Origin of the sequence: Sphingomonas turrisvirgatae (assembly GCF_001721295.1) — a bacterium.
Classification (GTDB): domain Bacteria; phylum Pseudomonadota; class Alphaproteobacteria; order Sphingomonadales; family Sphingomonadaceae; genus Sphingomonas; species Sphingomonas turrisvirgatae.
Map to the genome: position 1 here is coordinate 56,094 of NZ_MDDS01000081.1, position 54,125 is coordinate 110,218.

Here is a 54,125-nt window from a genome sequence, read left to right on the forward strand (position 1 = left end):
GCCCTCGCTTCGGCCAAGAAAATACCCTCAATCCGACTGGGGTGGGATGTGACTGCGAATAACGTTTACAAGATCGGTGCATTCAAGCTCGGCCGGGGCGCCGCCGCTGTCCTGATGGCGGGCACGATGCTGACCACCGGAATCGCCGCGGCGCACGCCCAGAGCCGGCAGCCACGCCCAATGAGCCGGCCGGTGCCCCGCGCGCCCGAGGCCGCGCCTGAAGCGCAGGTCGTCGCACCGGCGGACGCCAGGCCGATTCGCTCGCTGCGTGTCGAGGGGACCCAGCGCCTGGAGCCGGAAACGGTGCTGTCCTATACCCGCCTGCGCGTGGGCCAGCCCTATACACCCGAGACGCTCGACCAGGCGATCAAGGACGTGCTGGCGTCCGAACTGCTCGCCGACGTGACGATCGAAGGCGTCGAGAGCGGCGACATCGTGCTGCGCGTGCGTGAGAACCCGATCATCAACCGCGTGGTGCTGGAGGGCAACAAGCGCCTGAAGAGCGACAAGATCACCAAGGAGATCAAGCTCGCGCCGCGCCAGATGTTCACGCGCACCGCGGTTCGTGCCGATGTTGCCCGGATCGTCGAACTGTATCGCCGGCAGGGCCGCTTTGCCGCGGTGGTCGAACCCAAGATGGTCAGCCTGGACCAGAACCGCGTCGACGTGATCTTCGAGATCCGCGAGGGTGCCAAGTCCAAGGTCCGCCAGATCAACATCATCGGCAACGAACAGTTCAGCGACGGCGAACTGCGCGGCGAGATGGTGACGAAACAGTCGCGCCTGACCAGCATCCTGAGCTCGAACACTAGCTATGACCAGGATCGCCTGGCGTATGACCAGCAGAAGCTGCGGCAATTCTATCTTACGCAGGGCTATGCCGATTTCCGGGTCGTGTCGGCGGTGGCCGAACTGACGCCCGACAAGCGCGACTTCATCATCACCTATGTCGTCGAGGAAGGCCCCCGCTACAAGTTCGGTCCGGTGACGGTCGACAGCGCGATTCGCGACTTCGACGACAAGGCGCTGGCGGCGAGCCTCGCGATCAAGGAAGGCGATTGGTACGATGCCAAGAAGGTCGAGGACACGGTCGACGGCCTGCAGGAAGCGGCCGGCATGCTCGGCTATGCCTTTGCCGACGTGCGGCCGGAGTTCCAGCGCGACCGCGAGAAGTTGACGATGACGCTCAACTTCAACATCGGCGAGGCGCGGCGCACCTATGTCGAGCGGATCGACATCAACGGGAACACGCAGACCCAGGACAAGGTTATCCGCCGCGAGATGCGGCTGGCCGAGGGTGATGCTTTCAATACCTTCCTGGTCAAGCGGTCGCAGGACCGCATCAACTCGCTCGGTTATTTCAACGAGAAGTTCGAGATCGAGCAGAAGGAAGGTTCGGCGCCCGACCGCGTCGTGCTGACCGCCAATGTCGAGGAGCGATCGACCGGCGAACTGACGCTGTCGGCCGGTTTCTCGAGCCTCGAGCGCTTCATCTTCCAGGGCTCGATCCGCCAGCGCAACTTCCGCGGCCGCGGCCAGGACCTTCGGCTGTCGGCCGATTATTCGAGCTATTCGAAGTCGGTCGAGGTCGGCTTTACCGAGCCGTATCTGTTCGATCAGAACGTCGCGCTGGGCGGCACGATCTTCCGCCGCGACTTCAATTCGTTCAACTTCGTCGGCGCCGATCGCCGCACCACCTATGAGCAGGTGTCGACCGGCGGCCAGCTGGTGCTGGGCGTGCCGCTGACCGAATATTGGACGGCTTCGGCGCGCTACAACCTGACCTATGACCAGGTCGGGCTGGACGAGAACACCTTCTTCCGCAACGGCGTGTGCGATCCGCTGCTGGCCGGCCGCTATCTGTGCGAAGCGCTCGGCGACCGCTGGACGTCGAGCATCGGGCTTTCGCTGATCTATGACAGCCTCAACAGCCGGCTGCGTCCGACGGCGGGTCAGCGCCTGGGGGTCGGCGGCGACTTTGCCGGGCTGGGCGGCGACGTGCGCTATCTGCGCGGCCGGTTCGATGCCGACAAATACTGGAACATCGGCAGCGGCTTCATCTTCTCGGCGGGTCTTGAAGGCGGGTATATCCACAGCCTTGAAAAGGGCACGGCGACAATCGATCCGGTGCGCATCACCGATCGCTTCTTCCTGGGCGAGCCGCAGTTCCGCGGCTTCGACATCCGTGGCGTGGGCCCGCGCATCCAGCGCATCGGCTATACCGGCACGGCGGCAGCGGGGAACCAGACGCTGATCACCGATCGCGATCAGATATTCGACGACGCGATCGGCGGCCGGGCTTATTATCTGGGCAAGCTCGAGCTCGAAATCCCGCTCGGCGCCGGCGCGCGAGAAATGGGGCTGCGGCCGTCGATCTTCGTGATGGCGGGCGCGAACTGGGGCGTGCGGCAGCCGGGCCGGACCGCGACGTTCCAGCAGGCGCGCGTGTTCACCAACCCGGACGGCAGCAAGACGATCCTGACCAACCCGTCGGATCCGCGCTTCAGCACCTCGCTGCCGGGCGCCGTCAACGCCGACGGCTCGCCGACGCTGCTGCCGCTGCTTGTGCCGCAGACCACGGTCGTGAACGGGCAGACGCTGGCGCTCTATACGGTCCCGGTCAGCGATACCATCGCGCCGGGGCAGGTCACGACCTGCAGCGTTGGCTATGCCTCTTCGCTGGGTGGCCCATGTTCGGGCACCTCGATCAACGCGGTGTTCAACCAGATCACGGACCCGTTCCAGGAGCGCTTCCTGGGCAATTCGCCGAAGCCGCGCCTGTCGGCGGGCATCGGCGTCAACTGGAACTCGCCGTTCGGGCCGCTGCGCCTCGATCTTGCCTACGCCTTCCTCAAGGAGAAAGGCGACGACGACAAACTCTTCAGCTTCAACGTAGGGACGTCCTTCTAATGCGTAACTCCAAGACTCTCCTCGCCGCGCTTGCGGTTGCAGGCGCAACCTTTGGTGCCGGTGCCGTCTCGGCGCAGGCGCTGGCCGATGCCAAGATCGCCGTCGTCGACGTCGATCGCGTGATGGGCCAGTGCACGGCCTGCGTCGCTGCCAACACGCAGCTGCAGACGCAGCGCACCCAGCTTCAGCAGTTCGCGCAGCAGCAGGGCGCGCCGCTGCAGGGCGAGCAGACCTCGCTCGAAGCAGCGGTCAAGGCGGCCAATGGCAAGCCCGACGCCGCGCTGACCACGCGCATCCAGGCGTTCCAGACCAAGGCGCAGCAGGCGCAGCAGGCCGTCGCGCAGCGTGAGCAGTCCTTCCAGCGCAACGTGCAGTATGTGCAGCAGCAGATCGCGCAGAAGATGGTGCCGGTCGTGCAGCAGATCGCACAGCAGCGCGGCGCGACGATCGCGGTGGCCAAGGACAGCACGCTGTTCTCCGCAACGTCGGTCGACATCACCGACGCGGTCCTGACTGCGTTGAACTCGCAGCTGCCGAGCGTCAGCACGACGGCGCCGGCACCCACGCAGCCGGCTGCACAGCCTGCGCCTGCCAAGCCGGCACCGACGGGCCGCTGATGAGCGAGACGGCGGAAGCGGGCACGGCCATTGGCCCGCTTGATATCACGCGGGTCATGGCCGCGCTTCCGCACCGTTACCCGATGCTGCTGGTCGATCGCGTCGAGAGCCTGGTCAAGGACCATCGCATCGTCGCGATCAAGGCAGTGTCGATCAACGAGGAATTCTTCCAGGGGCATTTCCCGGGAAGGCCGATCATGCCCGGCGTCCTTCAGGTCGAGGCGCTGGCACAGGCAGCGGGCGTACTTGCGGTCGAGAGCCTGGGCCTCGCCGGCTCGGGCAAGCTGGTTTACTTCATGTCGATCGACGGCGTGAAGTTCCGCAAGCCGGTCGAGCCGGGCGTGCTGCTGCGGCTCGAGGTCGAGTTCGTGCAGAAGCGGGCGCGCATCTGCAAGTTCGCAGGCAAGGCCTATCTGGGCGATGATCTGGCGACCGAGTGCGAATTTACCGCGATGATCGCGGACCCGCCTTCCGCTTGAACTGAATTCCATTGTGAATGAAACGCCGTGCGGCTCGTGTCGCGCGGCGTTTTCATGTGCATCGAGCAGCTTGGCCGGCGGGGCGAGGCAGCGCATAGTGGCTCCACGAGAGGGAGGGGGCTATGCGCGCAATAACGGTTGGCATCGTGATGATGGTGGCGGCACCGGCCAGTGCGCAGCGCGTCATGCCCATCCGAGCGGCCGAGGCTCTGATCGCCGCAGATCGCGGCTTTGCTCAGGCCAGCGCGCGAACGAACGCCATTGACGGGATAGCGGCGATGTTCGCGCACGACGTGGCGATGCCCCGCCTGGATGCGACTTTCACGCGATCCAAGGCCGAGGCGATCGCCACGCTGAGCGCCGAGCCGCGCAACCGCACAGCCACGGCGACCTGGGCGCCGGTGCGGGCCGGCATCTCGGCCGATGCGATGCAGGGCTTCACCATGGGGATGATGGCGCTTCGCGATGCCGACGGCACAGTGCGACGAGCCAAGTATCTTTCCTATTGGCGCAAGGACCGCGATGGCTGGCGCGTCGTCTCGTACAAGCAGCAGCGCCTGGCGAGCGAGGAAGTTCAACCCAGCCTGCCACCCGTGCTGCCGCCGCGCCTGGTCGCGGCCAGCCGTGATGCGCGAGCGATCGCGCGGCATCGTGCCAGCATCGATGCGGCCGAGCGTCGCTTTTCAGACGAAGCGCAGGCGATGGGCCTGGGGCCGGCTTTCTGCAAGCATGGTCGCCGGGACGCGACGAACCTGGGCGGATCGCGCAGCGGGATGCTGATCGGCCTAGACAAGATCTGCGGCACGATAGGCGGCCCGCCGCCCAGCCCGGTAACGTGGGCACCGGATGCGGTGGAGGTGGCTTCAAGCGGCGACATGGGCGTGACCTGGGGTATGATCCGGCGCAAGGGGCCGGTGCCGACAGGCGAGCTGGCCATCATCCCCTATACGACAGTGTGGGTGCGCGGGGGACCCGGTGGCGTCTGGCAGTATATTGCCGAATAGCGCCGGTTGCGCTTTTGCGACCGCTCTGCTAGGCGCGCGCCCTCTTGCTGCCGGTCGGAAACCGGCGGCCCATCCAAGGAATTTCCCGTGAAGAAAGACACGCACCCCGACTATCACATGATCAAGGTGCAGATGACCGACGGCACCGTGTACGAGACTCGCTCCACCTGGGGCAAGGAAGGCGACACGATGCAGCTGGAAATCGATCCGCTGGCGCACCCGGCCTGGACTGGCGGCCGCGGCCAGATGCTGGATGCGGGCGGCCAGGTGGCACGCTTCAACAAGCGTTTCGGCGGGCTTTCGCTTACCAAGAAGTGATCGCGCGGCTGACGGCGTCGTTAACGCGCCGTTAGCCATCGCATCCTAGGCTTGCCCGATGATTTCACCGGGCAAGCGCAGTTTTTCAGCAGAATTCGAACCGGCAGTCATCGGCCAGCGGCGCAATGCGCGCGCGCCGGTGTCACTGGATGCGCGAGTGGGGCGCGGTGGGCTGGATCGCGCGCTGTGCCGCGTGACCGACCTGTCCGCTGGTGGCGCACGGATCGAGATGTTCTCGCAGCTGCGCCGGGACAGCATGATCTGGCTGACCCTGCCGCATGTCGGCCACTGGGCCGCGCGGGTCGCATGGTCGACCGACTTCGAAGCCGGCCTCGAGTTCGAGATCCCGTTGACCGAAGCTGAATTGGACAGCCTGATCGCCGACTGACGCACATCGGCTTGCGCCCGCAGCCGATGTCCGACATCCTTCGCTTCGGCCTGGGGAGCGAGGCGATGCGCAGTTGCGTGTTCGTTGTGACGATGCTGGCAATTGCAGGCGAATGCCATGCTGAGCGGCGCCCTGCCGCCCCGTCGCGGCCCTATGCCGTGGTCCGACTGAGCGGAACCGCAGCCTTGCCGCCAAGCGAGATCGGGGGGCCGGCAAGGCGGGCGAGCGATCGCGAATACCGGATCGACCCGAGCGATCACGCCGAGCGGTCGGCACATGGCCGAGCGCTGGACGAGATGAACGCGATCAACAACCGCCGTCCGCGCAGCTTCCGTTTCCGCCCCGTGATGGCGCTGACCTTCGATGCGGCCGACCTGAACGGTCCGGCCCGCGTGAGCGGCATTGCGCCGAACCTGATGGGATTAGCATCCAGGCGATGAGGTGGCCCGGTTGGCAAGGCGGATGGGCGCGGACGGCACGGGTGTGAAGTGGCGGAGAGGGTGGGATTCGAACCCACGGTGAGCTTGCACCCACGGCGGTTTTCAAGACCGCTGCCTTAAACCACTCGGCCACCTCTCCGCGTCGCGTGGCTTTGGCGCTTCGGCGTCTTTTCCGCAAGTGGGTGGCAATCGGGGATTCACCTGAACGCCCCGCTGTGCCAGAACGGCGTCATGCGGGATTCCCAAAGCCTGTTACGGCGTATCACTATGGCCGGTACCGTCGCGAGCGCGTGGATGCTCGTCGGCGGGCCGGCTGCGGCTCAGGACGAAAGCGGATTTCAGGCCTATATCAACGGCCCGTTGCGCGAGCAGGCCGTGCGCGAGGGGGTGAGCCCCCGCACGCTCGATCGCGTGCTGCCCACGCTCACCTTCAATCCGCGGGTCGTAGCGCTGGATCGTGACCAGCCCGGCGGACCGCCGAGCGCCACCGCCTCGATCCCCAACTTCGCGCCCTATAAGGCGCGGCATGTCGATGCGGCGCGGATCAGCCGGGGGCGCACGACCTATCAGCGGCTGCGGCCGTTGCTGGCGCGAGTCGAGCGCGAGACGGGGGTGCCCGAATCGGTGATGGTGGCGATCTTTGGCCACGAGACGAATTACGGCAGCTATACCGGCAATTTCGACCTGCCGCGCAGCCTGGCGACGCTGGCCTATGAAGGGCGCCGGCGCACCCTGTTCGCGGGCGAATTCGTCGCGACGATGAAGATGATCGATCGCGGGGTGCCGCGCGAGCGGTTGCTGGGCAGTTGGGCCGGCGCGTTCGGCTATCCGCAGTTCCTTCCCTCCGTCTATCTGCGGCTGGCGCGTGATGGGGACGGGGACGGCGTCGCCAACATCTGGTCGAACGAGGCCGACACGCTTGCGTCGATCGCGAATTATTTCGTCAATGCGGGCTGGCGGGCGGGGCAGCCATGGGGCTTTGCCGTCAACGTGCCGAGCGGGTTTGACCGCGCGGCGGCCCGGGGGCGCACCATCTCGCCGCGCTGCCCGCGGGTATTCGACCGGCATTCGCGGTGGATGACCATGGCCGAATGGCGTGCGCTGGGGATCGTGCCGCAGAATGGCACCTGGCCAAGTGGCGACATGCTGGCGACGCTGCTGGAGCCGGACGGGCCGGGCAAGACCGCCTATCTGCTGACGGGCAATTATCGCGTGATCCTGGATTACAACTGTTCCAACTTCTACGCGCTTTCGGTGGGGCTGCTGGCGGATGAGATCGAGAAATAGCGGCATCGTGCTTGCCGGGGCGATGGCATTGGCGGGACAGGGCCTCGCGCAGACGCCGCACCATGCGGGTCCGGCGACTGGGGCGAGCTATGCCCAGCCGGATGCGATTGCGCGGGCGACAGGGGGTGCACAGCAGGCAGGCGGACCGCCGCCATCGAGCGGGCCGCAAGGCAGCTCTCAACTGCGCCCGGGCGAGGAGCGGTTCGATCGCGTCGGCTATGCCGGTTATGCCGGCCCGGGCGAGGGTGTGTTTGCGGTAAGTGCCGATCTGCCAGCAGGAAGGCATGCCGAGGTGACGGCGCTGAATAGCGGCCGGACGATCGTGGTGGCCGTTCGGGGACCGGGTCCGGGCCTGCTGGATCTGTCTGCCGACGCGGCGCGACAGCTTGGCGTTACCGGAAATCCTGCGGTGCGCGTGCGGCGGGTGACCGTCGCGCCGAGCGACTCCGCGCTGCTTGCCGCCGGTCAGCCGCTACCGCCGCGTGCCGATGCACCGCCGGCGCTGCTCGCAGGATTGCGCAAGCAATTGGGCGCGCGATCACCGGATCCCGTGACCACGGCGTCGGTTACGGCCCGGCCGCCGATGCGCCCGGCACCGCCCGTCCGGGCGCAGGCCGCAGCACCCGTGACGAAGCCAGCCGCAACGCCCGCGCCCGCGACGACCGGACTGTTCGTTCAGGTGGCTGCGCTGTCCAGCGCGCAGCGGGCCCAGCTGTTGGCGGGCCAGATCGGCGGGGTGGTACGGCCTGCCGGCGAGGTCTATCGCGTCCAGGTCGGTCCGTATCCAGACAGCGCCGCCGCGCAACGCGCGCGTGCGGACCTGGCGCAGCGCGGCTATGCCGACGCGCGAATCGTCTCAGTCCGGTAATTTCGTCCCGTAACTTCCAGCGTTCAGGTCATTTCATGCAGAAGCTCTTCTTCGCCGCTCCCGCCGTCATCCTCGCCGCTCTCGCCGTTGCGCCGACCGCCGCGCAGACCCCGCCGTTCGAGACGATCGCGCCGGTCGCCTTTATGGAGGACCTGTCATCGAACGCGGTCCTCTATGCCAAGGACGCCGACCGCAGGATGCCGCCTGCTTCGATGGCGAAGATGATGACGGCCTATGTGGCGTTCGACCTGGTCAAGCAGGGCAAGCTCAAGCTCACCGACATGGCCGATGTGCGGCCGGAGACGTGGCAGAAATGGCATGGACCTTCAGCGGGCTCGACCATGTTCCTCTCACCGGGTTCGAAGGTGAGCGTCGAAAATCTGCTGAACGGGATCATGGTCGTCTCCGGCAACGACGCGTGTGTCGTGCTGGCCGAGCATCTCGCCGGAACCGAGCAGGCGTTCGTCAACCTGATGAACCAGAAGGCGAAGGAGCTTGGCCTGACCAACAGCCAGTTCGGCACGTCGAACGGCTGGCCGGACGAGGGCCGCACCTATGTGACCGCCCGCGACCTGGCGAAGCTCGCCAAGGCGACGATCGTCAACCATCCCGACCTGTACAAGCGCTTCTATTCCAAGGAGAGCTTCACCTATGGCACGACGATGGGCGGTCAGCCGATTACCCAGGCCAATCGCGATCCGTTGCTGGGCCGAGTCAAGGGGGCAGATGGGCTGAAGACCGGTCATACCGAGGAGGCGGGTTATGGCTTCACCGGCTCGGCCGAACAGAATGGCCGGCGGTTGGTCATGGTCGTCGCCGGGCTCACCAGCTTTAACGGGCGGATCGAGGAATCGGTCAAGTTCATGGACTGGGGCTTCCGCGCCTGGTCATCGCACAAGGTGGTGAGCAAGGGGCGCAAGGTCGATAGCGCACCGGTCCAGCTGGGCGACGAGAGCGAAGTCGGCCTGGTGGCGCCGCGCGACCTGGCAGTCGCGGTGCCGGCCGGAACGAGCCCGGAGCTGCGCGGGACCGTGGTCTATGACGGGCCGATCAAGGCACCGATCAAGGCGGGTCAGCAAGTCGCCGAACTGGTCATCACCGCGCCCGGTATGCCCGAGCAGCGCGTTCCGCTCGTCGCCGAGGCCGATGTGGGCGAAGCCGGCTTTTTCGGGCGGGCCTGGGCCGGCCTGATGTCGCTGTTCGCATGAGGGGGCGCTTCCTCTCCCTGGAGGGCGGGGAAGGGGTCGGCAAATCGACTCAGGTGAAGCGGCTGGCCGCCGCGCTCGAAGCTCGCGGGCTGAACGTCGTGGTTACCCGCGAACCGGGCGGGACCGAGGGAGCCGAGGGCGTGCGTGGCCTGCTGATGCAGGGCGATGTCGCGCGGTGGAGCGCGCATGCCGAAACGTTGCTGTTCGCGGCGGCGCGCGCCGATCATGTCGAGAAGCTGATTCGCCCGGCGGTTGAGGCGGGCAGCTGGGTCCTGTGCGATCGCTATGTGGGTTCGACCCGAGCCTATCAGGGCGCACAGGATATCGACGATGCCGCGATCCTGGCGCTGCACGGCTTTGGGTCGAAGGGGTTGTTGCCTGACCGCACGCTGGTGCTCGACCTGCCGGAGGGCGAGGGGCACGCACGATCGATCGACCGGGACGGCGGGGCGGCGGATCGGTTCGGCGCGCGCGGCCCGGACTTTCATCGCGCGGTTGCGGCGCAGTTCCGCCGCATCGCTGCCGCCGAGCCCGACCGGGTGCGGCTGGTCGATGCGACGGGTGCCGTCGAAGCTGTCACGGCAGCCCTGATCGACGCGCTGGCTGACCTGCTGCCATGACGTCATTCGTCGGCAATGCCGCGGCGCGGGCCGCTTTTCGCGCTGCGCTGTCCGGCGCGCAGCTGCACCATGCATGGCTGATCGCGGGGCCGGAGGGCATCGGCAAAGCGAGATTTGCCCGCGCGGCGGCGATGCGCATGCTGGCCGAGGCGGCCGGTGCGACCGATCTGGCAGGCGATTTCGAGGTGCCGGAGGCGAACGCCACGCGCCGGATGATCGAGGCCGGCGCGCACCCCGATTATCGCGTGCTGGAACGGCTGGCCAAGGATCCCGAGAAGAAGCCCGGGCAGGACATCGCCCGGTCGATCAAGATCGATCAGGTGCGCGGGCTGAATCCGATGTTCGCGACAAAGCCCAGCATGTCGATGCGCCGGGTCGTCGTGATCGATTCGATCGACGACGTCGAACGCCCGGGCGCCGCCAACGCGCTGCTCAAGAACCTGGAGGAGCCGCCGGTCGGCACGATCTTCCTGCTGGTCAGTCATTCGCCGGGGCGGCTGTTGCCGACCATTCGCTCACGCTGCCGGCTGCTGCGCTTCGACCCGCTGAGCGACGAGGATGTGGCAGCCGTGCTGCGGGCCGAACTGCCCGAGGCGAGCGCGGCGGAGATCGACGCGCTGGTGCGGGCAGGGGACGGCTCGCCAGGCAAGGCGTTGGGCTTTGCCGGGCTTGATATCGCGACGCTGGACAAAGAGATGGCGGCGATCGCAGCACGAGGCGATCCGGACAACCTGATCCGCGCGCGGCTGGCCAAGGCGCTGGGCGTCAAGGCTGCGCAGCCGCGTTACGAGGCGTTTCTGGCGCGCGTGCCCGCGTTCATCGCCACGCAGGCACGCGGCCGGCAGGGACCCGGACTTGCGCAAGCGCTCGACGCCTATGCAGCCGCATCGCAGCTCGGGCCGCTGGCCATCGCGCAATCGCTGGACGCGCAGGGCACGGTGTTCGAGATGGGCGGCATTCTGGCGCGGCTGGCCAACCGCTGATCGCGCTTCAATCCCAGGCGCGCATGCTCTAGAGCCCGCGCATGGCCGACCCCTATTATATCACCACCGCAATCCACTATCCCAATGGCAAGCCGCATATCGGCCATGCCTATGAGATGATCGCAGCCGATGCGATCGCGCGCTTCCAGCGGCAGCAGGGTCGCGACGTGCGGTTCATGACCGGCACCGACGAACATGGGTTGAAGATGGCGCAGACGGCGCGCGCCCGCGATATGTCCGCGCGTCAGTTGGCCGATGAAATGTCAGCCCATTTCAGTGATATGGCGCGCGATCTCAACATTTCATATGATCGCTTCATCCGCACGAGCGACACTGATCACTATGCTGCCAGCCAGGCGATCTGGCAGGCGATGGTCGACCGAGGCGACCTGTATCTCGACCGTTACGAAGGGTGGTACTCGGTTCGCGACGAAGCCTTTTACGAGGAAAAGGAACTGAGCGAGGGGGAGGGCGGCGTCAAACTGTCGCCGCAGGGTACGCCGGTTGAATGGACCGCAGAGGAGACGTGGTTCTTTCGCCTGTCCAACTATCAGGACCGGCTGCTCGAGCTTTACGATGCACAACCCGACTTCATTCGGCCCGAACGATCGCGCAACGAGATCGTGTCGTTCGTCAAAGGCGGGCTGACCGACCTTTCGGTATCGCGCACCAGCTTTGACTGGGGCGTGCCGGTGCCGGGATCGCCGGGGCATGTCATGTATGTGTGGGTCGATGCGCTCACCAATTATCTGACCGGGATCGGCTATCCCGACTTGGACGGTGAGCTTGCGCGCTATTGGCCGGCGAACCTGCATCTGATCGGCAAGGATATCACGCGGTTCCACACCGTGTATTGGCCGGCCTTCCTGATGTCGGCCGGGATCGAGCTGCCACGCCAGGTGTTCGCGCACGGGTTCATCCTGAACCGCGGCGAGAAGATGTCGAAATCGACTGGCAATGTCGTCGATCCCATCGAGCTGGCGAACCTCTACGGCGTCGATGCGCTGCGCTATTTCCTGCTGCGCGAAGTGAATTTCGGCAGCGACGGCAGCTTCAGCGACGAGGCGATCGTCACGCGCGCCAATGCCGATCTGGCGAACAGCTTCGGCAATCTGGCACAGCGCACGCTCGCGTTCATCGCCAAGAACCTGGACGGCGCGCTGCCCCAGCCGGGGCGGAGCGATCCTGCCGATGCGGAGTTGCTGGCGGTCGTTGCCGCAACGGCCGCCGAGTTCCGCACGGCGTTCGACGAGCTGGCGATCGGTCAGGCGCTGGAGGCATGGATGCGCGCAGTCTTTGCCTGCAACCAGTATATCGACGTCCAGGCCCCGTGGGCGCTGCGCAAGTCCGACCCGGATCGGATGCATGCGGTGCTCGGCACGCTGGTTCGTGCGATCCGCGATCTTGCGATCATCATCTGGCCCGTCATCCCCGCCTCGGCCGAGCGGTTGCTGGCCCAGATCGATGAAAAACCGCTGAATATGGCCGGGTCCGCGTGGTATGACGTCAAGGCGGCGCAAGGCTATCGGATCGATCCGCCGACCGGCGTGTTCCCCCGGCTGGAGCTGAAGGATAGCGCTGCGTGAGACTGGCCGACAGCCATTGCCACCTCAACTACAAGGGGCTGGGCGAGCAGCAGCCCGATGTTCTGGCGCGGGCCCGCGCGACCGGCGTGGTCGCGATGCTCAACATCGCGACGCGCGAGCGCGAATGGGACGATGTACTGGCAACCGCCGAACGGGAGCCGGACGTCTGGGCGACGGTGGGCATCCACCCGCATGAAGCGGACGAGCACTCGCATATCGATACCGCAAAGCTGGTTGCGCGCGCCGCGCACCCGCGCGTGGTCGGCATCGGTGAAACCGGCCTCGACTACTATTACGATCATAGTGACCGTGCGCGGCAGCAGGCGAGCTTCCGATCGCACATCGCGGCGTCGCGCGAGACTGGACTGCCGCTGATCGTCCACACGCGCGATGCTGAGGCGGACACCGCCGCGATCCTGACGGACGAGATGGGGAAGGGGGCCTATCCCGGCGTCATCCACTGCTTCACTGCCAGCGATGATTTTGCCGACGAGGCGCTGGCGCTCGGCTTCTACATCTCGATCTCAGGCATCGTGACCTTCAAGAACGCGCGGGATCTTCAGGCAACCGCCGCGCGGCTGCCGATCGATCGGCTGCTGATCGAAACCGATGCCCCGTTCCTGGCGCCGGTGCCGCACCGTGGAAAGACCGGCGAGCCTGCCTTCGTCGCGGACACTTGCCGCTACCTGGCGGCATTGCGCGGCGAGGACCCAGACGAGCTCGCCGACGCCACGCGCGCCAATTTCCACCGGCTCTTCGGCAAGACGCTGGCATGACGGCTGCATGAAGGTGCGCATCCTCGGCTCGGGCACTTCGTCCGGCGTGCCGCGGATCGGCAACGACTGGGGCGCTTGCGACCCGGGCGAGCCGCGCAACCGACGTAGCCGCGCGTCCATCCTGATCGAGAGCGACACGACCCGCATCCTGGTGGATACCAGCCCCGACATGCGCGAGCAGCTGTTGGCGGCGAATGTGGATCAAGTCGACGCCGTTATCTGGACGCACGATCACGCCGACCATGCGCATGGCATCGACGACCTTCGCCAGCTGATGCACGCACAGGGTGGACCGGTGCGCGGGATTGCCGATGCGCCGACACGCAGGGGCCTTACCGAGCGGTTCCGATATGTGTTCGCGGGCGGCGGGCCGTATCGCGCGACGGCGACGCTGGAGCCGCTGAACGATGGCATGGTGATCGGCAACATCGCCGTACGGTCGGTAGACCAACCGCATGGCGGCATCGTATCGGCCGGACTGCGCTTCGAATGCGATGGCAAGTCAGTGGGCTATGCCACTGATTTCAGTAAATTTACTGAGTCGATGTGGCAGCTATATGCCGGCGTCGACCTGTGGGTTGCCGATGCGTTGCGCCGGCACCCCCATCCAACGCATCCGCATCTTGCCCAGACACTGCAATGGGCCACAGAATGCCAGGTCGGCCGCACGATCCTTGTGCATATGGACAACAGCATGGATTACCGCGAACTGGTTGCTGAGTTGCCAGCTGGCGTCGAACCAGGATTCGACGGGATGGAGGTCGTCCTTTGAGCGAGATGCAGGTCGTTCAGCTGGTATCGCTGGTCGGGTTCCTGGTGCTGATCCTCGGCTCGCTCAGCGCGCGCCGACTGCGCTTCGGCTTCATGCTCAAGACGTTGCTCGGTTGGGCGGCCATCGGATTTTTCATCTGGATCGTCGTGATCAACAAGGAGCGGATCGGCAGCGAGTTCGAGCGGCTTGCGGTGAGCATCGGCGCCAGCGAGCCGCCGCAGGTGGCGCAAGGCGAGACCGTGCGCATCCGCATGTCGCCGGACGGGCATTTCTGGGCGCGCGCGACGATCAATGGCGTGGAGCGGCGGATGCTGATCGACAGCGGCGCGACGGTCAGCGCGATCAGCGAGGACACCGCACGGGCAGCGAACGTGGATTTCGAAACCGGCGCGGCGGTGCGCGTATCGACCGCCAATGGCACGGTCGATGCGCGACGGGCGCAGGTTCGTAGCGTTACAGTCGGACCGTTGGCGACGGACGAGCTGACGGTGTTCGTTGCGGCGAATTTCGGCGAGCTGGACGTGTTGGGGATGAATTTCCTTTCACGGCTGAAATCCTGGCGGGTCGAAGGCAATGTGCTGATCCTGGAACCGCAGGGCTCCCCCGTCTGATCAAAAGGTAATTTTACATAATGTCTATTATCGGACTTATGGAATGAGCGAGCAGGGGGCTTCTTCCGGCATGTCGTACGCGATCGAACGGCTGGTGGCGATCATGGCGCGACTACGCGATCCTGTCGGCGGATGTGAATGGGATACGGCGCAGACGTTCGCCACCATCGCGCCCTATACGATTGAGGAAGCCTATGAAGTCGCCGACGCCTGCGAGCGTGGCGACATGGATGACCTCAAGGATGAGCTTGGCGACCTGCTGCTTCAGGTCGTCTTTCATAGTCGCATGGCCGAGGAAGCTGGCGCGTTCGCACTGGCGGACGTGATTGCAGCGATCAGCGACAAGATGGAACGCCGGCATCCGCATATCTTCGGCGACGCCGCCGAAGGCGGTCACCATCTGTGGGAACAGGTCAAGGCCGCCGAGCGCGGAAGCAAAGGCAGCGCCGGCGCCCTGGATGACGTAGCGATCGGCCTCCCCGCCCTGCTTCGCGCCGAAAAGCTGCAGAAGCGCGCGGCCCGCACCGGGTTCGACTGGCCCGATCCGGCCGGCGCGCGCGCGAAGATCGAGGAGGAACTGCGCGAGGTCGAGGCAGCGAGCGATGACGAGCGCGCCGAAGAGATCGGAGACGTGTTGTTCGCGATGGTGAACTGGTCGCGCAAACTGGGCATCGATGCCGAGGCCGCATTGCGCGGAGCAAATGCGAAATTCGAACGCCGCTTTCAGGCGATGGAGGCCGCCGCGGCGGGCAGGTTCGAGACGCTGAACCTGACGGCGCAGGAAGCACTGTGGCAGCAGGTCAAGCGCGACGAACGGCGCTAGGCGACGGCAGCTTCGGGCTCGACCTTCATCAAAGTCTGCCCGTCATATTTTTCCGACTCCGGTAGGAACAACGGGCTGATCCGGAACTGGCGATCGGTGATGCTAAGCCCTTTCAGCCCGTCCAGCTTGTACGTGCCGAACTTTTCCTCGCGCGGAATGACGAAGTCGCGTGAGACCACCGCCGCGTCCATGTAGAGCGAGCCGCCGCGCGTGTAGAGGATATGCGGCGCCAGCACCATGCGGGTGCGGTTGTACATGGCAGTGACGCAGCGCTGCCGAACGATCCCCTCCAGAATGATCGGCGTGGGATTGATGGCCGACTCATCCGACACTTGGTTACTCATGATATCGGTATGTCAAAAATATTGCGCTGCAACAAGTGCAGCACGGCAAGTCGTGCCTGAAATTGGTGCAGTGATCGCGGCACCCTGATTTTGCGTCAGCGCTTGAGCCATGGCAGCACGATCAGCCATGGCTTGGGTCGACCGGTCGGGCGGGCAACGCCATCGAGCCGCTCGGCGCGAACGATGCGCACCGGGCGCAGAAACATCTGGCCGCGCATGACCCCTCGCCCGCCGCCGGTTGGCATTGCGAGCATTCGCCGCACGACATCCATGCCGCCGATAACGCGACCGAATGCAGCGAAGCCGGGACTGGTCGGCGAGGCATCGAGGCCGGGATTTGACCCGACCATGATCGAGAAATTGCCGGCCGCGGAGTTGGGATCGGCTCCGTGCGCCATCGAGATCGTGCCGTCGAGATGCCTGATGCCCGTCCGGTCAGTTCGCTCAAGCATCACCGATGGCAGGATTCGCCGGGCGTCAGTGCCGATGCCGCCCTGGACCAACCCCGTCTTCGGTTCGCCCTTGCGTCGCGCCGCGCGATAGAAGTCGGTGCCGTCGAACCGCCCATCATCGACATAGCGCATGAAGTTGGCGACCGTGAGCGGCGCTCGCCTCGCGTCGAGTGCCAGCGTGATCGCGCCTGCCGAGGTGACGAGGCGCACGCGTACGGTTCCGGGCTGAGCCGGCGCGGCGGCGGTGAGCAGTAATGGCGGCAGGATCAGGAAAACGCGTCGGGACAACCTCATGTAGCGCGGACTTCAAACCTTTCATGATCCTTGGGCGACATGCGCACTTCGTAGATCGCGCGGCCCGCTTCCACCCGGTGCCCGATCACCTCGCCATGCTGGTGCAGCCATGCCGCACCCGCACCATCGCTTGGATCGAGCTCGATGCGATAGCGGCGATGCCCCTGTGTGAGCATTGACGCGACCTGCTCGATCAGCGTGGACACCCCTTCCCCGCTCAACGCCGAAACTGCCACGACGTCGTCCCGCTTTGCCGCTTCACCCAGCAACGCCTCACGCGCGTCGCCGTCCAGCAGATCGAGCTTGTTCCACGCCTCGAAACGCGACGTGGCAGGATCGACGCCGATTTCCTTCAGCACGGTCTCGACATCGTCCTTCTGGGCCATGGTATCGGGATGAGCGATATCGCGCACGTGGATCAGGATGTCCGCAGATACCACTTCTTCCAGCGTCGCCTTGAACGCCGCGACCAGTTGCGTCGGCAATTCCGACACGAAGCCGACCGTGTCCGAAAGGATCGCCTTGTCGATGCCGGGCAGTGAGATCTGCCGCAACGTTGGGTCGAGCGTGGCGAATAACAGGTTCTCCGCCATGACATCAGCGCCGGTCAAACGGTTGAACAGCGTCGATTTTCCGGCATTGGTATAGCCGACGAGCGCGATCACCGGCCATGGTGCCCGCTGCCGCCGCTCACGATGAAGCCCGCGCGTGCGGCTCACCGAATCGAGCTCGCGCTTCAACCGCGCCATTCGGTCGCGGATCAGCCGGCGGTCAGCTTCGATCTGCGTTTCGCCGGGGCCGCCGAGGAAGCCAAAACCGCCGCGCTGCCGCTCAAGGTGAGTCCAGCTGCGCACCAACCGGCCGGCCTGATAATCGAGATGCGCCAGTTCGACCTGCAGCCGCCCCTCCGCCGTCCGCGCGCGCTCGCCGAAGATCTCGAGGATCAGGCCCGTCCGGTCGATGACCTTGCAGCCAAGGCCCGTTTCCAGATTGCGCTGCTGAACAGGCGTCAGCGCGGCATCGAATACGGCGAGGCTCAACTCGTTTGCAGCCACCGTCTCGGCCAACGCCTCAACCTGTCCCGACCCAATGAGCGTGCCGGGCTTGGGCGCGCGGATACGCAGGGGCACGCGATCGACCACCTCGATCCCGATCGCCAGCGCGAGGCCAGCGGTTTCTTCAAGCCGCGCATCGGCGTCGCGCGTGGATCCACCAAGGTCGGGATAGACCACGAGCGCGCGTGCGCCCCGCGTGAACTCGTCGGGATCGCGGTCGAAACCAGTGCTCATGACGTCACTTTCAAGGCGGTCAGGCGTCCTCGCCTTGATCAGTCAGGTCGAGCGGATGCGCCGGCTGGATGGTCGACACGGCGTGCTTGTACACCAGCTGGTAAACGCCATCGCGCTGCAACAGCATGCAGAACAGGTCGAACGCAGCGATCCCGCCCTGAAGCATCACGCCATTGACCAGGAACATGGTGACGTTTTCCTGCTGCCGCTTCACCGCGCCCAGAAAGATTTCCTGAAGCACCGGGTTCTTCGACTGGCTCTCCGGCACGGCGTCCACGATCGACGCGACGTCCACCTGGCCCGAAGGCATGATGGTCGAGATCGCGTGCTTGTAGATCAGCTGAGACTGGCCATCGCGGCGCAGCAGCACCGAGAAATTGTCGAACCAGGTGACGATGCCCTGCAGCTTGACGCCCTTGACGAGGAACATCGTGACGGGAGTCTTGGATTTGCGCAGCGCGTTGAGGAACAGGTCCTGAAGCGAGGTCTGCTTGTCGGCCATGTTGCGGCTTCCATGTTCTTGGCGGGATTTTTCCCGCTGTGGCGCCGTTTCCCGGCGTCGGAAACGCGCCCCCAATGGCGCGCTCCGGCAATGTAGGGGGCCGGGCCGGCAAGGTCCATAGCCCGCGCCTTGATCGGCCCGCGAACGGATCCATATGGGCGATGGGCGGCCACGTCCCCCCTTCCCTTCATGGGAAGCTGTTTGTCCGGGACGACCCGGTGCCTGACGAGGAGCGCCGCCATGGCCTGGATATTGTTGTTGGTCGCGGGATGCCTTGAGATCGTGTGGGCGAGCGCGATGAAGCTCTCGAATGGGTTCACACGTCCCGCGGCCTCGATCGTGACGATCGTCGCGATGATCGGCAGCTTCGCGCTGCTTGCCGCCGCGATGCGCCAGCTGCCACTTGGGACCGCCTATATGATCTGGACCGGCATCGGCGCGGTTGGTGCGTTTATCGTTGGCGTCGTCATGCTGGGTGAAAGCATCAGCGCGGCACGGCTGCTCGCGGCCGCGTTGATCGTGGCGGGCATGGCACTGATGAAGCTGTCTTCCAGCTGATGCAGGCTGCCGGCGAGCGGCCGACCTATTCGTCGCGCCCCTCATGGATGCCGAGCAACTTCAGCTTCCGGTGCAGCGCCGACCGCTCCATGCCGATGAAATGCGCGGTGCGCGAGATGTTGCCCGAAAACCGACGGATCTGGATGCGCAGATATTCGCGCTCGAACGTCTCGCGCGCTTCCTTCAAGGGTGCACCCATCATTGCGGTCGCGCCGCTGCTATCGCCATCGCCCTTCCGCCCCAATACTTCGGTGGGCAGAAGGTCGAGGTCGATGCGGCCGATGCGGTCGCCCGGCGCGAGGATCACTGTCGCCTCGACCACATTGCGCAGCTGGCGGACATTGCCCGGCCACTCATAGCTTTGCAGCGCGACCATCGCTTCGGCCGAGACTTCCGGCGTCGGCACGCGGCGTTCGCTGGCATAATGCGCGACGAAATGCTGGACGAGCGGGGGGATATCCTCACGACGCTCGCACAAGGCAGGAATCGCCACCGGCACGACATTCAGGCGATAGAACAGATCCTCGCGGAAACGCCCTTCGGCGATCTCGCCCTGCAGGTCGCGGCCCGAGGCGGAGACGACGCGAACGTCGACCTTGACCTGCCGCTGCCCGCCGACGCGATTGAAGCGTTGTTCGGTCAACACGCGCAGGATGCGGCCTTGCGTCGTCATCGGCATGTCGGCGATCTCGTCCAGGAACAACGTGCCGCCATGCGCCTGCTCAAGCAGGCCTGGATGGACCAGATCGCCCTCCTCGAGGCCGAACAGCTCCTCCTCGACGCGCTCAGGCGTCATGCGGGCCGCGCTCACGATCACGAACGGTCCGGCTGCGCGGGTGCTCCATTCATGCAGTAGCCGTGCTGCGACTTCCTTGCCCGTACCCGGCCCGCCGGTGATCATCACCCGGCTGCCGGTGGCTGCGACGCGCTTGAGCGTCGCGCGAACGCTGTTGATCGCGGCCGAAGTGCCGGTGAGATCGTTCTCGCGGCCGACCACTGCGCGCAGTGAGGCGACCTCGCGGCGCAGCCGCTCGGTCTCGGTCGCGCGTTCGACGAGCAGCAACAGCCGCTCCGCTTCGAACGGCTTTTCAATGAAGTCGCTCGCGCCGCGCCGGATCGCGGCCACCGCGGTGTCGAGATTGCCGTGGCCCGAGATAACCAGCACCGGGATCGACGCGTCTCGGCGCTTGATCTCGTCCAGCAGCTCGAGTCCATCGAGCCGCGAACCCTGAAGCCACACGTCAAGCAGCACCAGGCTCGGCCGCCGCTCGGCGATGGCCTCCAGTGCGCTGTCGCTGTCGGCGGCGCCTCGAGTCTCGTAGCCCTCGTCCTCGAGCACGCCCGCGACCAGATCGCGGATATCGGCTTCGTCGTCGACGACCAGGATGTCGAGTGTCATGGCTGTTTTCCGTTCTTGGTTCGGGTCAGCGCGGCGGGGGAGCCTTCGTCGACTGCCCCGCCCGTGCCGGCCATGGGTGCCAGCGTCGCGGTATCGAAGCACAGCGTCACGACCGTCCCGCCGCCGGGTCGGTCGGTGAACGCCATCGTGCCGAAATGCTCCTCGATGATCTTCTTGACGATCGCGAGGCCAAGGCCGGTGCCGCGGCTGCGCGTCGTCATATAGGGTTCGACAATGCGGTCGCGCTCGGCCGGAAGCCCGATGCCGTTGTCGGCGATGTCGAGCAGCAGCTGCCCTTCATCGCCTTCCCGGATCGTCATCGCGATCGAGCCAGGCTCGCCGTCAGGCTCAGCCTCCGTGCGGGCTTCAACAGCCTCGATCGCGTTCTTGACCAGATTGGTTAGTGCCTGCCCCAGCTGGCGGCGATCGCTGACGAGCGGCGCGGGTCCCGAATGCTCCAGCGTGAAGCGGATGTCGGGCTTTGCAACCTCGTGCAGGAACATCGTCTGGCGCGCGATGTCGAGCAGCGATTCCTCGCGAAACACGGGTTTGGGCATGCGCGCAAAGGACGAGAATTCGTCGACCATGCGCCGCAGATCGCCGACTTGCCGCACGATCGTGTCGGTCAGCTTGGCAAAGGTGCCGTCGTCACTCTCGATCTTCTTGCCATAGCGGCGTTGAAGTCGCTCAGCCGCGAGCTGGATCGGGGTGAGCGGGTTCTTGATCTCGTGCGCGATACGGCGCGCGACGTCGGACCAGGCGGCGCGGCGCTGATCGAGCAACTGCTGGGTGATGTCATCAAAGGTCAGGACCTGACCGGCTTCGTCGCGCGTGATCTTGACCGCCAGCGTGCGCGCCTCGCCCCCGACGATCAGCTGGACGATATCCTCGCGTGCCTCGCCGTCCAGCAATGCATCGAGCTCTGGCGCAACCTCCGCCAGCAACCTTCCGACCGGCGCCTCGCCGGGCTTCAGCAGCGCCATGGCCGAGCTGTTGATCAAGCGGATGCGCCGTTCGGCATCGATCGACAGCACGCCGGCCGTGACGCCCGACATCACCGCCTCGATCAGCGCCCGGCGGCTTTCCGACTGCGCATTGGTCGCGACCAGCGCGTTGGTCTGTTCCTGCAGCCTGTCGGTCATGCGGTTGAACGCAGTGGCCAGCGTACCGATCTCGTCGTCCGCCTTGGGCGTTGGAACGCGCGTGGCGAGGTCGCCCTGGGCCACGTCGCGCGCGGCCTTGACCAGGTCACCGACGGGGCGGACGAGCCGGTCGGCGATTTCAAGCGCGACCCACACCGCCAGCCCGACGATGAGCAGCGAGAGGACGAGCAGCGCGATGTTGAATTGCAGCTGGAGCGTGCGCGAGCGTTCGGTGAGGGCGCGATAGTCGCTGACAACCGACTGCGCCCTGGCCTTGCGTTCCAGCAGGTTGGGATCGACGACGCGGGCGGCGTACAGATAAAGGTCGGGTGACTGGGGCAACCGCGTGAGCGATCGCACGCGACCGCCAGCATCCTCGACCACCGGGCGATCGAATCCGCCCTTGATCCGGCGGACTGCCTCGGTGCTGACCTGCTGTTCGATCAGGGCCTCATAGGGATTGAGGATGGCCAGCGTCTGAAACTCGCCCGAAGGTAGCTCGCGCAGCACCGCGGCTTCCGAGAGTTCCCGCTGCAGCGTCTGCTGCGCGAAGATCTGCGTGAAGATCGGATCGTCGATCGGCATGCCCGTGGCCAGTTCGCGGGCCAGATCGATCGACATCGCCTCAGCGTTGGATCCGACACGGTCCTTGAGATCATTGAAGCTGCCCTGCGCCACCGCGGACGCATTCTCGAGCATCGATCGCGCGCGGTCCGAATACCAGAATTCGACACCGTACTGGAACAATAGCGACGCCACGATCGAGACGAAGATGGTCGGCACGCTTGCGAGGATCGAGAAGATCGCCACCAGGCGGACATGCAGCCGCCCGCGCCCGCCAAGCGGCGAACGCGCCGCGCGCTGCATCGCCACGCGTCGCCCGATCAGCACAATCAACGCGACCAGCGGCACCAGGTTGGCGACCAGTAAAAGGGCGACGAGCGGCGGGGTGAGCAGCCGCTGCGATTGCGTGTTGCCGCTGATGACGAGGTAGGTCGTTACGACCATCCCGAGCGCGACGCCCAGGATGACGAGTTCGAGGATCGGCGTGACCGAAAAGCGCCGCGTCGGCGTGGCGGTGTCGGAGATCGTCTCGGCGACGGCGTTCATCGTTGCATCGCTACAACAGCAGCGTTGCCAATGGAACACAGGAAATCATGGCACTGCCGTCAGGGCAGATCGTCCTGCCGTCCGCCCACATCGATACCCAGCGTGTCGAGCCGCTTGCGCAGCGTATTGCGGTTGATGCCCAGCGCCCGCGCGGCGCGCAGCTGGTTTTGCCCGTGCCGCGCCAGCATCGCCTCGATCAACGGGCGCTCGACCTCGCCGATGATGCGATCGTATAGCGTGCCGTCCTCCAGCACCTTGGGCTCCTCGATCGCGATGCGCTGCAGCCGCGCTATCACTGCTGCCTCGATCCCCTCGTCGCGCGCGGTCGGCTGCGACGCGGCGCTCTCGCCCAGCATCCGTCGCACCGCGTCGGCGTCGATCCATTCGTCGCGATGCAGCGCGGCCATGCGCCGCATCAGGTTCTCGAGTTCTCTTACGTTTCCGGGCCAGTCATGCGCCTCTAGCGCGGCGATGGCTTCGTCGCCGATCGCCTTGCGCGGCAGGCCGTCCTCGACCGCCCGGTCAAGGAAGTGGCGGGCGAGCAGCCTGATATCCTGTCGCCGTTCGCGCAGCGCGGGAAGCGCGATCGGCACCACGTTGAGGCGGTAGAACAGGTCTTCGCGGAACGCCCCTGCCATCACCTGGCTCATCAGGTCCTTGTTCGTCGCCGCGACGATGCGAACGTCCGCGCGGATCGCGCGCGCGCCGCCGACGGTCGTGAACTCGCCCGATTGCAGCACACGCAGCAGCCGCGTCTGCGCCTCCATCGGCATGTCGCCGATCTCGTCCAGGAACAGCGTGCCGCCGCTCGCCTGCTCGAACTTGCCGGCGACGCGCGCCGCCGCGCCGGTGAACGCGCCCTTTTCGTGGCCGAACAGTTCGGCCTCGATCAGTTCGCGCGGGATTGCGGCCATGTTGAGCGCAACGAAGGGCGCTCGGCGGCGGGGGCCAAGGTCATGGATTGCTTGCGCCACCAGCTCCTTGCCGGTCCCGCTCTCACCCGTGATCAGCACGGTCAGCTCGTTCGAGACGACCCGGGCGATCACGCGATAGACTTCCTGCATCGCCGGAGATCGGCCGATCAGCGCGACGGCATGATCCTCGCTCGCCGCGACGTCATCGACCAGTCGGCGGCCACGCGACAGGGCGCTTGCGACCGTGGTGGTCAGCGCGTCGAGGTCGAAGGGTTTTGGCAGATAGTCGAATGCCCCCGCTTCGGTCGCGCGCACCGCCGTCGCCAGCGTGTTCTGCGCGGACAGTACAATGACCGGCAGATCGGGATTCTCGCCGGTCAGCGTGGCGACGAGATCCAGCCCGTTGCCGTCGGGCAGAATCACGTCGGTCACCACCACGTCGGGCAGGCCTGCGCGCATCTCGCGCTTCAGGTCGGTGAGCGAGGCGGCCGCCGTCACGCGATGGCCGGCACGGCGCAGCGCCTGGGTAACGACGGTACGGATCGCCGCATCGTCGTCGCAAATCAGAACGGAGCCGGTCACGCTCATAGATCGGCCCTTGGCAGGTTGACGCGGAAGACCGTCATCTCAGGATCGCCAGCGCGGGCATATTCGACCACCCCGCCCATGTCGCGCACCAGCTTCTCGACCAGCGGGAGGCCCAGCCCCTTGCCCTCCGGCTTGCCCGATACGAACGGTTCGAACAGATGGCTGGCGATATCGGCGGGCGCGCCCGGGCCATTGTCGCTCACCGATACCTCGATCGGCACCGAGCGGCGCGGCTGATCGGGTGACGGGCGCATCGCGAAGCCGTGGCGATATTGGGTGGCGAGCACGATCCTGGGCTCAGGCAGGCCGCGCACCGCCTCGGCCGCATTCTTGAGCAGGTTCATCACCACTTGCTGAAACGCGTCCTTGTCCATCATCACCGGCGGCAGCGACGGATCGAAGCGCTCCTCGATCGTGATCCCACGTGCAAAGCCGGCCAGCGCCACGCGGCGGCTGTGGTCGAGCAGCGGATAGATGTTGTGCGGCGCAAGCTTGGGCGGCCGAGTGTCGGTAAAATCCTGCATCCGGTCGATCAGCGCCGCGATGCGATCCACCTCGTCAGTGATCAGCTGAGTCAGTTCGGACCGCCCCTCCGCGTCGTCATCGCCTGCCAACAGTTGCGCTGCGCCGCGAATGCCGGACAGCGGGTTCTTGATCTCGTGCGCCAGCATCGCCGCCGCGCCGACCGCCGCACGCGCGCCGGCGCTGCGGTCGGCGCCAACCGAAAGCCGACGCGAGGTCGGTGCCTGATGCAGCGTCACGATCCGCCAACCCGGATGCTCCGCGATCGGTGCCTCGACGAAATCGACGCGCGTGCGCGGGCTGCGGTTCGGTTCGATCTCGACGTCGTAAGCGGCGAAGCCGTGGCCGTCGCGTCGGGGCGCATAGCCCGGCGGCGGCGTCACGATGCGGTCGAGCCGCTGGCCGCGCATCGCGCGCTCGCTGTGGTTGAGCAGATGCTCGCACGCCATGTTGGCGCGCACCACGCGATCCTGCGGGTCGAGCACGATCGCCGCCACCGGCAGGCCGCTAAACAGCTCGCCCAGATCCGGTTCGCCCGACTGCGGCGGCGGCCTCAAGCCGCTTCGGCTTGTGGCCATGACTCGTTGGAAGATGCGTCGATCAGCGGCGCGTAGAAATCGTGCAGCATCGCCAGCACCGTCGCCGCCTTGGGCTGCTGGTTGACCGTGTTGCGGAACTCCGCCGATCCGTGCAGCCCCTTGGTATACCAACCAATATGCTTTCGCATCAGGTTGACGCCGGTCATTTCCCCGTAATGCTCGACCATCATGGCATAGTGTTCGGCGATCAGGGCATATTGTTCGGCGAGCGTCGGATCGGGGCGAACGGCCTGCCCACTGAGCGCATCCATCACCTGACGCAGCAGCCACGGCCTGCCATACGCGCCGCGCCCGATCATGACGCCGTCCGCACCGGACTGTTCGAGCGCCGTGCGGGCGTCATCAGGCGAGCAGATATCGCCATTGACGATCACAGGGATCGAGACCGCGTCCTTCACCTTGCGCACAAACGCCCAGTCGGCCGACCCCTTGTACATCTGGTTGCGGGTGCGACCGTGGACGGTGATCATCTTTGCGCCGAGATCCTGCGCGACCCGTGCCAGTTCGGGCGCGTTAAGGCTGTCATGGCACCAGCCCATGCGCATCTTGACGGTGACCGGAACGCTCACTGCGTTGACGCAGGCTTCGATTAGCCTGGCGGCAAGGTCAGGCACGCGCATCAGCGCGGAACCAGCGTCGCCGTTCGTCACCTTGCGCACCGGGCAGCCCATGTTGATGTCGATGATCGCTGCGCCGCGATCCTCGTTGAGCTTTGCCGCCTCACCCATCTCATAGGGGGTGCAGCCGACCAGCTGCATGGACACCGGCTCTTCGATCGGGTCCCAGGCCGCCTTCTGCACCGATTGCCGCGTTTCGCGGATCGCGGCCTGGCTCGCGATCATTTCGGTGACGTTCAGCCCGGACCCATAGCGGCGCACGAGCCGCCGAAACGGCAGGTCGGTAACCCCCGTCATCGGCGCGAGCAGCACCGGCGTTTCGATGGTCACCGGACCGATCTGAATGGGTGAAAGCGTCGTCATTATTGCCTGAAAAATAGGCAGCGGCCTCTACAGCGGCAAGGACAACAGTGCAAGGCCGGCGCTTCCCTACCCGCTGCCTTGCCGCTAGGCAGCGGCGATGTTCGCCGATCATCCTGTCATTATCTGCCATGCGCCCCAGCCTGATGGCGCTACCCTCGCGTCGCGCCGGCTTCCGGGGACCTTTGCGTGACTGTCGCCGCGCTGATCGTCGCCGCTGGCAAGGGCGTCCGCGCGGGCGGGTCCGTGCCCAAGCAGTTCGCCCCACTCGCCGGCAAGCCGATGCTCGCGCATAGCCATGCTGCGCTCTCGGCGCATCCGGCGATCGATCGCGTACTGGTGGTCATTGCACAGGGCCAGGAGGCGGCTTTGACGCAGGCGCTGGGCGAGGTGCCTTACGTCCTCGGCGGTGCGGAACGCCGCGATTCGGTGCGCGCCGGCTTGGAAGCGCTGGCGGAAAAAGGCGTCACGCGCGTGCTGATCCATGATGCAGCCCGACCATTCGTGCCAGCGGACGTGATCGACCGCCTGCTGGATCAACTCGATCGTCATGCGGGCGCCGTCCCTGCCCTGCCCGTTGCCGATACGCTGGTCCGTTTCGACGGACAGATGGGCGACACCGTCCCGCGCGCCGGCCTTTACCGCGTCCAGACCCCGCAGGCGCTCGTCTACGACTGCGTGGTGAAGGCGCATGCCGCCTGGCCCGCCGAGCGCGAGGCAACCGACGACGCGCAGATGGTGCGCGACAGCGGTTATGAAGTGACGGTCGTCGACGGAGACCCAATGCTCGAGAAGATCACCCATCCGGCCGATTTTGCGGCCGCTGAGGCGCGGCACGCCGCAGCGCTCATCTCCCGCAGCGCGACCGGCTTCGACGTTCACCGGTTCGAGGCAGGTGAGGAATTATGGCTCGGCGGCATCCGCATCCCGCATGACAAGGGCCTGTCGGGGCACAGCGACGCCGATGTCGCGCTCCATGCGATCACCGACGCGCTGCTCGGCACGATCGGCGCGGGCGATATCGGCATGCATTTCCCGCCAAGCGATGCGAAGTGGCGTGGCGCCGCTTCGGCGCAGTTCCTGGCGCACGCGGCGGGCCTGGTGCGCGCGCAATGCGGCGTGATCGACTTCATCGACCTGACGCTCATCGCCGAAGCGCCCAAGATCGGGCCCCATCGCGATGCGATCCGTACCAGCATTGCCGACATTCTCGGGATCAAAACGACCGCGATAAGCGTCAAGGCGACGACGACCGAGCGGCTGGGCTTCACCGGCCGCGGCGAGGGCATGGCAGCACAGGCGATCGCGACCGTGCGCGTACCGGAGTAAGAGATGTTCAGACGTTCCCTGGCGATGGCCGCGATGTTCCTGGGCCTTGCCGCCAGCACCGCTCAAGCGCAGCAGCGCGCCTGCATTACCGATGCGGAGGGTGCCGCGCTGTTCCAGGTCATGCTGCCCGATGTCATCCGAGAGATGGGCCGCGTATGCGCCGCACTGCCGGCGGAAAGTTTCCTGCGACAGCCGAGCGCTGCCTTCATGGCGCGCGTCCAGGCCGGTGTCGGACCGGCGACCGCCGCGGCACAGGGCGGGATCCGCAAGCTGCTGGGCGCGCAGGGCGCTGCGCTCGCCGATTCGCCGTTCGCCATCCCGACAGCGCGTGCGATCTTCGTTCCGATGATGGCGCAGGAGATCAAGCCGGCGGATTGCCCGGGGCTGGACAAGATCGTCAGCAATCTGGCCCCCCTGCCCCCGCGCAACCTGGCCGCCGTTTTCGTGGCGCTGGCGCAGCTTAGCCAGAACGGCGAAAAACGCGGGCCACGGCTCCCGATCTGCCCTATGGCGCGCCCGCGATGATTGAAACCATTCTGCCCGACGAACTGGTCGCCTCTGCTCGCAGGGTCGTCGACGCCAACCGCGTTGCTGGTCGCACGCTGGTCGTCGCCGAAAGCTGCACCGGTGGGCTGGTCTGCGCCGCGATTACCGAAATACCGGGATCGTCGGACGTGCTGCTCGCTGGCTATGTCACCTACTCCAACGAAGCCAAGAAAGCTGAGCTGAAGGTGAGCGGGGACGTGCTCGAGACCTTTGGCGCGGTCTCGATCGCCACCGCCTGGAGCATGGCGCAGGGCGCGCTCGAGGAAAGTGGCGCGGACGTCGCGGTCGCAATTACCGGCATTGCCGGACCCGGTGGCGGGAGCGAGAAGAAGCCGGTCGGCCACGTCGTCTTCGCCCGCGCCGAGAAGGCGGCAGACCCCGATGTGGTGGTGGCAGATACGCGCGAGTTCGGCGATATCGGCCGCGGCGGCGTGCGGCTTCAGGCGGCGCTGTGCGCGCTCGAACTGCTGCTGCCCGGCGAGCCTGCGGCACCTGCAGAGGAATCGCCGTAGAGCCGGGCGGCGCGTTCCTCGAATGCGTTGATCATCATGCGCAGGGCACGGTCGAACACTTGTCCTGCAAGCATTTCGAACACCCGGCTCTTGAAAGCGAAGTCGACGCAGAAGTCGATCAGCACCCCGCCCTCGCCGTCCGGCCGGAACTTCCAGTCGTTGTTGAGGTACTTGAGCGGACCGTCGAGATAATCGACGCGAATATGGCCGGGTTGCTCCTTCGTCACGCGGCTGGTGAACGTCTCACGCAGCCCCTTGAAGCCGACGATCAGGTCCGCGACCATCTCGGTCTCGCTGTCGGAACGAACCCGCACGGCGCTGACCCAGGGCAGGAACTCGCCATAACGAGCGACATCGGCCACCAGGTCGAACATCTGCTCCGGCGAATAGGGCAGCCGGCGGGTTTCGCTATGCTTGGGCATTCAGACCGTGACCGTAACCTTTGCCAGCTTCGCGTCGCGAGCCGCCTTCATCTTCGCAAAGTCGTCGCCCGCGTGATAGCTCGACCGGGTGAGCGGCGAGGATGCGACCAGCAGGAAGCCCTTGGCGCGCGCGATCGCGGCATAGGCGTCGAACGCTGCCGGCGTCACGAAATCCTGCACCTTCGCATGACGCGGCGTCGGCTGGAGATACTGGCCCATCGTCAGGAAATCGATGTCGGCGCTGCGCATGTCGTCCATTACCTGATGGACCTCCAACCGCTCCTCGCCCAGGCCGAGCATCACGCCGGACTTGGTGAAGATCGACGGATCAAGCTTCTTGACCGTCTCAAGCAGCCGGATCGAAGCATAGTAGCGTGCTCCGGGACGGATTGTCGGGTAGAGCCGCGGCACGGTTTCGAGATTGTGGTTGTAGACGTCGGGCCGCGCGGCGACGATCATCTCGACCGCGGCTTCGTGCTTGTTACGGAAGTCCGGTGTCAGGATCTCGATCGTCGTGGTGGGCGAAGCCTTGCGGATCGCCTCGATCACCTTCACGAACTGCCTCGCGCCGCCGTCGGGCAGGTCATCACGATCGACCGAGGTGATGACGATATGCTCAAGGCCCATCTGCACCGCGGCGTCGGCGACATTGTTCGGCTCCATCGGATCGACGGCGCGCGGCATGCCCGTCTTGACGTTGCAGAAGGCGCAGGCACGCGTGCAGGTATCGCCCAGGATCATCACCGTCGCGTGCTTCTTGCTCCAGCACTCGCCGATATTCGGGCAAGCAGCTTCCTCGCAAACGGTCGTCAGACTCTTCGATCGCATCAGCGCGCGCGTCGCGGCGAAGCCGGCGGACGTCGGCGCCTTAACGCGGATCCAGTCGGGCTTGCGGACGCGCCCGGTATCGATGGCCGGGCGGGCGACGGGCGAAGGATCGTTCATGACGGCCAGATAGCGATCCACCCCTTTCGGCACAACCTTGCCGAATGCAACAGCTCATCCGATGGATGCACTCGCTTCGTCGTGCCCCCGTTGATCTGGATGAAGCCTGCGTTAGCAGCCCCTATAGGGGTGGATATAACATTAAGTTGGAGGCCAGATGACTCACTTCACCGACCTGCTCGACGGGTATCAGCGATTTCGCACGGCAGATTACCGCCGGCAGCGCGAACGCTGGGAGCAGCTGAAGGACGGTCAATCGCCCAAGGTGATGGTCATCGCCTGTTCGGACAGCCGGGTCGAGCCGGCGCAGATCTTCGACACGCTGCCCGGCGAGATCTTCGTCGTTCGCAACGTCGCCAACCTAGTCCCGCCCTACGAGACGACGCCGGGTCTGCACGGCGTGTCGGCGGCGCTGGAGTTCGCAGTGACCAAGCTGAATGTCGAGGAGATCATCGTCATGGGCCATGGCGCGTGCGGCGGCGCGCATGCCGCCCTGACCGAAATGTTCCATGATGCAGCACCCGGTGACGGCGGCTTCGTCCATAGCTGGGTCAGCATCCTCGATGAAGCGCGCGAGCGGGTGAAGGCCAAGTTCGGCAGCGGGCCCGAAGCGTCGCGCGAAATGGAACTGGAGACGGTCCGCACCTCGATCAAGAACCTGCGCGCCTTTCCGTTCATTCCTGAGCGGGAGCAATCGGGCAGGCTGACGATCCACGGCGCCTATTTCGGCATCGCGCATGGCGAGCTGTGGGTGATGGGCGAGGACGGCGAGTTCAGTTCCCAGCTCAAGGCGCAGGCCGCCTGATCCGGAACCGGTGCGCCGCCCCGTGGCGGCGCACCGGCATTCACTTCGCGTCGAACAAGCGCCGCAGGAAGACCGTCTCCACCTCGCGCCGCAGATCGTTGTTGGGCTTCTTCTGGAAGCCATGTCCTTCGTCGGCGAACAGCACGTACCACACCTCGTTGCCGTTCGCGCGGAGCTTCGCGACGATCTGGTCCGATTCGGATTGCGGCACGCGCGGGTCGTTCGCCCCCTGCATCACCAGCATCGGCTTGGTGATCTTACCGACATTGTTCATCGGTGAAATCCGCTCGAGCACTGCGCGGATCTTCGGATCGCGCTCGTCGCCATACTCCGCCCGCCGATTGTCGCGTCGATATGCTTCGGTGTTCTGAAGGAACGAGACCCAGTTGCTGATGCCGTAGCGCTCGACGCCGCCGACCAGCCGCGTCGAATAATGGGTCATGACGGCCAGGCTCATATAGCCGCCATAGGACTGGCCGTAGACCGCCACCTTTTTGGCGTCGAGGTCCGGCTGCGCCGCGATCCAGTCGAGCAGCGCGCCGATGTCCTTGACCGAATCCTCGCGCCGCACGCCATTGTCGAGGCTGAGATAGCGCTTGCCATAGCCGTCGCTGCCGCGGACGTTCGGCAGGATCACCGTGGCCTTGAGCGTATCGGCGAAATATTGCGCGCCATAGTTCCAGGACGGGCGCGTCTGCGCCTCTGGCCCACCATGAATGTCGACGATCACCGGGGTTCGAGTGCCGGGTGCGATCCCACGCGGGCGATAGACGAAAGCGGGCACCGACAAGCCGTCGAACGACTTGAAACGGATGAGTTCGGGCTCCGCGAGGGTCGCGGGGTCCAGGTCGCCCAGTTCGGACGTGGTCCAGCGCGTCAGCTGAGCGCCGTCCACGTCCCAGTTCCACACATCGCCGGCCGAGGTCGCGGACGACAGGCCGATCGCGAGCCGCTTGCCGGCCAGGTCGAACTTGAGCGCGGTCAGCACGCCCTTGGGCAGGCTGGGCTGAGGTAGCGCGCGGCGCGTGATGCGGTCCTGCACGACGACCCGCGAGAAGCCGTCCTCGTTCACCGAATAGGCCAGAACACGGCCGTCGGACGTCAAGTCATAGCTTTCGACGTCCCATTTCAGGTTGGGGGTCAGTACCATCTGCCTGCCGCTGGCCAGGTCGATCTCGACCAGCTGCTGCGTGTCGGCACCGCGATTGCTGATCGCGATCAGCCGCTGGCCACCCGGCAGATAGCGCACGTCGCGATAGCTGGCCGGAGTTCCGGTGGGGATTTCCCGCGCCTTGCCGCTCGCCACGTCAAGCTCGAAGATGCGGTCGACCGTGTTCGAAGGACTGCGAAGGAAAACGATCCGGGACTTGTCGGCCGAAATGTCGGCTGGATCGATTGCGCCTTCGCTCTCAAGCAGGGTGCCTGGCTGCCCGGACGGCAGGTCGAGCCCGAGCAAGCTATAGGCGGCGCTTCCCTTGGTCGAGCGGGGCCAGACCATCAGCGACCCGTCCTTGCTGAATGTCGGGCCGCCGTTGCGCGAGCCAGGCTCCGTCAGCTGCGCTGCCGCGCCAGTCACGCCGCGCGCATAGAGCTGAAACCATTCGTCGCCGCCCGTGTCGCGGCTGAACACGAAGCGGTCGGTACCCGGGATCACTTTCGCGCTCGATACCGGTTCGGCCGCGAACGTCAGCTGCGTACGGGCGGCGCCGGGCGCAGCGACCCTATGCAATTGCGCCGTTGCGCCGAAACGGGTCGAGATCAGCATGGAGCCGTCGGGCAGCCAGTCCTCGAAGCTTGCAGAACGGCTGTTCTGGTAACGCTGGACCGCTTCGCTCACCTCCGGCGGGATCTCGGGCACACCCTGCAGCGTGGCAGTGCCAACCTGTCGCGTCGAAACGGTCTGAGCAATGAGCGGCGTGGAAAGCGCGATCAACGCGGCGGCGGTTGCGATCCTGAACATGCCGCTTCATCCGCTTCCGGGCTGCCCTGCGTCAAGCCGGTCTGGCCATCATCGCCGTTGCAGCACGCTGTATCTTCAAGCGTCCGGCGCGCGAATACGGGGCATCGCGCCGAAATGCCCCGTATTCGCGGCTGAGGGGACTTCGCGAACGCCGTCCTGTTGCATTATGACGAGCCGTGCGCGGTGTTTGCGCATGCGTAGGCGGGGATAGAAGGACATGACGGCACAGCGTTTGCTGATCGAAGGGCGCGTTCAGCGCGTCGGCTATCGCGATTGGGCGGTACGCACGGCCAAGCAGCTGGGCGTCATCGGATGGGTGCGCAATCTGCAGGACGGGCGAGTGGAGATCCTGGCCGACGGTGACGGCATGGCGCTCGACACCTTTGTCGACCGGTGCCGCGAGGGGCCAATGCTGGCCGAAGTGGCGCGGATCGACGCGACGCCGGCGGAACGGGGGAATGTGAAAGGGTTCACAAAGCGGTTCACCGCCTGACGCGTCAATCCTCGACCAGTTTCATCAGGCGCCGCTCGACCGGCGCAAGCACGGGGCCAAGCTCGTGCCCGCGCTTCAGCACCGCGCCCGCTTCGTTGACCAGCGCCCACATGCCCTGGCGATTGCGAAGCGCCGGCCGTTTTTCGACGCGGAACTCCGGCCGCTCCGCCGTTCGGCGGAAGGCTGCGAACACTGCGGCGTCTCGCCCCAGCTGGATGGCGTAGTCGCGCCAGTGACCGGCCGCCACCATGCGGCCGTACAGATCGAGGATGCGGTTCAGTTCGGCCCGCTCGAACCCGACCTGAAGCGGTGCGCGCTGGGGAAATGGGGTGACGGTCGCGCTCACGCCCGGTCGCGACGCTCGGCCAATTCGAGAGCATCCCGCTCGATCAGCAGCGCATCAAGCCGCTTGCGCATCGCCTCGATCTCGCAGCGCATGATCTCCAGCTTCTGCGTGGCCGGGTCGAACATCTCGCTGCACGGAGTGCCATAGGGCACGAAGTCCTTCTGCAGCTTATCCGCCTCGACCAAGGTCGCCTTCGCGGGGATGCCGACCATCACCGCACCGGCGGGCACATCCTTGGTCACGACGGCATTGGCACCGATCTTCGCATCGGGGTGGACGGTGATCGGGCCCAGCACCTGCGCGCCGGAGCCGATCACCACGCCGTTTGCGATCGTCGGATGGCGCTTGCCAGCGATACCGTTGTCCGGGCTGGTCCCGCCCAGCGTGACGCACTGATAGATGGTGACATCGTCGCCGATCTCGGCAGTTTCGCCGATCACCACGAAGCCATGATCGATGAAGAAGTTGCGACCGATCCGGGCGCCGGGATGGATGTCGATGGCGGTGAGCCAGCGCGACAGGTGGTTCACGAACCGCGCAAGGAAGAACATCCGGTTACGGAAAAGCGCATGCGCGATGCGGTGCCAGAACAGCGCCCAGACGCCCGGATAGAGCAAGATTTCCGCACGGCTGCGAGGCGCGGGATCCCGCGCACGGATGGAATCAAGATATGTCCTCAGACCACCGGACATGAACGGGCCCCTTCTTTCTCCGCGCAATCTAGGCATGTAGGCCACCGTTTTCCAGCGTTGTGCGTTGGCTGGCGCAGCAGGCTTGTTCCACCTAAACACGATGTATCTTGTAGGGATTGTCGTCGCACGGCAGGAAAAGTGCGCCGGTGCTGGTCGCTTTGAGGGGTATTGATGTTCGACGGTTTGGACTTGCAGGCGCTGCTCCCCTTCATCGCTGTCGGCTTCGCCGCGCAGATCGTAGACGGTGCGCTGGGCATGGCGTTCGGCGTCATATCATCGACCTTGCTGGTAAGCGTCCTGGGCGTTCCGCCGGCCACTGCCTCGGCCGGGGTACATCTGGCCGAATGCTTCACCACCGGCGTTTCGGGCATCAGCCATGCAATTCACAAGAACGTGAACTGGAAGCTGTTCTTCCGGCTGTTGATCCCCGGCGTGATCGGTGGCGTCACCGGCGCCTATCTGCTGACGTCGCTGGACGCGGCGGTCACGCGCCCGTTCGTGATGACCTATCTCGCCGGGATCGGGCTGTATCTGCTTTGGCGCGGCCTCAGCTTTCCAACTCGCCACCATCGTGAACCCAAGATCGTCGAGCCGCTGGGACTTGCCGGCGGCTTTCTCGATGCGGCGGGCGGCGGCGGCTGGGGACCGGTCGTGACCAGCAACCTTCTGATCCAGGGAACGCAGCCGCGTTACACGATCGGCACGGTCAACAGCGTCGAATTCTTCCTGACGCTATCGGTGTCGATCACCTTCATCATCCATCTGGGTTTCGCGGCGTTTACCGAGGCGGTCGTCGGCCTGCTGATCGGCGGCGTCCTTGCAGCGCCGTTCGGGGCGATCATCGCCAAGCGGGTTCCTACCAAGACCCTGTTGATCCTTGTCGGCATCGTGCTGACACTGACCAGCAGCTATAGCGTCTATAATGCCCTGACCTGATCGACGCGATCGTTGCAAACTCCGCCTGTGAGTGAGACAGTCGCTCACGGCAAACGAGACTTCCCATTTCCTTGCTGCAATGCCGCACCATATATGCGGCATCGCACTAGCTGCATTGCACCATAAATGGAGAAAAGATCACATGGCGCTCATCGGAACCCCGCTTCAGCCGTTCAAGGCGACCGCTTTCAAGGCAGGCAAGTTCGTCGACGTCACCGACGCGGACGTGAAGGGCAAGTGGGCGGTCTTCTTCTTCTATCCCGCCGATTTCACCTTCGTCTGCCCGACGGAGCTTGAGGATCTGGCCGATATCTACCCGACGCTCCAGAAGATGGACGTCGAGGTGTATTCGGTCTCGACCGATACGCACTTCTGCCACAAGGCATGGCACGACACCTCGCCCGCGATCGGCAAGATCAACTACTATATGCTGGGCGACCAGAACCACGCGCTGTCGAACCAGTTCGGCGTGCTGCGTGAAGGCGTCGGCCTGGCCGATCGCGCGACCTTCGTGCTCGATCCGGAAGGCGTCATCCAGCTGGTCGAGATCACGCCGGAAGGCGTGGGCCGCAACGCTGCCGAGCTGCTGCGCAAGGTGAAGGCCGCGCAATATTGGGCGAGCCATCCGGGTGAAGTGTGCCCGGCCAAGTGGGAAGAAGGCGCCGAGACGCTTGCTCCCTCGCTCGACCTCGTCGGCAAGATCTAAGCACCCGCCCGCCCTCTTGCGGGTGCTCTAGAGGCCCGGGGCGAGACTTCCCGTCGCCCCGGGCCATTTTATTTCCAGACTACAGGACACCGCCATGCTCGACGCGCATCTCAAGCAACAGCTCGAAGCCCATCTCGCGAACATCCGCGAGCCGATCGAACTCGTCGCCAGCCTGGGCGACGATGCGAAGTCGCGTGAACTGGGCGGCCTGCTCGACGAGATCGCGGCACTGAGCCCGAAGATCACTGTCGTGCAGGCCGACGACAAGCGCCGCCCAAGCTTCATGATCCGCCGGGTCGGTACCGATATCGGCGTCCGCTTTGCCGGTATCCCGATGGGGCATGAATTCACCTCGCTCGTCCTCGCGCTGCTTCAGGTTGGCGGCCATCCGTCCAAGGCCGCGCGGGACGTGATCGAGCAAGTGAAGGGGCTCGACGGCGAGCTGCATTTCGAAACCTATTTCTCGCTCAGCTGCCAAAACTGCCCCGACGTCGTCCAGGCGTTGAACCTGATGGCAGTCCTCAATCCCAGCATCAGCCACGTCGCGATCGATGGCGGGCTGTTCAAGGACGAGGTGGATAGCCGCAAGGTGATGGCGGTGCCGACCGTGTTCCTGAACGGCGAGCCGTTCGGTTCGGGCCGCATGGAGCTTGAGCAGATCGTCGCCAAGCTCGATACCGGTGCTGAAGCGAAGGCGGCCGAGAAGTTGGCAGCCAAGGAGCCGTTCGACGTGCTGATCGTGGGCGGCGGGCCGGCCGGCGCGGCCTCGGCAATCTATACCGCGCGCAAGGGGCTGCGCGTCGGCGTCGCGGCCGAACGGTTCGGCGGCCAGGTGCTCGACACGATGGGGATCGAGAACTTCATCTCGGTGCCATATACCGAGGGCCCGAAGCTCGCCGCGCAGTTCGAGGCGCACGTCAAGGACAATGACGTCGACATCATGAACCTGCAGCGTGCCGAAAAGCTGATCCCGGCATCACAGGAAGGTGGGCTGCACGAAGTCGTGCTGGCTAATGGCGGGCGCCTGAAGGCCCGGACCATCATCCTCTCGACCGGCGCACGCTGGCGGCAGATGGGCGTTCCGGGTGAGGACGAGTATCGCAACAAGGGCGTCGCTTATTGTCCGCATTGCGACGGCCCGCTGTTCAAGGGCAAGCGCGTCGCGGTGATCGGCGGGGGCAACTCGGGCGTCGAGGCGGCGATCGATCTTGCCGGCATGGTCGCGCACGTCATGCTGATCGAATATGACAGCCAGCTGCGCGCCGACGCGGTGTTGCAGCGCAAGCTTGCCAGCTTGCCCAACGTCAAGATCATCACCTCGGCCCTGACGACGCGGGTCAATGGCGACGAGAAGGTGACGGGCCTCAGCTACAAGGACCGCAACAGTGGCGAGGAGCATGATATCGAGTTGGAGGGGATCTTCGTTCAGATCGGTCTGGTCCCGAACACCGAATGGCTCAAGGACAGCATCGCGTTGACCCCGCGCGGCGAGATTGAGATCGATGCGCGCGGCGAAACATCGCAGCCCGGCATTTTCGCAGCCGGGGACGCGACCACGGTGCCCTACAAGCAGATCGTGATCGCGATGGGAGCTGGTTCGACCGCCGGGTTGTCGGCCTTCGACTACCTTATCCGCCTGCCGGAACGGGAGACGCAGGCAGCGGCTGCCTGAAATGCGCGTGAGAACTCGGCGATCGCCGGGATGACGTGAGCGGGAAAGTCACTTATATCGCCGCCATTCATCGTCTGGAGCGATCAATGGCGGCGACCTACCTTCCGACCCTCAAACAGCTGCAATATCTGGTCGCGCTGAAGGACCATGGCCATTTCGGTCGGGCAGCGGAGGCGTGCTTCGTCACGCAATCGACCCTCTCGGCGGGGCTTCGCGAACTCGAGACGCTGATCGGCGTCGTGCTGGTCGAGCGTACGCGCCGCGTTGTCCGCTTCACCCCCTTGGGAGAGCGGATCGTCGACAAGGCGCGCCGCGTGCTGCGTGAGGCGGATGAGCTCGCAGACCTCGCCCGCTCCGCTGGCCGGCCGCTGTCTGGCGAGATGCGGATGAGCGTCATCCCAACGATCGCGCCGTTCCTGCTTCCCCGCATCCTGCCGCGCCTGAGACGCGACTATCCGGATCTCAAGCTGTTCCTGCGCGAGGAGCCGAGCGGCGCGGCCTGCGAAAGCCTGCACACCGGCCGCACCGATTGTGTGCTGCTGGCCCTCCCCTATGCGTGCGGCGAAGTTGAAACGGCACCGCTGTTCGAAGATCGGCTGTTCGTTGCGTTTCCAGAAGGCGAGTATGGGCCCGATCATGGCGCCGTGACCCCGGGCGAGATCGATGAAACACGGCTGCTGCTGCTTGAGGACGGGCATTGCCTCAAGGACCATGCGCTCGCCGCCTGCAACCGGCCTGAACTGCGCGCGGAGGCGACGATGCTCGGCACCTCGCTTCATACGATGGTGCAGATGGTCGACAACGGCTTGGGCGTAACGATGCTGCCTGAAATGGCGCTGGATGCCGGCATTCTCGATCACACGCATGTCACGGCGCGGCCGCTGAAGGCCGACAATCCATCGCGGCGCATCGCGCTGGTGTGGCGCAAGGCATCCCCGCGGGAGCGCGACTTCCGGCTGCTTGCCGACGTGCTGACTCAGTCGGGCGCCGACTGATCGGCCCAGCGCGCTGCGGCCTGATGGTCGCCAGCGCGCGCCTCGACCCAGGCGGTCACAAGGCCGCGATGTTCCCGCTTCCAGAACGGCGCATTCGTCTTCAAGCGATCGATCAGATAGGCGCACGCGTCCAGCGCTGCGCGGCGATGCGTTGCCGCCGTCGCGATGAACACCACGCGATCGCCCGGCGTCATTGGGCCAACGCGGTGAATGACGACAGCCGACAGGAGCGACCATCGCGCAGCCGCCTGCTCTGCCAGGTCGCACAGCGCCGCTTCGGTCATCCCGGGATAATGTTCAAGTTCGAGGCAGGTTACACCATCATCGCCGCGGACGATGCCGGTGAAGGTGGCGACCGCCCCTGCTCCCAGCTCGTCAACACCGGCCAGCTCGCTGGCAAGATCGATGGGTGCAGGGTCGACCGAGACGCGGATCATCCGCCAGTGACCGGCGGGAAGATTGCGACTTCTTTCGCATTACCGAGGGTAGAATCGAGCGGCACGAACTGCTGGTCCACCGCAGCGCGCAATCGGGTGAGATCACGCAGCGCCGTGGCATGGCCCGGGGTGCGGTCTTTGAGCCATTCGGCGAGATCGGCGACCGTGCATACCGCCTCGGGCGGATCGACCGATTCCTCGCTCATTCCGATCTGTTCCCGCACCCAGGCGAAGTAGAGCACGCGCATCAGCTGTCCATGTGCTTGAGGCCGACGCGCAGATAGTCCCAGCCGGTGATCAGCGTCAGCGCGGCCGCGCCCCATAACATGGCGAGGCTGGTGGCGTGGACCCAGCCTTGATCCGGCACCGCGCCGGCGAGCACCAGGCCGCCGAGCGATGCCAGCTGCAACGCCGTCTTCCACTTGGCAAGCGCCGAAACCGGTACCGAAACCTGGATCCCGCCTAGGAACTCGCGCAAGCCCGACACCGCGATTTCGCGGAGCAGGATCACCATCGCGGCGATCATGTGGATGTCGGCGATGATGCCCTTGGCACACAGGATCAAGATGACCGCTGCAACCATGATCTTGTCGGCGATCGGATCGAGAAAGACCCCCAGCTTGGAAACCGTCCCACGCGACCGCGCGAGATAGCCGTCGAAATAATCAGTGATGCCCATCAGGCAGTAGGTCGCAAAGCCCAGCGCGTAGCCCACCTCCCACTCGCGCCACCACAGGAAAAAGAGCAGCAGCGGCACCGCGACGATTCGCGAGAGGGTCAGGATGTTGGGCAGTGTCAGCATCGTACCAAGCTCTAGCACCGACGAACGCGGCAATCATCCCCCGCCGCGACGGTCGTGTAACGCCGGCCCGATAGCGGTTGCCCCGGCCGGTGCGGCGCGGCTATGCCAGCCCGCAGTATCGACGGACGAAGGCCCGCCACGCTTATGAACAATGCGCTCGGACTGCTCAAAGAGCGCCGTTTTCTGCCCCTTTTCATCACGCAGTTCCTGGGCGCGTTCAACGACAATCTGTTCAAGACCGCGATGGTGCTGTTCGCCACCTATCAAGTGCTGAACGACCCCGATACCGAGTTCGTGTTCAACGCGCTTGCCACCGGCATGGCCTTGATCCCCTTCGTGCTGCTGTCCGCCCTGTCGGGGCAGCTGGCCGATACGCACGACAAGGCGGGCATCATCCGCATCGTCAAGACCGCAGAGATCGGCATCATGATCTTTGGCGGATGCGGCATCATCGTCGCCAAAATGGGTTATTCAATGGTCGGCGTCGGCATGATGCTGGGTGCCGTGCTGATGCTGGGCACGCACTCGACCTTCTTTGGTCCGATCAAATACGCGATTCTTCCTCAACACTTGAACGAGGACGAAGTGCTTGGCGGCACCGGCATGGTGGAGGCCGCGACCTACCTTTCGATCCTGCTCGGCACGGTGATCGCCGGCTGGGTGTCGATCGAGACCGCCGGCTGGCTGACGCTGATGGTCGCAATCATGGGCTGGTTCGTCGGTCGCATGGTCCCGCCCGCACCCCGCCAGGGGGCAAAGCTCGCACTCAACTTCAATCCATTCACGGCATCGTGGCGCCTCATCGCCAACACGATGCACATTCCGCGCCTGTTCTGGGCGATCTGCGCGATCAGCTTCTTCTGGACGATGGGTTCGGTGCTCATCGTCATCTTCACGCCGCTCGCGAAAAACGTCCTGACGTCGGACGAGCGCGTCGCAAGCCTGATGATCGCCACCTTCTCGATCGGAGTCGCCATCGGATCGGTGATCATCAACGCGATGCTCAAGGGCAAGATCTCAGCCAAATATTCGCCGGCTGCGGTCATCGCCATGGCGGTGTTCGTGGTGGCATTCTCGTTTGAATCGCGCTTCTGGATCCCGGCGGCGCGGGGCAGCCTGTATGACATGGCGAGCTTCATCGTGATGCCGCAGGCGTGGCTGGTGCTGGGGACGCTGATCGCCATTGCGATCGCGGGCGGCATGTTCGTGGTGCCGCTCTACGCCTTCCTCACGACGACAGTGACCAAGGATCAGACTGCGCGCACCGTCGCCGCGAACAACATCGTCAACGCCTTTGGCATGGTGTTGGGCGCACTGATGGTCATCGCGATCACGACGCTGGGCGTCGGGCCGGCCGACCAGCTGCTGTTCGTGGCAGGCATGGCGATCGTCTCCGCCTGGATCGCACAGCGACTGCATCGCGCCTGCGATTGATCCTGCCCGAGAGTCAGATCCCTAGAGCAGGAACGTGTAGAAGCAGATGAAGAACGCGGTGAAGCTCACCGCGAACAACTTGAGGTCGCTGTCATCCTCCCGCTGTCTCACAGCGAGGCGAACCTGGCGTACGTGGTTGCGGAACGGATGGCCGTTGGCCCGGCCGGACAGGATGAGGCGACGTCGCATGGCATAGCGTTAACGCGCCGTTTACGATTCCGGCCAATCCCTAGATTAGTTAACAGCGGTTCGGTTTCGGGACAGGCTGGACGCGAAAAGGCCCGGTGAGACGATCGTCTCACCGGGCCTTTTCAGTCCCCTACCGACGGGATTGGTGGAGCCGAGGGGGATCGAACTGCCGCCTCTTAACCATCGAAAAACAAAGACTTTTTCTGAGCCACCGTTACGATTGGCATAGGCGGATGTAACAGTTTTCTCCCGTTGCGCAAGCGCACAGCGCTATCGCTTACTGGCCGAAGCTTTCCGGCGCGCATCGATGACGATTATGTCCGACGCCACTTCCCCGGCCGCGAGAGCGGAATCGCGTAGGCGCTCAATCTTCTTGAGTTTGAGTCCCATGCCGCCGATGTTCATTATCACGAATACGCCAGCGGAGGTGGCCGCAGCTTTTTTATACGCCTCCAGCTGTGTCTTATACCCGTGCTCGACCTTGCCGGTGGATAGCTTCATTTCGACCACCAGCCTGCCGCGAAAGCCGGTTGAGAACTTAAAATCGACCGGGCCTCCCCCCGAGTTTGTTTCGGGAGATATGTCGACATTGTTTACGGCGCACATGACCGTAGCCACAGCAAAGAACAAAAGCTGGCTTGCCCGCTCGTGCCGATGCGCCGTGCCATTCCACAACAGCTCCCACATGTTGTTGTCCTCGACCAGCTTTTTGAACTGATCGATGATGCCAAGGACGGTTGCACGTAAGCTCGCCGCGTCCATGGTTGCAGGCGGTGTCAACATGCCGGCGAAAACCTGGGGGTCTTGATAAAGAATACGCCGGAACTGGTAGTAACCGTCTAGATCGGCTTTTTCGTCATAGCTCTCGGAAGCTGCGGCGACGGCTTTCAAGATTAATCGCAATATACGAACAGACTTGAGGCTGATCTTGCGGACAGCCTTCTTCTTTTCGGTAACACTTGCCTGAGCGAAGTTTCCGAACATTTGATTTACGGCATCGCGTATCTCATGAACCTCCATGACGACGCGCGACACGTCAGACCAATCGGCTGCTAGCGGCAGATCGCGCAGAAGATCGCGGGGCACCAGCACGATAGGCTGAGACGGGTAGTACGGGTTTTCAGGTAAGGCACGGTTCCCATACTGGGGGCCAAAATCCCTAGTGGCGATGTTGTTCGATCGGCAGAACTCGTCGGTGATCTCGCATAGAACCGGCATAAGGAAGCCGGTAGTCATGTCGCTAAGAGTGTCGGGTCCTACGCCTTCCTCAAATAGGCCCATCAGCGGGATCATATCCGGGTTCTTCTCACCCAGCGTGATTATCTCCTTTGCGGTTCGCAGAATGGCATTTCTGAGTTTAGGCGGACGGGAGCTGCCGCTTGTCCCCGCGCCACCGAACCCCAAACCCGTCTCCGGTCGCTCATCTAAGTTGAGGGCCTTAAATGCCCCTTTCCAAGCCGCGTCGCCTTCCGCCTTGGATATGTCAACTAAGCCGATTACGTTGTCGAAAGATTGCTTGATGAGCTTGCGACCGTCCCGTTTGATATGCGAGTTCTGGCTTTTGTGGATCAGCAACGGATCGATAAACAGCTTTGTGTCGCTATTCAGTACCGGATCTAGGAGCTTGGCAGCATCCAGCTTCTTGGGGTCAACCTTGAAGTGCTTTGAAAACAGGACCGGATGAACAAGTGTTTTCTTGCCTGCCAAATCCTCACTCCCGCTTGCTGCAAATAGCTTAGCTAAAGGCTTGAAGTCGGGCAAGCTGCCGAGTTTCAGGTACGTGCATCATCAGCTGCAACCGCCTGTGAGAGGCTAATCACATCGCATGTAAAGGAAGGCTATGACCTACAGCTATTCGCTGCTGGACATCATCACGCTCGATGCTGGAAGTTGGGCCGATTGGTTTTCTGGCGTAGCATCAGGCCTGGCCGTAATCGTAGCACTATCCGCTTACCCCATTGCAAAGCGGCAACGGCGAGCAGAGCAGCACGAACGGGATCAGGAAATCGGCCGAGCCGTAGGCTGGAAGCTGCTTCGTGTGCTCAACCACACCGCTGACATCAATCGCCATATTCAGAGCGGTCTTTCGTCGCAGACTCAACATGCTCCGCCTGGCTTCAAGTTCCCTCTTGTACGGCCCCTAGGCTTGCCCGAGCGCGCAGTACTCGAATTGAACCAATCCGAGATAGACTTTCTCTTGAAGGCCAAATCAGCGGAACTGCTAATGGAAATCGACATGTGCGTAGGTCGCTATCAGTCCATCGCGTATTCAATGGGAGAATACAAGCTACGCCATGAAGCTCTCTTTGAGCTTATGCCGCCGCCTGTTGCAAATGGAGGAACAATCTTTAGCCACAGGCTGAGCAAGGAAGAGGCCGCGCGAGTACGACCCTATTCTATAATGCTCGACGCACTTCTAGACGGGATCATTGAACTCACCCGAGAAAACCTCGCTCGTGCGGTCGCCGCTATCAAACTGTACAACAAGGATATGGAGCGGCATTTTGGCAAGCCACTGATGGACTTCGAAACCGACGAGGAGCTAGCGCCTGAACTGGTCGGAGCGCGGCAATAAACGCATTGCCGGCGATCTAAGCGGCATGTGTTGCACTAAGCCAAAAGGATAGCGGGAGAACACAGGCATGGCTTCGTCGGCATAAGGACAACTTGACCGTTGAGGCATCGTCGTCAAGCTGTGACCTGATTTTGACATACTCGTGCGAGGAGGCAACTCCAACCATACTAGCGCGCATTTCCCCCCGTGGGGTGCCCTGCCCGGCTTGATTATGACATGATGGCACTAACTGCCTTCTAGCGCGCAGCGGCCGTGCCTGCGCCGCGCGTCATCAATGCCTGAGGATCAGCCATGCGGAACCTGACCATTGCAATCCTGCTTGCCCTGCTACTGTGGTTTGGCTCGGCCATCATTCGGCTTGAGCGATACCGTTACGCGGCGATGCTGGGCATGTGCGATCGGCATAGTGGCGAGCTAAGGAGAGCCAAGCGAGAGCAATGCTTGGAGAATACCGAAACGCGAACCAATCCCCTCTGGCACCTCGCCTACGGCCTGCGCCTCATCTGACTGTACCGAAACCGTTCAATTTCGGGCCACCCTGCCATGCTGTACCGAAAACTAGCTTGACGGGCATTTCGGGACGATCCATATTCCGGGACACGTTTTCGGAACAGGAGGCATGAATGCGCAACGTAGATCAAGGGGCGGCGCTGGCATTCGCCCGCGCGGAAGCGGCAAAACTTGCGGACATCGCCGCATGTATCGCCGGGCTTTCAAAGGGGCGGCAACGCGCGAATGCTGTTCGCGCTCAGCGTCGGTATAATGCCACCGCGATTTCGCTTGCCGATGCCCTAGACGGGCCGATCCCCTCCGACATCGCAGAAATGGACGATGCGGCACTCCTCATGGCGTTGGAGGCGTGAGCATGGCTAGAGCATTTGCTTATTGCCGCGTCAGCACGGCCGATCAAACTACCGACAACCAGGTGCGAGAGATCGAGGCGGCGGGCTTCGCCGTCGATGCCAAGCGCGTTGTCACTGAAACCGTTTCGGGATCGGTTGCGGCAATGGAGCGTAAGGGCTTCGCGAAGCTACTGGATCGACTTGAGAGCGGTGACGTGCTGATCGTCACGAAGTTGGATCGCCTTGGCCGCAACGCGATGGACGTGCGCGGCACGGTCGAGCGATTAGCAGCCGATGGAGTGAAGGTGCATTGCCTGGCGTTAGGCGGCATCGACCTGACTTCGCCAGCGGGGAAAATGACTATGGGCGTCATCAACGCCGTGGCAGAGTTCGAGCGCGACTTGCTGATCGAGCGGACGCAATCCGGGCTGGCTAGGGCGAAAGCAGCCGGGAAAGTTCTAGGTCGCAAGCAGGCGCTATCCCAGTCGCAGCAAGAGGATGTGCGTCGGCGTCGTGCAGCGGGGGTATCGCTCGGTACGCTGGCAAAGGAATACGGGGTGTCCCGCTCCTCCATCCAAAGGATTGAACAGCGGGCAGGCCCGTGAAACAGCAAGACAAGCTAGCCTAAGGAATGCGCTTATACTCAGGCCACCCTAATCAATGATGCAAAAAGGAGACAGCCAGGAACGAGATTAGCCTGGAAGTGCTAAGCTGTATTTCCAAAGCGATGCGGCGATGCTTCGACATCGGGAATGGAAGCTCAGCAGATCACACAGCGCGACCAAATCGAAGCCGCACGGGCGCTCATTGAAGAGTTACAGAGCAGTGCCAGGACACCTGCGGTTCTGAGCACCGGGGATCGGGTAGCGTTTCGATACGGTCGCAGCGATGCGGCGCGAACGATGCAGGGGACGATCGCAGGGCGTGGCCGGAGCACCTCTGGTGAAATCGTAGCAATCCAGGTCGAATGTGACGACGGATTGCCCGCGATCGTCCGTGTACGCCCTGCCGCGATCACTGGAAATCCGGAGGCGGCGGCGCGATCCGCAACAGCGGCGAGTAGTCGGGCAGCCGCCCGCGAACTTGCGGACGAACTGGTGGCCCAGGCCGCGCGCGGGAACATCCGGGCAGTAACCCCCCGAGAGAAGGCTGCGGCCGCCGCTCGCAAGCGGTTCGATGCCTCTAATGTCCCGCCATCATCCGGGCCGGTTGCTGGGGCGCTGGCTAAGTCGGCGGCGCGCCGCTCGGAGGCGGCAGCGCGACGTGCCGAGTGCGAGAAGATGGGCCGCTTCTATGTCGAGCCGCATTACTGCCGCAAAGCACGAGCGCAGCGCTGGCGGGTGCAGGATCGGTATACAGGTGAAATCGCGCTGTTCGCACTCGACGGCCTGAAAGTGCCGGCCCGCCTCGCGGGCTACCGCAAGCCAGCCGATGCTATCGCGCACGTGCGCTGGCTTGATAGCTACTTCCACCGGCTAGGCTGCGGCATTGGCCCGCTTCCCGGAGCACTCTCCGACGCTCAGCTTGTTTCCGCTGTGCCTGCAATCGTCTCTGAGACGGTGCCCGCCTGCGTATGGCAGGCCGTCGCCGCCTTCATCCCTGCGGAGCCAGCGCAGAAGCGCTCAACGAAGGCTCGACAGGTGTGCAACAGGGCGGCGTTAGCTGGCCTGTTGATCTACCTCAAAGGCAAGGGAGGCTGGCACAGCATACCGACCGAGATCGGATGCTCAGCAATGCTCGTTCGCAAGCGCTTCACCGAGTGGAGAGCGGCGGGCGTACTGCCGGCAATCCAGCGCGCGATACAGGCCCATCCACACGCCCCGGCAGGGTTGCACTGGGAAAAGCTCGGCGGGCTACCCACGATCGCACCAGAAGAAAGGGCGGCGCTGATCCGACGCATAGAACACTTCCGCCTTACGCAGATGATGACGGTCGGCGAAGCGAGCAAGGCGCTGTTTGGGCATGGATCGGCATACCCGCGCATCCTTGGTGGCGGCGCGGTTTTGGTCCGAACTGCGGAGCGCGCTTTTGCCGGCTTGCACTCGTACCGGGCAGCTTAGTTTGCGGGGCGCGGCTGGCGGCGGATTGAACACGGCCGAATTTGCCCTGCCGAGTCCGTACAGCGTGATTTCAGCGATCCAGCAGATGACATAGCCGCGATCCCCGGAACGGCTCACAGGGCCTCTCAGGGCCTGCCCGAGTAGCGAGGGCACTCGACGGCCTGAAATCGCGGAAGCGGTTGTGTGCGCTGGACCGAATACGGTTTTGAAACCGTCAACCACACGGGGACAAATTCTTCCTGTGCAGCCGTTCGCCGGGCTTATACGGCATCCCGCTCGATAGGGTTCAAACCCGGAGTAGGCCCTTGGAAAAACCGAGGGACAGGCGGGGCGGGCCAGCCATCCGACGCTCATCCAAACTCAGGATCATGCCGGGCGGGCCGGGCTACATCCGATGATCTGTCTGATCGGGAGTAGGCCGGGCAGCTTCCAACGACTCTCCAAATCTAGGATCATATTAGATGAGGAATTGCGTCAGCTAGCGTTAGCGAACCTGCCCGCGACGCTTATTAATGCCTGCCACCAACTCTGCCCTAACGGCTACCCGCGTATCATCCCAGGTCTTTGCCATTGGCTGCTTTGCCATGAAGGCCCAGTGCCTGACCTGATACTCGGCAACCTTCGCCTCTTGCTCACAAAGCAGGAGGGCGGCGTCCGCTACGGCTTCCGCTGTGGCTTCATTGCCTTGTAATCGGCCGGAAGCATCTAGCAGGCAATCGAACCATACGCCCGTCGCTGGACTCTGGGCTGACAATGCAAGCGCAAGCAGGATCATCCGCGAAGATTAGGCGGATACTTGCTCTTGTCCAGCTGCTTTCGCCCCGGCGCGCATCGGGGCACTATCTCTCTGATAATTGTGGACATGATCCACCGAAAACAAGGGAACAATGACGTTTCATACCGTGAATACCTCTGCGCTTAACAGCGTGGAGGCCGAACAATACTTCACCGGCACCGATCGCCGGTACATGACGGGGCTACGCGCAACCCTGGAAATGCTGGGACTGCCCCTACCCGACTATGCCATGCGCCAGCCCGCAGGGCGGCGTCCTGCCAAGGCCGTCATGGCCGCTTATCAACTCGACAATCACAGCCAGCGTCACCCTGCCGGCTACCGTCCGCGCCGCGAGAATGCGTCGTCGGAAACCGTTGCGGCCGCACGCGCCAAATCCAACAGGAACCAATGACAATCCGAACCTCAGACGAAATCCGCGATGACCTTGCTGTCCAAGGCAAGGCGCTGGCCCAGGCGAACGCGGACGCCGCTCTCCACGAAAGGCTTATTGCCGCTAAAGCGGAGGCCACACGGCTCCGCAAGGTTTGTGATGGTCTTACTGCCGAACTTAGCCAGGCGCAGGCCGCTGAGGCCAAGGCCGTCATCGCCAAGTTCGAGGCTGGAAACCGGAACTTCCGGGTCGAGCGCGTCCAACACGACCAGCGCAAAGGCATAGCGCACGACCGCTTTGTCATCACATGGGAGCGCCTGTGCTATGACATGAACGCCCATGATAGCGTATGGCAGGACCAGACCATTGATGGCTTCGCCGTACTTCCCGATGACGTGATGCAGTACATTCTCCGGCACAAGCCGCAGGTCATTCCCGCCGACATCCTTGCGCTCGCTCCGGACGATCCGTTCGAGGCAATGGGCCGCTACCTGACTGGCAAGGCGCGGGGCTATTTTAAGGCATGACGGGCATACTCCCGTGGACGGTAACGCAATGCTGGGCATGGGCGGAGGTCAGCCCTCCCCTTGCTGATCTTGCTGGCGTTCCTGCTTACGATGCGGCGATCCGGCCAGAAACCTTGGATGGCTTGGCTGAACAAGCTGGCGATTGGGGACCGTTCGCACAACAGCTGGCAATTTGGTTTGCGGTCGAGGCGACTTGCGCCGACAACGATGCGCAGGCAGGCGTCCGCGCGCACTCGGACGAACTGACCGCAGCGGCCGGCTTCCCTGCCACCATCGGCACCCGCCCGGCCGCGCAGCCCGACGACGCGGCAGAGGTTGCCTTGGCGGAATACCGCAGATGGCGTTTGCAGGGGCAACCTTTGCTTATCGGCGGCATCGCCTGTGCATTGTCGGCGGTTCGGGCAGAGGCGAACGCCGCGCGCTGGCGGCGCGAAAGCAAGGGCACGGTCGGCCGTGACCTGATCGACCTGTTCGATGCAGGATTGACCCCGCGCAATGGCGCGACGCCGCCGCACTCCACGACCTGATTACGAAGCGCCGCAGCGCGCATACGAAAGACACAACATGAATCAATTCGCAGGAGGTAACTCCTGATGGCTACCGGCTACGATCGGCGGCAAGCATCGCGCGACACGTTCGCGTTCAAACCGGCTGCGGCAGGCCAGCAGCAGGCGCGGGCCTCCGGTCAAAGCCGGGGCGCGCAGCTCGTCGGCGGACAGTCCGTTGGCGAGGGCGTCGCGGCTGGCCCGCAGACGGACGCCGGCCCGGTCGCGGCTGGGCTGGGCCAGTTCGTCAAGCAGATCATGGAGCCGCACATCCAGCGGCGTCAGCAGGAGGAGTTCTTCAAGGGCTACACCCGCGCCCAAGAAGGCGTGGCGCTGGAGGAGATTACCACCTCGTCCAAGGGCCTGAACAAGGTTTTCGGCCCGACCGCCTACGAGCAGGGCGCGCGGGTTTTTACGGCCCAAGGCGCAATCGCCACCTGGCAGCAGGGCCGCATGGCGGAAATGGATCAACTCAAACGGCTCCCGCCCGACGAACTCGCCAAGGTGCTCGCCACCACCTCCCAGGAAATCATGACCGGCGACCCGTTCGCGGACCAGATTTTGCAGAAAGACCTGATCGAGGCAGGCGGGCCGCTGACGGCGCTTGTCGCCAAGGAGCGCTACACCTTCCTGCAAAGCGAGGCCGCGCGAACGTACGGCGAACTCGGCAGCAAGGCCGGTACGTCGCTCCAGCAGATCGCCACTGCGAACGCCCGGCTGACTGCACCCGATGACGCCACGACTACCGCGCTCGCGCAGCAGACGCAGGTGTTCCTCGGCACGATGGTCAAGCCCGAGGGCATGGACGACGAGACGTACCGCAAGTTCCTCTACAACTTCATGGCGGGCGCTATGGAGCGCGGCGACTTCTACGCCGTGTCGGCGCTGCGTCGGGCCGGCATCACCGCCGTGTTCGGCGACGACGAGAAGCTAAAGCTGGAGAACGCATACGAGCGCTACGGCAACCGCGTGCTCGGCAAGGCCGTCATGCAGCCAGAGTTCGCCGACCGGCTGCTCAAGCTCGACACGCGCATGAAGATGGCGGAAATCCAGACCGAGGGCGGCATCACGCCGATCGAGGCGGCGCAGGAGCTTGCGTCGATCAACGCGGAACTCAAGCGCGCCACAGGGATCGAGGACATCGACCTGTTCGACATGGAGGACATCCGCGGCGCGGCGGGCGATGTGGTCAAGGCCACGGTGTCCGCGTTCAAGCGCGCGCAGGACCGCCAGTGGCAGATCGCCGATCGCAACCAGCAGCGCCAATGGGACTTGGAGGACCAGGCCCGCGAGGATGCGCAGGAGACGGCCCAAGTCGGCGCTATGTGGGCGGCTGGCGCGGTCAACTCCGGCATCGCCGCTGGCATGAAGGCGGGCGACTTCGACGTGCTCGCCATCAACGATTACCGCGCCGGCAACTTCAAGAACATCGCCAATGCCTACGCCCGCGAGGGCTGGGTGTCCGGCCGCACCGGCAGCATGATGCGCGCCCGGATCACGAGCAGCCTCGGCCAGCAGTACACCAAGGAGTTCAAGGCGGGGCACGACGAATGGGCGGCGCTCTACAAGGCGAACCCGGCAGCGGCGAAGGCGTACTACGGCAATCTCCACCTGCCGATGCAGCGGTTCGACCAGCTGGTGAAGGGAGGCACCTCGCCGCAGATCGCCTTCGTGCGCAGCTTCGGCGATCCCGCCGTTTACTCCAAGGATCGCGTCCCGCCCGAGCGGCGGAAGGGCGTGCAAGAGGCAGCCGAGAAGGCCATCGCCGACACGCAGCCCTACACTCTGTTCGGCTACGGCATCACCGGCACGCCGCTCAATGAGAGCAGCAAGCGCGCCTTGGTCAACGCCGTGCGCGAGAACGCAGGTGTGGCCGTCAGCGCCGCGCCGGGCCTGTCCGATGACGCAGCAGTGCGCCAGGAGTTCAAGGCGCTCACGCAGTCCGGCCGCGCCGAAGTTTACGGCGCATGGGCCTGGACCGGCAACCCGGCAGGCACGACGCCGCTTTGGCGAATGCTGGGCGTCAAGCAGGGCGAGGCCGAGAAGATCATCGACTCGGCCATTGCGGGGGCGCTGCGCGCATCGGGCAGTAATCCCACGGACGGCATCGTTACGCGCATACAAGATACGCAGACGGGCAAGCCTGCCCTTGTGGTGCAGGGCACTGCCGATGGCGAGGATCGCATCGTCGTTATCCCGTACAGCAAGCTGGCGACTGCGGCCCGTGCCCGCGTCGAGGGCGAAGTCCGTGGCAACCAGCGCAAGCGCCGCGTGACGAACCCCAACCCGTACATCCCAATGAACTAAGGAACATGAATGACGGACCCCAGGGGTTCCACCCGTCCCGGTAGCCGTTCCTCCACAGCAACGAACGAGGACAATTGATTGGCTCGACAAGCCGCAATGACCAAATTTGTACGGCAGCAACTTCCCCAGGATCGGCACCTGCCGCCGTTCCGGCCTCTCCAAAAGGCCCCTCCCTACAGCCATCCCCGCCGCCCCCGCAGCTTTCACGAGTTGCGGGAACGGCTTGGCGAATACGGCCCCCTGGCAGTGCGAGCCGCTGAGTTGGCGGCGCTAGTCCGATGGATACATGACACCCCGGAAATGAGCGCACCCGCCGATGTGGCGATGCTGAGCGCCAAGCTCGCGATGGATGCTCTCTACGCAGCCGCAGGCTTGCCGCTGCCAACGGGCAGGCCCCGGCTGGACCTTTTGCCGCGCCTGTCGCCCGAAAGTCAGGACGAAGCGCGCCGCGCTCTCCATGGGATCAGCGCCGAGTGGAATGCGGCCGGCCGCCCGTACCTCAATGGCGAACGTATCGCCAAAACCTACACCTACACAAAATCCTGCATGAACAAGAAAGAGCGGAATGACCGCATTTAATCCGAAGCAGCGCGCTCAGATCAACGCCGCGCTTTGCGTCGCGCACGAGGCGGGCAAAGATGTTGCGCCCATCCAGCGGCGCGCGCAGACCATCATGGCAACCGGGCATGACCCGTGGCGCGCATACAAGGCGGCGATCGGCGAGTTCGCCAAAGCCAATCCTGCGCTTCGCCCTGCAATGGCGCGGATCGACGCGCTGATCGAGGCGAGCGATGCGACCACCGTGGCGAAGTACGACAGCGCCCTGAGCACGTACATCCGCACGGGCGACGAAGCCGCAGTAGCCGGCCTTGAACCGATGATGCGGGCGGACATGACGGCGCTAGCCGTACGCAACGGCGAAATCTCCGCCGACGATGCCGCAGCGGGCCGCGTGAACTGGGCCGGCTTGGGCATGGGCTGGGATGACGGGAAGCCGCAGCAGTTCGCGTTCGCCACACCTCCTCAGGGCACAGCTGAGCAACGCCCCGCCCCTGCCACTCAGGCCGGCCCGATCCCTCCAGCGCTGCCCCCAGGGGGGGCAGGCCGGGACGCGTGGAGCAATCAGCAGGGAGTTAGCGCCCGCCCGCGCGCATCAATCGAAAGCGACGGCCGTGCGGAGCGAGCTTGGGAGGGTGTCGCGGCCCCGTTGGCGGGACCGTTGCCAGCAACTTCAATATAGGCGGAAGGAGGGCCGGGTTAATCCTGGTCCTTCGCCGTCCAAGGCTCGATCGTCGTAAGTCCCGGAATGCGATACAGCGCCATCCCTGCCACGACCTGATGAGCCGGGTAGCCGCTGCCGTATTCGTCGGCAACGTCGCCTGGGCTGTGCCCCATAATCTGCCGCTGCACACCTTCCACAATGCCCGCGCCACGCGCGTACTGCTTGAACGTATGGCGGAAGGAATGAAACACCATCCGCCTGTCCGTCACCTTGCAGGTTCCCCGCAAATGGACGCTAAACCACTCGCCCCACTTAGCGGTGAGGCGTCCGTACACATTAGGGCGAAGTTGAAATAGGCGATCGGCTTTGCTCTCCCGCACGCTTTCCACAAACCGGATGAAACCTAGCCGCTCTAGCTCGGGGTGCACGGGGACGGAGCGCTCACTGGCGGCATTCTTGAGCTTTAGCTTATCGTCCGCTTCCTCTTTAATGTGGATGAACCACGATTGCTGCGGCTTTCCATCGGCGTCAGGATACGTCACGCGCTCCACGTCCGACGGGCGTAGCTGTCCAAGCTCCTCCATACGCGCTCCGGTGTAGAGCGCGAGCAGCGGCAACCAGAAAGAGGCCTCTCCCCTGCCCCCCGTCGGCCGCTCGCCATCTGTATATATCGCGCTAGCAAAGATGCGATTGAGCGAGGCTAGATCGAACTCACGCCGCCTATTCCTGGCTGCCTCAGCGTCTCTGATCGACACCCCCGCCGCCGCGTTTTCTTTGGCGTAGTCATTCTCGGACGCCCATTGGAGCAACGTTCGCAGCCGGCTCAATTTCATCTTGATGTTGGCGGCGGACTGCCCCTCCTGGACCAGCTTCGTCTTGAAGGTGAGCACATCCGCCCGCGTGATCGCGCCCACAGGCTTCCGGCCCGCCCGCTCATAGAACCATCGTGCAACGGCCCGGTGCGTGTCCACGCCCTTTTTGGCAACCTTTCGCTCTGCCGACCACAAGTCGACAATCTCGCCATCCAACATCACGCCGGACGTTTGTGCAGCTGGTGCCCGTGGCGATGCAGGAGCCTCCGTTGACGCGGCAGGCGACCCGTCCAGCGCGGCCCGCTGCACCTTCATTGAAGCCAGCCGATCGCGGAGGATGTCCCGATCGAACTCGACTTCCTCGAACAGGTAGGCGACGGTGCGCTCCTCCGGTGTCATTTCAGCGGTTCGGCCACGCAGGCGGTTTCGCAGCGCTGCAATGGCGTCAGATAGCTCCTCCCGCCGCGC

At 64.5% G+C, this 54,125-nt stretch carries 60 protein-coding genes and 1 tRNA gene (1 of these 61 only partly in view); 39 read left to right on the forward strand and 22 right to left on the reverse strand.

Features of this window, described 5'->3' with window-relative positions; translation table 11 throughout:
• Positions 1-114 precede the first annotated feature (114 nt).
• The 7 genes from bamA to BFL28_RS18610 all read left to right on the forward strand — a co-directional run bounded on the left by bamA (position 115) and on the right by BFL28_RS18610 (position 6,156).
• The gene (bamA, locus tag BFL28_RS18580; protein ID WP_173655801.1) at positions 115-2,910 is read left to right on the forward strand and encodes an outer membrane protein assembly factor BamA; all 2,796 of its coding nucleotides are present in this window, start codon (positions 115-117) and stop codon (positions 2,908-2,910) included.
• Positions 2,910-3,527, forward strand: coding sequence for an OmpH/Skp family outer membrane protein (locus BFL28_RS18585; RefSeq protein ID WP_069322016.1), 618 nt, complete (start codon positions 2,910-2,912; stop codon positions 3,525-3,527). The genes bamA and BFL28_RS18585 overlap by 1 nt, the downstream gene beginning before the upstream one ends.
• On the forward strand, positions 3,527-4,006 hold the full coding sequence (gene fabZ, locus BFL28_RS18590) for a 3-hydroxyacyl-ACP dehydratase FabZ (RefSeq protein WP_069322017.1): 480 nt from the start codon (positions 3,527-3,529) through the stop codon (positions 4,004-4,006). The genes BFL28_RS18585 and fabZ overlap by 1 nt, the downstream gene beginning before the upstream one ends.
• 122 nt (positions 4,007-4,128) lie before the next feature.
• Positions 4,129-5,010 carry a hypothetical protein gene (locus BFL28_RS18595; RefSeq protein ID WP_131818692.1) on the forward strand — a complete coding sequence of 294 codons (882 nt, stop codon included), beginning with the start codon at positions 4,129-4,131 and terminating at the stop codon, positions 5,008-5,010.
• Positions 5,011-5,097: 87 nt separating this feature from the next.
• Positions 5,098-5,328: a 50S ribosomal protein L31 gene (rpmE, locus tag BFL28_RS18600; RefSeq protein WP_069322019.1), complete on the forward strand. Its 231-nt coding sequence runs from the start codon at positions 5,098-5,100 to the stop codon at positions 5,326-5,328.
• Between the two features lie 58 nt (positions 5,329-5,386).
• On the forward strand, positions 5,387-5,716 hold the full coding sequence (locus BFL28_RS18605; RefSeq protein ID WP_069322020.1) for a PilZ domain-containing protein: 330 nt from the start codon (positions 5,387-5,389) through the stop codon (positions 5,714-5,716).
• A 26-nt stretch (positions 5,717-5,742) separates the two neighbouring features.
• Positions 5,743-6,156: a hypothetical protein gene (locus BFL28_RS18610; RefSeq protein ID WP_069322021.1), complete on the forward strand. Its 414-nt coding sequence runs from the start codon at positions 5,743-5,745 to the stop codon at positions 6,154-6,156.
• Between the two features lie 49 nt (positions 6,157-6,205).
• Here BFL28_RS18610 and BFL28_RS18615 read toward each other — a convergent pair.
• Positions 6,206-6,295: transfer RNA gene (locus BFL28_RS18615), tRNA-Ser, on the reverse strand.
• 128 nt (positions 6,296-6,423) lie between these two features.
• Here BFL28_RS18615 and BFL28_RS18620 point away from each other — a divergent pair.
• From BFL28_RS18620 to mazG, 10 genes are all read left to right on the forward strand, one after another.
• Positions 6,424-7,443 (forward strand): lytic murein transglycosylase, encoded by a 1,020-nt coding sequence (locus BFL28_RS18620; protein ID WP_241527403.1) that lies wholly within the window; start codon positions 6,424-6,426, stop codon positions 7,441-7,443.
• The gene (locus tag BFL28_RS18625) at positions 7,427-8,311 is read left to right on the forward strand and encodes an SPOR domain-containing protein (protein WP_079247307.1); all 885 of its coding nucleotides are present in this window, start codon (positions 7,427-7,429) and stop codon (positions 8,309-8,311) included. Before BFL28_RS18620 ends, BFL28_RS18625 begins: the two co-directional genes overlap by 17 nt.
• A 35-nt stretch (positions 8,312-8,346) precedes the next feature.
• Entirely contained in the window at positions 8,347-9,519 is a 1,173-nt protein-coding gene (locus tag BFL28_RS18630) for a D-alanyl-D-alanine carboxypeptidase family protein (RefSeq protein WP_069322024.1), read from the forward strand.
• Positions 9,516-10,139, forward strand: a complete 624-nt coding sequence (tmk, locus tag BFL28_RS18635) for a dTMP kinase (RefSeq protein WP_069322025.1) — start codon at positions 9,516-9,518, stop codon at positions 10,137-10,139. The genes BFL28_RS18630 and tmk overlap by 4 nt, the downstream gene beginning before the upstream one ends.
• Positions 10,136-11,122, forward strand: a complete 987-nt coding sequence (locus BFL28_RS18640) for a hypothetical protein (protein WP_069322026.1) — start codon at positions 10,136-10,138, stop codon at positions 11,120-11,122. The genes tmk and BFL28_RS18640 overlap by 4 nt, the downstream gene beginning before the upstream one ends.
• Before the next feature lie 41 nt (positions 11,123-11,163).
• On the forward strand, positions 11,164-12,708 hold the full coding sequence (gene metG, locus BFL28_RS18645; protein WP_069322027.1) for a methionine--tRNA ligase: 1,545 nt from the start codon (positions 11,164-11,166) through the stop codon (positions 12,706-12,708).
• Positions 12,705-13,484, forward strand: a complete 780-nt coding sequence (locus tag BFL28_RS18650; protein ID WP_069322028.1) for a TatD family hydrolase — start codon at positions 12,705-12,707, stop codon at positions 13,482-13,484. The genes metG and BFL28_RS18650 overlap by 4 nt, the downstream gene beginning before the upstream one ends.
• A 7-nt stretch (positions 13,485-13,491) precedes the next feature.
• Entirely contained in the window at positions 13,492-14,256 is a 765-nt protein-coding gene (locus BFL28_RS18655) for an MBL fold metallo-hydrolase (protein ID WP_069322029.1), read from the forward strand.
• Between the two features lie 5 nt (positions 14,257-14,261).
• Positions 14,262-14,867: a retropepsin-like aspartic protease family protein gene (locus tag BFL28_RS18660; RefSeq protein WP_069322030.1), complete on the forward strand. Its 606-nt coding sequence runs from the start codon at positions 14,262-14,264 to the stop codon at positions 14,865-14,867.
• Positions 14,868-14,937: 70 nt separating this feature from the next.
• Positions 14,938-15,690 carry a nucleoside triphosphate pyrophosphohydrolase gene (mazG, locus tag BFL28_RS18665; protein ID WP_069322031.1) on the forward strand — a complete coding sequence of 251 codons (753 nt, stop codon included), beginning with the start codon at positions 14,938-14,940 and terminating at the stop codon, positions 15,688-15,690.
• Here mazG and BFL28_RS18670 read toward each other — a convergent pair.
• From BFL28_RS18670 to hfq, 4 genes are all read right to left on the reverse strand, one after another.
• Positions 15,687-16,034: a WYL domain-containing protein gene (locus tag BFL28_RS18670; RefSeq protein WP_069322032.1), complete on the reverse strand. Its 348-nt coding sequence runs from the start codon at positions 16,032-16,034 to the stop codon at positions 15,687-15,689. The genes mazG and BFL28_RS18670 overlap by 4 nt on opposite strands.
• Positions 16,035-16,129: 95 nt before the next feature.
• A complete protein-coding gene (locus tag BFL28_RS18675) occupies positions 16,130-16,780 on the reverse strand; it encodes a peptidylprolyl isomerase (RefSeq protein WP_069322033.1) in 651 nt (216 codons plus the stop codon).
• On the reverse strand, positions 16,777-18,069 hold the full coding sequence (gene hflX / locus BFL28_RS18680) for a GTPase HflX (RefSeq protein WP_069322034.1): 1,293 nt from the start codon (positions 18,067-18,069) through the stop codon (positions 16,777-16,779). Before hflX ends, BFL28_RS18675 begins: the two co-directional genes overlap by 4 nt.
• A gap of 19 nt (positions 18,070-18,088) precedes the next feature.
• The gene (gene hfq, locus BFL28_RS18685; protein WP_277621018.1) at positions 18,089-18,646 is read right to left on the reverse strand and encodes an RNA chaperone Hfq; all 558 of its coding nucleotides are present in this window, start codon (positions 18,644-18,646) and stop codon (positions 18,089-18,091) included.
• 165 nt (positions 18,647-18,811) lie between these two features.
• On the opposite strand from hfq, the gene BFL28_RS18690 reads away from it, so the two are divergent.
• Positions 18,812-19,129: a DMT family transporter gene (locus BFL28_RS18690; protein ID WP_069322036.1), complete on the forward strand. Its 318-nt coding sequence runs from the start codon at positions 18,812-18,814 to the stop codon at positions 19,127-19,129.
• A gap of 25 nt (positions 19,130-19,154) precedes the next feature.
• On the opposite strand, the gene ntrX is transcribed toward BFL28_RS18690, so the two are convergent.
• Genes ntrX through dusB form a run of 5 tightly spaced genes read right to left on the reverse strand, consistent with a single transcriptional unit; the run spans position 19,155 to position 26,383 of the window.
• On the reverse strand, positions 19,155-20,528 hold the full coding sequence (ntrX, locus tag BFL28_RS18695; RefSeq protein ID WP_069322037.1) for a nitrogen assimilation response regulator NtrX: 1,374 nt from the start codon (positions 20,526-20,528) through the stop codon (positions 19,155-19,157).
• Positions 20,525-22,780 (reverse strand): sensor histidine kinase, encoded by a 2,256-nt coding sequence (locus tag BFL28_RS18700; RefSeq protein WP_069322038.1) that lies wholly within the window; start codon positions 22,778-22,780, stop codon positions 20,525-20,527. The genes ntrX and BFL28_RS18700 overlap by 4 nt, the downstream gene beginning before the upstream one ends.
• A 59-nt stretch (positions 22,781-22,839) precedes the next feature.
• Positions 22,840-24,282 (reverse strand): nitrogen regulation protein NR(I), encoded by a 1,443-nt coding sequence (gene ntrC, locus BFL28_RS18705; RefSeq protein ID WP_069322039.1) that lies wholly within the window; start codon positions 24,280-24,282, stop codon positions 22,840-22,842.
• On the reverse strand, positions 24,279-25,382 hold the full coding sequence (locus BFL28_RS18710; RefSeq protein ID WP_069322040.1) for a two-component system sensor histidine kinase NtrB: 1,104 nt from the start codon (positions 25,380-25,382) through the stop codon (positions 24,279-24,281). Before BFL28_RS18710 ends, ntrC begins: the two co-directional genes overlap by 4 nt.
• Positions 25,358-26,383, reverse strand: a complete 1,026-nt coding sequence (gene dusB, locus BFL28_RS18715) for a tRNA dihydrouridine synthase DusB (protein ID WP_069322041.1) — start codon at positions 26,381-26,383, stop codon at positions 25,358-25,360. The genes BFL28_RS18710 and dusB overlap by 25 nt, the downstream gene beginning before the upstream one ends.
• Before the next feature lie 186 nt (positions 26,384-26,569).
• On the opposite strand from dusB, the gene BFL28_RS18720 reads away from it, so the two are divergent.
• The 3 genes from BFL28_RS18720 to BFL28_RS18730 are packed head-to-tail and all read left to right on the forward strand — an operon-like array spanning position 26,570 to position 28,767.
• Positions 26,570-27,709, forward strand: a complete 1,140-nt coding sequence (locus BFL28_RS18720) for a bifunctional 2-C-methyl-D-erythritol 4-phosphate cytidylyltransferase/2-C-methyl-D-erythritol 2,4-cyclodiphosphate synthase (RefSeq protein WP_069322042.1) — start codon at positions 26,570-26,572, stop codon at positions 27,707-27,709.
• A gap of 3 nt (positions 27,710-27,712) precedes the next feature.
• A complete protein-coding gene (locus BFL28_RS18725) occupies positions 27,713-28,234 on the forward strand; it encodes a hypothetical protein (RefSeq protein WP_069322043.1) in 522 nt (173 codons plus the stop codon).
• Positions 28,231-28,767, forward strand: coding sequence for a CinA family protein (locus BFL28_RS18730; RefSeq protein ID WP_069322044.1), 537 nt, complete (start codon positions 28,231-28,233; stop codon positions 28,765-28,767). The genes BFL28_RS18725 and BFL28_RS18730 overlap by 4 nt, the downstream gene beginning before the upstream one ends.
• Here the strand turns inward: BFL28_RS18730 and BFL28_RS18735 are convergent.
• Positions 28,695-29,189: a type II toxin-antitoxin system RatA family toxin gene (locus BFL28_RS18735; RefSeq protein ID WP_069322045.1), complete on the reverse strand. Its 495-nt coding sequence runs from the start codon at positions 29,187-29,189 to the stop codon at positions 28,695-28,697. The two genes, BFL28_RS18730 and BFL28_RS18735, sit on opposite strands and share 73 nt — an antisense overlap.
• Positions 29,190-30,134, reverse strand: coding sequence for a lipoyl synthase (gene lipA, locus BFL28_RS18740; protein WP_069322113.1), 945 nt, complete (start codon positions 30,132-30,134; stop codon positions 29,190-29,192).
• A gap of 157 nt (positions 30,135-30,291) precedes the next feature.
• Between lipA and BFL28_RS18745 the strand changes: the two genes are divergently transcribed.
• Complete coding sequence (locus BFL28_RS18745) at positions 30,292-30,939, forward strand: carbonic anhydrase (RefSeq protein WP_069322046.1); 648 nt, start codon at positions 30,292-30,294, stop codon at positions 30,937-30,939.
• Between the two features lie 40 nt (positions 30,940-30,979).
• Here the strand turns inward: BFL28_RS18745 and BFL28_RS18750 are convergent, their stop codons facing one another.
• Entirely contained in the window at positions 30,980-32,899 is a 1,920-nt protein-coding gene (locus BFL28_RS18750; protein WP_069322047.1) for a S9 family peptidase, read from the reverse strand.
• Between the two features lie 217 nt (positions 32,900-33,116).
• Between BFL28_RS18750 and BFL28_RS18755 the strand changes: the two genes are divergently transcribed.
• The gene (locus BFL28_RS18755) at positions 33,117-33,392 is read left to right on the forward strand and encodes an acylphosphatase (RefSeq protein WP_069322048.1); all 276 of its coding nucleotides are present in this window, start codon (positions 33,117-33,119) and stop codon (positions 33,390-33,392) included.
• Between the two features lie 4 nt (positions 33,393-33,396).
• Here the strand turns inward: BFL28_RS18755 and BFL28_RS18760 are convergent, their stop codons facing one another.
• Both BFL28_RS18760 and epsC read right to left on the reverse strand, forming a co-directional pair.
• The gene (locus BFL28_RS18760; protein ID WP_069322049.1) at positions 33,397-33,738 is read right to left on the reverse strand and encodes a DUF2794 domain-containing protein; all 342 of its coding nucleotides are present in this window, start codon (positions 33,736-33,738) and stop codon (positions 33,397-33,399) included.
• The gene (gene epsC / locus BFL28_RS18765; RefSeq protein ID WP_069322050.1) at positions 33,735-34,430 is read right to left on the reverse strand and encodes a serine O-acetyltransferase EpsC; all 696 of its coding nucleotides are present in this window, start codon (positions 34,428-34,430) and stop codon (positions 33,735-33,737) included. The genes BFL28_RS18760 and epsC overlap by 4 nt, the downstream gene beginning before the upstream one ends.
• Before the next feature lie 171 nt (positions 34,431-34,601).
• On the opposite strand from epsC, the gene BFL28_RS18770 reads away from it, so the two are divergent.
• From BFL28_RS18770 to BFL28_RS18785, 4 genes are all read left to right on the forward strand, one after another.
• Positions 34,602-35,366, forward strand: a complete 765-nt coding sequence (locus tag BFL28_RS18770) for a sulfite exporter TauE/SafE family protein (RefSeq protein WP_069322051.1) — start codon at positions 34,602-34,604, stop codon at positions 35,364-35,366.
• 142 nt (positions 35,367-35,508) lie between these two features.
• The gene (gene ahpC / locus BFL28_RS18775; RefSeq protein ID WP_069322052.1) at positions 35,509-36,072 is read left to right on the forward strand and encodes an alkyl hydroperoxide reductase subunit C; all 564 of its coding nucleotides are present in this window, start codon (positions 35,509-35,511) and stop codon (positions 36,070-36,072) included.
• Between the two features lie 94 nt (positions 36,073-36,166).
• Positions 36,167-37,744, forward strand: coding sequence for an alkyl hydroperoxide reductase subunit F (ahpF, locus tag BFL28_RS18780; protein ID WP_069322053.1), 1,578 nt, complete (start codon positions 36,167-36,169; stop codon positions 37,742-37,744).
• A gap of 86 nt (positions 37,745-37,830) precedes the next feature.
• Complete coding sequence (locus tag BFL28_RS18785; protein ID WP_069322054.1) at positions 37,831-38,739, forward strand: hydrogen peroxide-inducible genes activator; 909 nt, start codon at positions 37,831-37,833, stop codon at positions 38,737-38,739.
• On the opposite strand, the gene BFL28_RS18790 is transcribed toward BFL28_RS18785, so the two are convergent.
• Genes BFL28_RS18790 through pgsA form a run of 3 tightly spaced genes read right to left on the reverse strand, consistent with a single transcriptional unit; the run spans position 38,721 to position 39,978 of the window.
• A complete protein-coding gene (locus tag BFL28_RS18790) occupies positions 38,721-39,176 on the reverse strand; it encodes a molybdenum cofactor biosynthesis protein MoaE (protein WP_069322055.1) in 456 nt (151 codons plus the stop codon). The genes BFL28_RS18785 and BFL28_RS18790 overlap by 19 nt on opposite strands.
• Positions 39,173-39,424, reverse strand: coding sequence for a molybdopterin converting factor subunit 1 (moaD, locus tag BFL28_RS18795; protein ID WP_069322056.1), 252 nt, complete (start codon positions 39,422-39,424; stop codon positions 39,173-39,175). Before moaD ends, BFL28_RS18790 begins: the two co-directional genes overlap by 4 nt.
• Positions 39,424-39,978 carry a CDP-diacylglycerol--glycerol-3-phosphate 3-phosphatidyltransferase gene (gene pgsA / locus BFL28_RS18800; RefSeq protein ID WP_069322057.1) on the reverse strand — a complete coding sequence of 185 codons (555 nt, stop codon included), beginning with the start codon at positions 39,976-39,978 and terminating at the stop codon, positions 39,424-39,426. Before pgsA ends, moaD begins: the two co-directional genes overlap by 1 nt.
• Positions 39,979-40,122: 144 nt before the next feature.
• Here pgsA and BFL28_RS18805 point away from each other — a divergent pair, with 144 nt between their 5' ends.
• Positions 40,123-41,412 (forward strand): MFS transporter, encoded by a 1,290-nt coding sequence (locus BFL28_RS18805; RefSeq protein WP_069322058.1) that lies wholly within the window; start codon positions 40,123-40,125, stop codon positions 41,410-41,412.
• Between the two features lie 21 nt (positions 41,413-41,433).
• On the opposite strand, the gene BFL28_RS21210 is transcribed toward BFL28_RS18805, so the two are convergent.
• Positions 41,434-41,601: a hypothetical protein gene (locus BFL28_RS21210; RefSeq protein WP_173655799.1), complete on the reverse strand. Its 168-nt coding sequence runs from the start codon at positions 41,599-41,601 to the stop codon at positions 41,434-41,436.
• A 270-nt stretch (positions 41,602-41,871) separates the two neighbouring features.
• Entirely contained in the window at positions 41,872-43,362 is a 1,491-nt protein-coding gene (locus tag BFL28_RS18810) for a hypothetical protein (RefSeq protein ID WP_241527404.1), read from the reverse strand.
• Between the two features lie 79 nt (positions 43,363-43,441).
• Between BFL28_RS18810 and BFL28_RS18815 the strand changes: the two genes are divergently transcribed.
• From BFL28_RS18815 to BFL28_RS18835, 5 genes are all read left to right on the forward strand, one after another.
• Positions 43,442-44,176: a hypothetical protein gene (locus tag BFL28_RS18815; RefSeq protein WP_069322060.1), complete on the forward strand. Its 735-nt coding sequence runs from the start codon at positions 43,442-43,444 to the stop codon at positions 44,174-44,176.
• A gap of 291 nt (positions 44,177-44,467) precedes the next feature.
• On the forward strand, positions 44,468-44,683 hold the full coding sequence (locus BFL28_RS18820; RefSeq protein WP_069322061.1) for a hypothetical protein: 216 nt from the start codon (positions 44,468-44,470) through the stop codon (positions 44,681-44,683).
• A gap of 116 nt (positions 44,684-44,799) precedes the next feature.
• Positions 44,800-45,039, forward strand: a complete 240-nt coding sequence (locus tag BFL28_RS18825) for a hypothetical protein (RefSeq protein ID WP_069322062.1) — start codon at positions 44,800-44,802, stop codon at positions 45,037-45,039.
• Between the two features lie 2 nt (positions 45,040-45,041).
• Positions 45,042-45,623 (forward strand): recombinase family protein, encoded by a 582-nt coding sequence (locus BFL28_RS18830; RefSeq protein WP_069322063.1) that lies wholly within the window; start codon positions 45,042-45,044, stop codon positions 45,621-45,623.
• A gap of 147 nt (positions 45,624-45,770) precedes the next feature.
• On the forward strand, positions 45,771-47,078 hold the full coding sequence (locus tag BFL28_RS18835) for a transposase (protein WP_069322064.1): 1,308 nt from the start codon (positions 45,771-45,773) through the stop codon (positions 47,076-47,078).
• Positions 47,079-47,562: 484 nt separating this feature from the next.
• Here the strand turns inward: BFL28_RS18835 and BFL28_RS21215 are convergent, their stop codons facing one another.
• Positions 47,563-47,853 (reverse strand): hypothetical protein, encoded by a 291-nt coding sequence (locus tag BFL28_RS21215; protein WP_069322065.1) that lies wholly within the window; start codon positions 47,851-47,853, stop codon positions 47,563-47,565.
• A 112-nt stretch (positions 47,854-47,965) separates the two neighbouring features.
• Between BFL28_RS21215 and BFL28_RS18845 the strand changes: the two genes are divergently transcribed.
• The 6 genes from BFL28_RS18845 (at position 47,966) to BFL28_RS18870 (ending at position 52,863) form a co-directional block, all read left to right on the forward strand.
• Positions 47,966-48,265 (forward strand): hypothetical protein, encoded by a 300-nt coding sequence (locus BFL28_RS18845; RefSeq protein WP_069322066.1) that lies wholly within the window; start codon positions 47,966-47,968, stop codon positions 48,263-48,265.
• Entirely contained in the window at positions 48,262-48,771 is a 510-nt protein-coding gene (locus tag BFL28_RS18850; RefSeq protein WP_069322067.1) for a hypothetical protein, read from the forward strand. Before BFL28_RS18845 ends, BFL28_RS18850 begins: the two co-directional genes overlap by 4 nt.
• A gap of 122 nt (positions 48,772-48,893) precedes the next feature.
• The gene (locus BFL28_RS18855; RefSeq protein WP_069322068.1) at positions 48,894-49,298 is read left to right on the forward strand and encodes a hypothetical protein; all 405 of its coding nucleotides are present in this window, start codon (positions 48,894-48,896) and stop codon (positions 49,296-49,298) included.
• Between the two features lie 66 nt (positions 49,299-49,364).
• Complete coding sequence (locus BFL28_RS18860; protein WP_069322069.1) at positions 49,365-51,623, forward strand: hypothetical protein; 2,259 nt, start codon at positions 49,365-49,367, stop codon at positions 51,621-51,623.
• Positions 51,624-51,923: 300 nt separating this feature from the next.
• On the forward strand, positions 51,924-52,202 hold the full coding sequence (locus BFL28_RS18865; RefSeq protein WP_069322070.1) for a hypothetical protein: 279 nt from the start codon (positions 51,924-51,926) through the stop codon (positions 52,200-52,202).
• Entirely contained in the window at positions 52,189-52,863 is a 675-nt protein-coding gene (locus BFL28_RS18870; RefSeq protein ID WP_069322071.1) for a hypothetical protein, read from the forward strand. Before BFL28_RS18865 ends, BFL28_RS18870 begins: the two co-directional genes overlap by 14 nt.
• 17 nt (positions 52,864-52,880) lie before the next feature.
• Here BFL28_RS18870 and BFL28_RS18875 read toward each other — a convergent pair whose 3' ends face one another.
• Positions 52,881-54,125, reverse strand: partial view of a site-specific integrase gene (locus BFL28_RS18875; protein ID WP_069322072.1) — the 3' portion only. It continues 324 nt past the right edge of the window; the window shows 1,245 of its 1,569 coding nt (coding positions 325-1,569); its start codon lies off the right edge, out of view — the gene reads right to left on this strand; the stop codon is at positions 52,881-52,883.

What these genes read in the sequence shown, in the direction of transcription:
- bamA (WP_173655801.1), top strand. Translation starts at nt 115, where the DNA reads ATGGCGGGCACGATGCTGACCACCGGAATCGCCGCGGCGCACGCCCAG.
- BFL28_RS18585 (WP_069322016.1), top strand. Translation starts at nt 2,910, where the DNA reads ATGCGTAACTCCAAGACTCTCCTCGCCGCGCTTGCGGTTGCAGGCGCA.
- fabZ (WP_069322017.1), top strand. Translation starts at nt 3,527, where the DNA reads ATGAGCGAGACGGCGGAAGCGGGCACGGCCATTGGCCCGCTTGATATC.
- BFL28_RS18595 (WP_131818692.1), top strand. Translation starts at nt 4,129, where the DNA reads ATGCGCGCAATAACGGTTGGCATCGTGATGATGGTGGCGGCACCGGCC.
- BFL28_RS18605 (WP_069322020.1), top strand. Translation starts at nt 5,387, where the DNA reads ATGATTTCACCGGGCAAGCGCAGTTTTTCAGCAGAATTCGAACCGGCA.
- BFL28_RS18610 (WP_069322021.1), top strand. Translation starts at nt 5,743, where the DNA reads ATGTCCGACATCCTTCGCTTCGGCCTGGGGAGCGAGGCGATGCGCAGT.
- BFL28_RS18620 (WP_241527403.1), top strand. Translation starts at nt 6,424, where the DNA reads ATGGCCGGTACCGTCGCGAGCGCGTGGATGCTCGTCGGCGGGCCGGCT.
- BFL28_RS18625 (WP_079247307.1), top strand. Translation starts at nt 7,427, where the DNA reads ATGAGATCGAGAAATAGCGGCATCGTGCTTGCCGGGGCGATGGCATTG.
- BFL28_RS18630 (WP_069322024.1), top strand. Translation starts at nt 8,347, where the DNA reads ATGCAGAAGCTCTTCTTCGCCGCTCCCGCCGTCATCCTCGCCGCTCTC.
- tmk (WP_069322025.1), top strand. Translation starts at nt 9,516, where the DNA reads ATGAGGGGGCGCTTCCTCTCCCTGGAGGGCGGGGAAGGGGTCGGCAAA.
- BFL28_RS18640 (WP_069322026.1), top strand. Translation starts at nt 10,136, where the DNA reads ATGACGTCATTCGTCGGCAATGCCGCGGCGCGGGCCGCTTTTCGCGCT.
- metG (WP_069322027.1), top strand. Translation starts at nt 11,164, where the DNA reads ATGGCCGACCCCTATTATATCACCACCGCAATCCACTATCCCAATGGC.
- BFL28_RS18655 (WP_069322029.1), top strand. Translation starts at nt 13,492, where the DNA reads ATGAAGGTGCGCATCCTCGGCTCGGGCACTTCGTCCGGCGTGCCGCGG.
- BFL28_RS18660 (WP_069322030.1), top strand. Translation starts at nt 14,262, where the DNA reads ATGCAGGTCGTTCAGCTGGTATCGCTGGTCGGGTTCCTGGTGCTGATC.
- mazG (WP_069322031.1), top strand. Translation starts at nt 14,938, where the DNA reads ATGTCGTACGCGATCGAACGGCTGGTGGCGATCATGGCGCGACTACGC.
- BFL28_RS18670 (WP_069322032.1), bottom strand. Translation starts at nt 16,034, where the DNA reads ATGAGTAACCAAGTGTCGGATGAGTCGGCCATCAATCCCACGCCGATC.
- BFL28_RS18675 (WP_069322033.1), bottom strand. Translation starts at nt 16,780, where the DNA reads ATGAGGTTGTCCCGACGCGTTTTCCTGATCCTGCCGCCATTACTGCTC.
- hflX (WP_069322034.1), bottom strand. Translation starts at nt 18,069, where the DNA reads ATGAGCACTGGTTTCGACCGCGATCCCGACGAGTTCACGCGGGGCGCA.
- BFL28_RS18690 (WP_069322036.1), top strand. Translation starts at nt 18,812, where the DNA reads ATGGCCTGGATATTGTTGTTGGTCGCGGGATGCCTTGAGATCGTGTGG.
- ntrX (WP_069322037.1), bottom strand. Translation starts at nt 20,528, where the DNA reads ATGACACTCGACATCCTGGTCGTCGACGACGAAGCCGATATCCGCGAT.
- BFL28_RS18700 (WP_069322038.1), bottom strand. Translation starts at nt 22,780, where the DNA reads ATGAACGCCGTCGCCGAGACGATCTCCGACACCGCCACGCCGACGCGG.
- ntrC (WP_069322039.1), bottom strand. Translation starts at nt 24,282, where the DNA reads ATGAGCGTGACCGGCTCCGTTCTGATTTGCGACGACGATGCGGCGATC.
- BFL28_RS18710 (WP_069322040.1), bottom strand. Translation starts at nt 25,382, where the DNA reads ATGGCCACAAGCCGAAGCGGCTTGAGGCCGCCGCCGCAGTCGGGCGAA.
- dusB (WP_069322041.1), bottom strand. Translation starts at nt 26,383, where the DNA reads ATGACGACGCTTTCACCCATTCAGATCGGTCCGGTGACCATCGAAACG.
- BFL28_RS18725 (WP_069322043.1), top strand. Translation starts at nt 27,713, where the DNA reads ATGTTCAGACGTTCCCTGGCGATGGCCGCGATGTTCCTGGGCCTTGCC.
- BFL28_RS18730 (WP_069322044.1), top strand. Translation starts at nt 28,231, where the DNA reads ATGATTGAAACCATTCTGCCCGACGAACTGGTCGCCTCTGCTCGCAGG.
- BFL28_RS18735 (WP_069322045.1), bottom strand. Translation starts at nt 29,189, where the DNA reads ATGCCCAAGCATAGCGAAACCCGCCGGCTGCCCTATTCGCCGGAGCAG.
- lipA (WP_069322113.1), bottom strand. Translation starts at nt 30,134, where the DNA reads ATGAACGATCCTTCGCCCGTCGCCCGCCCGGCCATCGATACCGGGCGC.
- BFL28_RS18745 (WP_069322046.1), top strand. Translation starts at nt 30,292, where the DNA reads ATGACTCACTTCACCGACCTGCTCGACGGGTATCAGCGATTTCGCACG.
- BFL28_RS18750 (WP_069322047.1), bottom strand. Translation starts at nt 32,899, where the DNA reads ATGTTCAGGATCGCAACCGCCGCCGCGTTGATCGCGCTTTCCACGCCG.
- BFL28_RS18755 (WP_069322048.1), top strand. Translation starts at nt 33,117, where the DNA reads ATGACGGCACAGCGTTTGCTGATCGAAGGGCGCGTTCAGCGCGTCGGC.
- epsC (WP_069322050.1), bottom strand. Translation starts at nt 34,430, where the DNA reads ATGTCCGGTGGTCTGAGGACATATCTTGATTCCATCCGTGCGCGGGAT.
- BFL28_RS18770 (WP_069322051.1), top strand. Translation starts at nt 34,602, where the DNA reads ATGTTCGACGGTTTGGACTTGCAGGCGCTGCTCCCCTTCATCGCTGTC.
- ahpC (WP_069322052.1), top strand. Translation starts at nt 35,509, where the DNA reads ATGGCGCTCATCGGAACCCCGCTTCAGCCGTTCAAGGCGACCGCTTTC.
- ahpF (WP_069322053.1), top strand. Translation starts at nt 36,167, where the DNA reads ATGCTCGACGCGCATCTCAAGCAACAGCTCGAAGCCCATCTCGCGAAC.
- BFL28_RS18785 (WP_069322054.1), top strand. Translation starts at nt 37,831, where the DNA reads ATGGCGGCGACCTACCTTCCGACCCTCAAACAGCTGCAATATCTGGTC.
- BFL28_RS18790 (WP_069322055.1), bottom strand. Translation starts at nt 39,176, where the DNA reads ATGATCCGCGTCTCGGTCGACCCTGCACCCATCGATCTTGCCAGCGAG.
- moaD (WP_069322056.1), bottom strand. Translation starts at nt 39,424, where the DNA reads ATGCGCGTGCTCTACTTCGCCTGGGTGCGGGAACAGATCGGAATGAGC.
- pgsA (WP_069322057.1), bottom strand. Translation starts at nt 39,978, where the DNA reads ATGCTGACACTGCCCAACATCCTGACCCTCTCGCGAATCGTCGCGGTG.
- BFL28_RS18805 (WP_069322058.1), top strand. Translation starts at nt 40,123, where the DNA reads ATGAACAATGCGCTCGGACTGCTCAAAGAGCGCCGTTTTCTGCCCCTT.
- BFL28_RS21210 (WP_173655799.1), bottom strand. Translation starts at nt 41,601, where the DNA reads ATGCGACGTCGCCTCATCCTGTCCGGCCGGGCCAACGGCCATCCGTTC.
- BFL28_RS18815 (WP_069322060.1), top strand. Translation starts at nt 43,442, where the DNA reads ATGACCTACAGCTATTCGCTGCTGGACATCATCACGCTCGATGCTGGA.
- BFL28_RS18820 (WP_069322061.1), top strand. Translation starts at nt 44,468, where the DNA reads ATGCGGAACCTGACCATTGCAATCCTGCTTGCCCTGCTACTGTGGTTT.
- BFL28_RS18825 (WP_069322062.1), top strand. Translation starts at nt 44,800, where the DNA reads ATGCGCAACGTAGATCAAGGGGCGGCGCTGGCATTCGCCCGCGCGGAA.
- BFL28_RS18830 (WP_069322063.1), top strand. Translation starts at nt 45,042, where the DNA reads ATGGCTAGAGCATTTGCTTATTGCCGCGTCAGCACGGCCGATCAAACT.
- BFL28_RS18835 (WP_069322064.1), top strand. Translation starts at nt 45,771, where the DNA reads ATGGAAGCTCAGCAGATCACACAGCGCGACCAAATCGAAGCCGCACGG.
- BFL28_RS21215 (WP_069322065.1), bottom strand. Translation starts at nt 47,853, where the DNA reads ATGATCCTGCTTGCGCTTGCATTGTCAGCCCAGAGTCCAGCGACGGGC.
- BFL28_RS18845 (WP_069322066.1), top strand. Translation starts at nt 47,966, where the DNA reads ATGACGTTTCATACCGTGAATACCTCTGCGCTTAACAGCGTGGAGGCC.
- BFL28_RS18850 (WP_069322067.1), top strand. Translation starts at nt 48,262, where the DNA reads ATGACAATCCGAACCTCAGACGAAATCCGCGATGACCTTGCTGTCCAA.
- BFL28_RS18860 (WP_069322069.1), top strand. Translation starts at nt 49,365, where the DNA reads ATGGCTACCGGCTACGATCGGCGGCAAGCATCGCGCGACACGTTCGCG.
- BFL28_RS18865 (WP_069322070.1), top strand. Translation starts at nt 51,924, where the DNA reads ATGAGCGCACCCGCCGATGTGGCGATGCTGAGCGCCAAGCTCGCGATG.
- BFL28_RS18870 (WP_069322071.1), top strand. Translation starts at nt 52,189, where the DNA reads ATGACCGCATTTAATCCGAAGCAGCGCGCTCAGATCAACGCCGCGCTT.